The sequence below is a fragment of the Paenibacillus polysaccharolyticus genome, assembly GCF_900102085.1.
Classification (GTDB): domain Bacteria; phylum Bacillota; class Bacilli; order Paenibacillales; family Paenibacillaceae; genus Paenibacillus; species Paenibacillus polysaccharolyticus.
The window spans coordinates 1-57,671 of record NZ_FMVM01000020.1; the positions used below are offsets into that span (position 1 = coordinate 1).

Consider the following 57,671-nt stretch of genomic DNA (forward strand, 5'->3'; position numbering starts at 1 on the left):
GCTCATTTTGAATCTGACGAGATTAAAAATCTCATTTGTGTTCCAGTTTTCATACAGCCAGATGGCATGTACCAAAAACCTTCACGTCATTCTGCGAGCAGAATGTTTACTCACTCGTTGTTCAGTTTTCAAAGATCAAACATATTCAGTCACCGTCACTCATTCGCTTCAGCAACTTTTATATCATATCACTTCCAAACCAACTTTGCAAGCTCTTTTTTTCAAGTTTCTTTTGAAGCTTGTTTTCATTTGCTTGCCGCACCGTGTAAACTGTGTTTTCTTGGCCGGATTTAGAATATATCATAACATGCAACCCTTTGGCAACTTGTAAAATATCCCATTAATAAATCGACTTTAGATCAAAACCATATAACATCAGCATGCTTCTATAATGATAATTGAAACTGCCCTCACACACTACATCCCTTTACTTACCCTACTCGTTTCAGCTACACATGAAATACACCTTATAGAATACTCATCATTTAAATCTATCCAAGGAATCCTGTGATACTAGACCAACTCTTATTTTTTAAATGGTTGTTCTCAGTTAGCTTGTATTAATCATACAACGCTTCCATCTAGCATTAGGGATAAAACTATCTAGGGTAACCTTTGATGCGTGTATTCTAGCCACTAAACAAAGCCCCCTAATTTCATATGCTATCTCGTTCCATGGGCAAATCTGGCCATCATCACGGTATCGTAATACTGTCCATCCGCATGCCGTCGATCTCGCTTGAGGACTCCTTCAATCTCAAAACCGCTTGTCTTATATAATCGTATCGCTTTATCATTCGTTGAAAGTACCTTTAACGTTACCTTTTCGATCCCTTGTTCATCCGCCCAATGTAAGGACGATTTCAGTAACTCTCTTCCTATACCATTTCCCCAGAAGGAACGGGCAACACATACCCCAAACTCGGCCTGATGCGAAAAACGCTTCAACTCAGATCCAGCACACCTGCAGTACCCGACAATGTCACCTGATGCCACAGCAACCAGAAACAGATTGTTACGTTTTGCGGTATCCATACAAATCAACTCTTGGAACCCCGAAGCATCAATGTAGGCTTCGCCCGCTTCACGATCCATATTATCCGTCTCACCGTCTAGCTGCACACGAAGTGAGCACAACGTATCGGCATCCTTTTCCACGGCTGAACGAATGGTATATCGCTTTCCTTTGAATAGGTACTCCTGATCATCAATGATCATCTCGCCTCTTTCACACCTTTCACGCTTAACATTAACAACATCATCAACTCTGTTTAGGCTACATTCCACACTCACCTTGTCATATTCTCTTCTATATACTGCTCCGTTCGGTGCGCCAACCTCACTCGATCTGACTTAGAATCCCGAATCTTCAACTTGCCAGACTGACAACTAATCCACTCAACCAATCTCTGACGGGCTTTTCCCTGTCAACATCTTGAACACCTGACTAAAATACGTCGCATTGCGGAACCCCGTCATCTCACTAACTTCGTACACCATATAATGTCCCGACTGTAAAAGCTCCATTGCCCGCTGGATACGGTATCCGTTCAGGTAGCTGACGAAATTCTCTCCGGTTACCCTTTTGAATAGCTGGCTTAAATACTTGGGATGCACAAAAAGACCTTTCGCGATGGCCTCGAAACTGATCTCCTCTGCGTAATGTTCCTCAACGTATTGTTTCACTTGAGCGATAAGTTTGTTACTTTTCTTCTCGCCCATCTCCTTGCGGATCTGCTCCAGCCATCCCTTAATGACGCCATCCATCCAGTTTATCAGATCATGCAAAGCATATTTAGACTGTATTTCACGCAGGAAGTCACTCATCGTGAGTGGAGGTGTCAGCATCGGCTGTTGCTTTTTCCAGCTATGCATCATCGTATCAAATAAACTAACCGCTACCACCTGGGCATCCTGAATGCTTGCACAGTTTCCCTCTTGTAGCGATTGGAATAATTGAAACCAGACCTCCTCCGCCTGATTAATCCGCAGATCGGCCCACGCCTCATCCCATTGATGAAGCAACAATGAATAATCTGTCGCGCTTCGCTCCACCTCTTCCGATGTCTCCACATGATAAATGCGGTTCCCACCCTGAAACTCCGCTCGTTCTACCGCTTCCCTGCTCTCCAGATAAGAATCGATGACCTCGCAGGGATGCTCTTTCACCCGACCAATGCCGGCGCTAACTTCAATTTTCAGATACGTAAAGATCTGATCAATCATCCGACCTACGAGAGTCTGCAAGTCCTCAAAATAATCCTTGTCTCCAAGCATAACGAGTACAAATACCTGATCCGAATAATCCACAACCTCCACTTGGCAATTCGCCATCTCAGCAGTCTGTTGCTTCACTGTCTCTTGGATGATATCCGCCGCTCCATAACGTAACAGTTGCCAGTCTCGCTCTTTCATACGTGTCATAAAACCTGGACGATTCAACTGCAAACTGACTGCACGAACCTTATCATAGATTTGAAACCCGATATAATCCATCCGTGCCTCGGGCAATTCGTCCGCTCGATAACGTGTGGTCAGCAATTCATGAAGAAACTGTTTGCGTAAGTAAGGGAGCACTCTTCCCGCTTCTTGTTTATACGTCCGCTCCAGCCGCTCTCGCCGCTCTCGCACATCTTGTTCCAGCAACACTTCCCGTAGCACTGACTCAATCTCTTCCACCTCCGCTGGCTTTAGCAAAAAGTGATTCACGCCCCAGCGCATAGCCGCTCTGGCGTTTTCGAACTCGTCATATCCACTAAGGATGATAATCGGCAAGTGGGGATAGTCACGCCGCAACTCCTGCGTGACTTCAAGTCCAGTCATGCCCGGCAAGTACACGTCGGTCATGACAAGATCCGGACGCACGCGCTGGAACAGCTCAAGTGCATCCACTCCACTCGCAGCTGTACCAGCAATACTCAGGCCCAAAGAGGGCCAGTTAATATGCTCGGTCAGCGCTTTAATAATATGCGGGTCGTCATCGACAAGCATAATGGTTTTCATCATTTTTCACCGCCCAGCCACAGATTTAAATGCTCTTCGGTCTCAATGCGCGGTAGTGTAATCTCCACCTCGACACCGCCTGAACTTCCATTCCGTAGTTGCACGCCATACCTTTGTCCACAATACAACTGAATGCGTTGATGTACATTACGAACACCGATACCTCGTGCATCCTCCATGTTCCAATCCTCCGGCAAACCTTGTCCATTATCCGTGATTCGAATGGTGATGTCAGCAACAGCCCCTTCCGCCGGGGCAATACATACTTGGATACGCAATGTTCCTTCCAATGGATGCCCATGCATCACAGCATTTTCAATAAAGGGTTGCAAGATGATCTTGGGGATATGACATCCACGTATACGTGGGTCGATCCGCTCCTCATATTGAATCGAGAACGGTAAGCGTTCAGATTGAATGCTGACGTAACAACGGGCATGCTCTAATTCATCCCTTACACGGATAAACAATCTGCCCCCACTCAGCCCGATCCGCAGCAGCTTGCTCAATTGCACAATCATACGACTGATGTCCTTGGCTTCATAATCAAGCGCACGCCAGTGAATCATATCCAGCGTATTGTATAAGAAATGAGGTTTGATCTGAGCCTCAAGCAAGCTGGTTTGTGCTTCCCGTTTCGCTCGACTCTCTTCTTTGACCTGCTCCATCAGCATCGTAAGCTGTGAAGCCATATGGTTAAAACCATAAGCCAGATGGGCGTACTCCTCTGTAAACGACAGTTTTACACGCGTATCGAAGTCCCCTTTTTCGAGTTGTCTCATTCGTTTGATCAGTTGGCGCAGAGGTCGAATAATCTGCCGTACAAACAAATAAGCAAGCACAGCCGAGCATAACAATCCAAGCACAGCGATGCCGAGAATCTGCCAGCCTGCTTGGCGCACCGGGGATAACAAGGTATAGACAGGAATCGTCTGCACAAGACGCCACTGAAGCATAGCAGGTCTGGAGTACAGCACCAACTCTGCTCCACCCGGTTGACCTGATACCACTTCGAATCCATCTTCTCCAGGCCGCGCATGCTCCTGAATCCAGGCACTATCTATAATAGAAGATGATGAGTCAGTCCCGTCCACCGTTCCTTGAGCTATGGTCTGCTTTTCTTCGGGACGTGATTGATCTTCTTGATCGGACTGACCTGTACTTCCCCCTGACGGATCAGCCTTCCCTATCTGCATCACCACATTGCCGGCGGTATCCACCAGTAGCACTTTGCCATCAAGCACCATTGGAACATCGGCAAACCTGCGTACGATATCTGCTCTGCTTAGACGAATGAGCACATAAGCGACCGTCCCGCCTCGACTATCATAGATCCGCTGTGCATATCCAACCAAGGATTGTCCCGATTCATTCTCACGTAACGGAACCCAAGCTGCGTCCGCCTTCTCCAGTGCGGCAAACCATGAATCATTCGATATAGCATCTACAGGAAAAATACGGTCAGCCATGGTAACTGTTACTTCATTAAAAGCATCCGTATACAGCTCAATTGAGGTAATCCCATCACTCACCACCATGGTATGATCCAGAATTTTTGAAACCTCTCTCCGCTGATGAATTTGTGCCAACCTGCCCGTATTGGATGTATCCAGCAAGTTAGACAACTCCCTGTTGCTTGCGAGCCCATAGGACGTGCCCGTTACCCCAGTAATAAAATCAAAGCCCCGCCTGGTGCTCTCATTCAAAAGAGCAAGACGTGCTTTGCTGATTTCGGTAAATGTGACCGCAGAGAAGGATTGGTAAGCCAGCCATACAATAATGGAGACAAGCAGCAAGTTAAACGCAATAAAGCAAGTCACCATCAATGTGGAGAGCTTGCTTTGTTGCAACTTTTGAAGAATGTAGGCAGACCATCTTGTTTTTCGCACTCGGAATCAACTCGTTTCGTCTTGGAATTACCCTTTGAGCCCAGAGGTCGCGATTCCTTCCACGAAGTACTTCTGACACACGATAAATACGATAAAACATGGCACAAGGGATAAAACAGACATGGCAAACATCGGACCCCAATCGGACTGTGAGCTCGAATCCAGGAACAGGCGTAGTCCCAGCGGAACGGTGTACTTGCTCACATCGCTCAGGTAGATCAATTGACTGAAGAAATCATCCCATGTCCACAAAAACGTAAAGATCATCGTCGTTACCAGTGCCGGAAAAGCGAGCGGGATAATGATTTTGGTATAGATTCTTACCGGGCCACAACCGTCGATCGTCGCTGCTTCATCCAGTTCTCGCGGCAATCCCCGGAAAAACTGTACCATAAGGAAGATGAAAAACGCGTCAGTTGCCAACCATTTTGGTACAACAAGTGGCAAGTACGTATTCACCCACTCCAACTGATTAAAGAGAATATACTGCGGGATTAGCGTAACGTGGTGCGGTAGCATAATCGTCATCAGCATTAGCCCGAAGCAGATCGCTTTGAAGCGGAAGTTTAGCCGGGCGAAGGCATAGGCCGCCATCGAACAGGAGATCACATTGCCCAGCACGGCTCCAAGCGACAGAACGATGGAGTTGGTCAGAAATTTGGAAAAGGCATTCCCCTGAGCGCCGGACCAGCCCGTCATGTAATTTTGCCAATTCCATTCCTTTGGCCAGAACCAAGTTTCTGTAAAAATCATGTGCCCCGGCTTGAACGAGCTGCCCAGCATCCATAGAACAGGATAGAGCATCACAAGGGCAATACCTGAAATCAGTACATGTTTGGTGACAATCCATGCTACGGAGTTACGTTGTCCAATCATGATTTTCCACCATCCTCATAGTGTACCCACAACTTGCTGCTGCGGAATACGAGCAATGTAAATACGCCGATCAGGATTACCAGCACCCACGCCATGGCAGAAGCATAACCCATCTGGAAGAAGGAGAACCCTTTTTTGTACAGATAGAGAGAGTACATCAATGTGGAATTTACCGGACCCCCGCTGCCGTTACTGATAATGAAGGCCTGTGTGAACGATTGAAAGGACGTAATCAGCTGCATAACTAAGTTAAAGAAGATGACAGGTGACAGGATCGGCAACGTGATATAGAAAAATCTCCGCATCGGACCCGCACCATCTACCGCAGAAGCTTCATCATACTCCGGTGGAATCTGTTTGAGTCCTGCCAGGAAGATGATCATGGATGAACCGAACTGCCATACAGACAACAGAACAATGGAATACAGTGCGTACTTCGGATTAGCCACCCAGTCAGGTGCTTTAATGCCTACCAACGCCAGTACGCTGTTGAGCAATCCGTCACCACCCAGCATTTTGCGCCACAACATTGCGATAGCTACGCTTCCTCCCAACAATGTAGGGATGTAATACACGGTGCGGTATATGCCAAGTCCGCGAATGCCTTTGTTGAGCAGCATCGCGACAAATAAGGCAAAAATCAGTTTGAGTGGAACGGAGACAGCAACGTAGGTAAATGTCACCTGAAGGGACTTGGTGAACAACTTGTCAGACGTAAACATGGTGACGTAGTTATTCAGACCGACCCAGTTCGGAGCGGCAAGAATACTATAATCGGTAAAGGAAATGTATAACGAAGCAAGCATGGGACCCAGGGTCAGAAATACTAATCCGACAAGCCAAGGAGCGAGAAAGAGCAGAGCGGCTCCATTATGGGCGTATCGACGTTTCATGCGCCGGGCGGCTACTTTCTCGATTCTGGCTTGACTGACCTGTGATGTCGTCATTTTCGCAACCTCCCCGCAGTATTTGAATTCATCGGAACGGTTTCCGCCAGGTGTATTTGTAGATATATATTTGTAGACATATCTACAAATACAGATACAGGTAAAACTCGTCTATAGCTACAAGTTCTATTCTCTTTACTGGCTTGATCCAAGCGTTGCTTTGGCGCCCTCAATAAACTGGGCAATGATGTCTGTCATACTACCTTGACCAAAAGCGATCTGTTCGCTTGCACTTTTGAAACTCGTGTCCACTTCAGCAAAACCTTGCGGGTATGGCGGGCTAATTTCACTGGAATGTTTGGATACCGTATCAATGAATTGGAAAATGACTTTCTCTGCATCTGACAGCTTCGGCTGCATCTGCTCACGGATGCTCGCATTGACTGGCACACCGCGCTCTGATCCAAGAATCGCTGTCGCTTCAGGGTCATTCACCATAAAGTCTATGAACATAGCTACTTCTTTTGGATGCTTGGATTTCGCATAACCGGACAGGAACTGGCCTGGCTTCAGATACTCACCGATCCGTTGTTCGTTCACACCATGTGGCAACACTTGAATGCCAAGCTTATGATCCTGGTTTTTGTTCACTTGTTGGAACGTAAGCAGTTGGTTGGACCACGCAAAGTCCATAGCCGCTGTACCCAAAGAAATCGGTCTGGTTTCGAGTGCATTGGTTGTGGAAGCAGCGACTTCAGCGGATGTAGCTCCTCTGTTCTCACGCAATGCAGCCCACATCTCAAACCACTCTTTCAATTGGTCACTTGTTGCTGTCATGGTGCCATCCTCAAACAACCCTTTACCGGACTGGCGTACAAATACCTCAAACATATTCGTAGCACCGGAAATGTCAGCCGAACCGTAGAATCCGTCTCCCTTCGCTGCAGCAATCTTGGCTGCTATCGCTGAGAAGTCGTCCCATGTCCAGCTTTCCTTCGGCTCTTCAATGCCCAGTTGCTGGAATAATGTTGCGTCATAAATGACACCTGGCGCATTCACCCCAAGGGTGATGGCATATAGTTTATCGTCGATCGATCCGGCTGTAATCATGCTCTTGTCGTGGTCTTTGATTCGCAGCTCTTTATCTGCATATGGCGTCAGGTCAAGCAAAGCACCGCGCCGTGCAAAGTCCGTCAGAAACGCGTAGTCCATCTGGATGATATCCGGAGCGTTCGAACCGGCAACCTGAGTCGTAAGTTTGTCAAAATATCCATCCCAGCCCGAATATTCAGCTTTAATCGTAATGCCTGGATGTTTCTCTTCAAACAGTTTGATCACTTTTGTTGTCAGATCATGTCTGGTCTGTGACCCCCACCAGGTCATGCGCAGTTCAATTTTGTCAGAAGTACCGCCTTGGCCTGAATCACCGGAAGATGCCGGTGTGCTTGAGGTTCCTCCAGAACAGGCTGTAGCGAATAATAACAGGGACAGGCAGAACAGGGTTACCCACTTTTTGGTGATGATCATGAATGAATTTCCTCCCCTTTTGCTTATATGAAATCGCTTACAAAAATATTGTAATCGCCTGTCTCTGTACATGACATAAACAAAAGTAAGCTATCCTGTCAAAAAAGTAAGGGGTTCACAGGAAAGAAAAACCACCGGAAACCACATTCCCGGTGGCGCTTATCTCTTCATGATGAACAAACCTAAAAAATGAAGCAGGTGGGAAGCTGATACAACCTCGTTCTATCCGGAATGTACAGTAGACGCTGTAGACTTCGCCGTGCGCTCCGATAAATGTTTCTCCATTTTGGCTACCTCTGTTCCAGCCAGCATCATGATCCCGATCCCATGGTTGTCATTGGTAACCGTCCGCAAATCTTGATCGTAGTATTCAGCTGTGAATGCATATCTTGATCCGCTACATACGCCGTGAACGTTCCCTTGACGGTCAATGGCGTTGCTCACTAGTCCCTTCCAAGCCCGCTGAGCTGCCGTAACGTATGCCGAAGGATCTTTAAACCAGCCGAAACGCACACCGCGTGCGAAACCATACGCAAACATAGCTGTACAGGAGGCTTCCAGATACGTTTCCGAATGATTCAATACTTGATGCCAGAGCCCGCTCTCACTTTGCAGTGCTGCATAACCCTCGCATAGCTCGTTGAAAAACTCGATTAAAGCGGGACGCTCCGCGTGGTCTTCAGGCAATGCCTCCAGTACTTCTGTCAGGGAGAAAAGAGTCCACCCGTTACCACGCCCCCAAGGAATCTGAGTCGCCTGTTTATATTTGAAATCATATACATGAGACATGATCTTGTATTCAGGCATAAACAAATATTTGCGATACAATGAAAACTGTTTGGCCGCTTCATCGAGTGCTTCGGATTTCCCTGTCACACGAGCATACCGCACAAGGAATGGTGTACTCATGTAAAGGTCATCTGCCCACATCGTATTCTCGGCATATTCCCCAGCACATGTCCGATAGAACGCCCCATCCGCTTGACGCTCCAAACGGTTAAGCATAAAGTCCGCGATTCGTTCAGCAATGGGAAGGAAGGTTGGTTCCTTGCATTCCGTATATGATTCCAACATCGCTGAGCCGAAGGAACCACAGTTATCCAACATTTTCAACATAATTAACTGCTGATTAATAGAAGGGAAACCGTACTGCTCACGATCCCATAGAGAATACTCATACATCTGAGTGCATGACTGTACATGTTCTGCGGCATAACGGGTAATATCTGTTCTTTGCATATATCGTCCTGCCTGGAGCAGGCCATAGACGGTGACACCCAGCGGGTAATCCCAACGTCCATAGTTGGTTACACTACCCACGGTCCATTTATTGCTCAGCATCGCATTTTCATAATAAGGTCGGATGAACGTATCCGGCCGATCCAAACGCCAGTACGTCCGCCCTGCTTGCGAAACGCCGCTAGTTCCTGTGCCTTGTTGTCCTGCATTAGTCCGGTACACACGATCCAAACGCATCAAATCTGCAAGTTCTGGCTCGGCTCCAGATTCAAATGGACCTGCATAGAACCAACATTCTTCCAATGCTCCCTGCACTCGTTGCGGAAGCTCCAACTGAAGAGACTCTGTACCGACAGAAGCTTTCAGGTCAAATCCCCATGAGCCAGCACCGGCTTGACATTCACTTCTTACCAGAAGATCATTTCGGCCAAATGTAGCTTCAACCTCCACTTCAAACGATCCTGCGTTTTTTATTGTTGCAACTGACTTGTCCCCGAGCCAGATCTGTATTGGACCAGAGGATTGTCCAGATAATCGAACCGGACGTCCAGAGGTATCACGATTGTTCAGATTCGTCCATGCATAAGCGTGTCTGCCTGGAAGCAGTCCATAGATTCGTTCCAAAGCCGATTTATTCTGATCAGAAGCAGACCACTGGGTCTCTGGCAACCATTTTAGATTACTCTCTCCTTGACTCGCGAGCAGGTTTGGCTGGGCTTGTGCGGATGTAACTGGTTCAGAGAAGACCCATCCCGCTTGCCCCGAACGCTCTTGAAAAGGAGCAAGTACATTCAGAATACGTACTTTGCCTTCATCGGAACCGAACTGGCATCCGAATCCGGCAGGGGTGTTTTTCATCTCCAGCCACACGGTATTCCAGCCGGGCTCGATGTCGATTCCAAGCTTCACCGTGGCATCTGGCGTTATCTCATCAATGACCGTAGAACGGTAGATCAACTCGTTGTTAAAATAAAAACGTACCGGTCCATAGCAACGTACCAGCACATCGAGATTGCGATTCTCATCCCCCCATACCAGCGCTGCGGCGTAGGAGATATGATCTTTCGGCGCGTCTGGAAAGCGTTTACCAAGATTCAGATCATAGAGCCCTTTATCATTTTGCAAAATGCCGGATTGCTGAAACGCACGGTATACAAAATCAGCCTGTGCATTGGCACCAATATATCTCTCGGCAAGCACCTTCAATACCTGCTCCTGATTTTCTCCGAATCGATAATACATGCTCTGCGGTTCACTGAAATACGTTGTCATTGAATGCCACATTCCTCTCATGTTGAAGTACTTCTCAATCTTATAAAAGCCCATGCTTGTTTACAGGACGTTGTTCACTTATTTTCATGATATAGATATAGCGCTTAACCTCAATGAGGATACCCCTTTATGAGCAAGCGACAGAGTTTCTTTTACCCTTCGTATCAATTAATAATCCTAGTATAACTGACACAGCTCATGGTGGCTACAGATTTTTGTTTACGCTTACACTGTACTCGCAAATCCTCGCTTTGCTTACCAAAATCAAGAAATATATGGTACATGTGACAATCATGGTTAAAAGAAATTCGAGACGCAGCCGATATATACTAGGTAGTTTAATAACAACCCATACTAATTTGGAAAGGACAGATTTATATTGAATACGCTTGAATCTCTGGTCAATACGATGCCTTTTGTACGTCAAATGTTCCGTGACGATATCTCCATATCGATCAATGATCATGAAAAGGTATTATATTTCTCCGAAGCCCAAAGTCTAGATATTGGTGTAAAAGCCGGCGACGAACTACATGATGACTACAAGCATTTCAAAATGCTGAGCAATAAGGACTCCCGCACCGTTGTGCGCATGCCTGGTGATCTTCAGGGAAGGCCGTTCGATTCCATCCTCATCCCTGTAAAAGAAAACGGACAAGTAGTCGGCATCCTGGGGGTCAACTATGCACTTGATAATCACCTTACACTGGAAAAGCTGATTAGCGAAAGCGAAACAACAATTAACTCCCTTGTTGGTGGCATTCAGCAAATTGCAGCTCATTCGGAGCAGCTGTCAACAACCTCGGAGGAAATTTTGCGAAATTCTCAAAAGGCATCCGAAAATTCGATTAACGTCACAAAAGTCACTAACGTGATTCGTGAAGTCTCCGAGCAAACCAATCTGCTTGGATTAAACGCAATGATCGAGGCCGCTCGTGTCGGTGAGCAAGGCGCCGGATTCGGCATCGTAGCTAGTGAAGTCCGCAAACTCTCCGATCATACGAAACAAGCTGCGTCGGATATAGAGACCTCTCTGGGCAGTGTGCAGCATTCCATGAAATATATGGAGCAAGAGATTGGCCAGATTACGACAGCAACTGGAGATCAAGCCAAGCTTGTGACTGAATTCATGCAAAGTATTGAACAACTGAGTGAGACCAGTGCAAATCTAAAAAAGTTTGTACAGCAGATGCTTACGCTTGAGTAAACTTGAGTAAGTCAACCCTAGCCACCACGAATTACATAAAAAATAGCCCTATTACGACACACCAAGAGCCTCCGCAGTCATTCCCTGTTCGGGATATGAGCGGAGGCTTTCTATCTACATGATCGAATATAGCATTCAGGCGTACACGAGAAAGAGAATGTACGTGCAAAAGCATAAACTCGGAAGATCCTTATATCTCTACCGCAACACCGAAATGATCGGATACGACAGGTCCCTTTTTACCATTTAACACAACGTTGGAGGTCTGCGCCTGAACAGGACGATTCGAGAAAATATAATCAATTCTTAGCGGTTGTTCATTGTTCGCCCAGCCGGCAATCGCTTTAACCACAGTAGCCCCGTCGTCTTTTTGTTCGGCTGTCGTATACAGATCATTCCAGCCATGTTCCATCATGTAATCGTAGCCTTGTCCACGAATCTCCGCGACATTGTTGAAGTCCCCCATCAGATACAACGGTTGATGCATATAAGGTGCAAGCACACGCTCGGTCAAATCCCATTGCCCCTTAAAAGGTTCCTGTGCATCATCCCACCAGTTATAATGTCCGTTCACAAACCATGTGGATGTGGACTCACCTTCCAGGGTAGTCTCAATCCCGACGATTTTGCGTGTTCGATAGTTGTTATAATCCCGCATGTGGGACACGTATTTGCCGAATGAACAAGTAATGGGTGTCCGGCTTAGAATCGCCAGCCCCTCATCGTATGTACGAAACCCGATATGTGTTGGAATCCAGGTCCAGTAATACGTCTCGGTTAGTTGCTGTAGCAGGACATGAGCGTAGTTATCCTTTTTGATCGTCACATCCGCTTCGGTTGCTGTATACGTCTGCAATTCCTCTTGGGTCAGAGCCGTTTCTTGAATCGGCTGGTTCACTTCTTGCATCGATATGATATCAAATTGATGTGTATTGATAAAATCAGCCAGCTGACTGATCTTGGTTCGTTGGTTTTCTTCTGCCCAAGCATGGACATTTAATGTAAGGATTTTCATCTCTATGCTCGCTCCTGTTGTTGAATATAGTCTTCATATGGCTGCCGCGCAGCCAGTACTGCTCCTGAAATGAATACATACGTTATAAGATAAGCATACACAATATGGAGTATTCGTGCAGTAGATTCGGATGACGTCTGCACGAGCATCTCCAGAACTGATATGATAGAAGCATTGAAACTCTAGGCCTTGACGTCGAAGACGTCATCATTAGTTAACCATGTATACCCCAGGAGATGGAATGATGAACATACCTAAGGATCAGATCATGGATGACACGCAGTGGCAAGCACTGATTCGTGAAGTTGCAGATCTTTTTAACAACCTGACGATCATGCGTGGATTCCAATATTATAAACAGAAACGTGTTATATCTATAAATTTCAACGATGCTCAGGCTATTACCGCCGAGGTACAAGGATCAGAATCATACGAGGTTGTGCTCCGTATGCAGGACTTGTCCACCAGTTATTGTACCTGCCCGGTTAACTCTCCATGCAAACATATGGCTGCTATATTGATGAGTTATGCTGAACAGCAAGGACGCCCCGTTCCTGCACTGGTCAATGCACATGCAAGTACTGCCTTGAAACAAACCAGCAAACCGGCAGGTTCGACATCTGCGAGAGCTTATAGCTTCAGCGATGTTACGGAACAAGAGGAGGCTGTCCAAGACAATATCTCCTCGGATGGACCCCAGTATAGCACAATTAAGGAGCGGGCAACCGAACTCGCTGGAATGGACATTGTTGAATGGCATGAACTATTTCGAGCGACCCTTAAGCGACTCGGGACAGGAACGGCAACGACGGGCTACATTCAGGAAGCTGCAGATGAACTATACGCGATCAAACCCAAGATGTCAGTGGCGATGGATCAGCTGTTTGAGCTGCATGTTCAGCTTTACCTCATGCGATACTGTATACCACCCGCGCGCAACTCGATTACGCATACTCCTGTGTATTTAAGTTACCCTGCCCAGCTGGCGGTAGACTCTCTCCAAAAAGGAATTGAGACCCTTCTGCTCCAGTCGCTGGACTTGTCCGGATTGAAGGGCACGGCATTTGAACAAGTCTGGGCAAGGCTCGAAGAAACTTCGGCTTATTTGCGGACAGAGATGTTGCCGGAGACAGCTAATATGATGTTCTTCTCACCCGTTTACTCCAAGCTGTGGCTGAACTGGATTGTGCCCTGGCTTCAAGGTAAACAGGCGATGTTGGAGTCAGAACTTCATCTACTGAACGAAGCAGAAGCAAAGATCATTTCGCCAGAAGGAGCTGCCCCCGGCGGAGAGAAGAACGTCAGAAAAGGATCTTTACCCTTACCGCTTGTTCTGGCACAGAGCTGGATGTACTACCATCTGGAACAGGATTCATCAGCTTGGCAGAAACTTGTCCATGGCAGCTCAGCCTATGGCATTCCGCCGGAACATCTGTTGTACTTTCTCCATACACTGACCGATGCAGCTGAATGGACACGTCTGTCCGAATGGCTGGTACAGCTCGGGCCCCTGCTGGCGGGTCGCCGCAATGCTCCTTTACAGGACTATATGCGATTGTGGGATACTGCAATCCAGCATGTCCCGGATGCAGAGCACCGGATGTGGGACACGCTGGTCAGCATGCTTCCCCACTCCAGGCCTGCTTATGAGGATGCCATGCATTCTCGGGGGCAGTGGCGCAGGTGGATTGATTTTCAGCTGAGCACAGGCACTGAACCTCTCGAATTCCGAGTAGCTGTATTGCAACCCATTGAGAAGGACGCCCCTGAGTTGCTTTTGCCGTTCTATCATCAGGCGGTGGAGCGTTATATTGCACACAAGAACAGGGATGGTTACAAAGCCGCAGTAAAGCTTCTGAAACGACTGTCCAAAATATATAAAAAAATGAAGCGAGAGGAGCCGTGGGAGCAGTTCATTACTGCACTGGCTGTTCGCAACAGCCGATTGCGCGCCCTGCAGGAGGAGCTTCGGAAAGGTAAGCTGATTCCATGAGTCTAATTCACCCCTACACAGAAACGATTGAGGTACACGTGGCGTTGACCGGCTATGGCGATGCGCTATTTTACGGTGCGCTGAATACACATCACTTTGTGTCAGGCCAGTCGTTGAAACAACGTCTATTCGCATGGCATGCTCCTTCCTTTTACGGCACGGAGCTTGAAATCCGGCAGATTGAAGAGATTGAGCTTGTGGTGTTGCCTGCGGAAGAGGTTCTCCCATTTTTTGCAGAGATGAAGACTCTGATTCATATTGAGTGGAAGTGGGATGAACAGGCTGAGTACCTGATCCGACTAGCCCCGATACTGTCCTCGTCTATTGATCATCGCAAGCATGTACCCAGCTTTGAGGCTTATCGTGCCGGACAACTGCAATGGACGTGGGACTCGGATAGTCTGAAAAAGCAGGATCTGGCTGCACTTCACCAAGCCATGCAGCAGACGGATGAAAGTTTCGCTGAAGGACTTGGCGCAGCTTACTCCGCCGCTGTGTTCCAGCGCTGGTATAGCTCCGAAGAAGCAGCCACCGACCTGCGGCGGGAGTTCCCGCAGCTCTTCCCCGAGCGCGGAGTGCTTCCGCGAACAGGCGGCCTTGATGCTCGGTCGTGGCTGGTGTCCATCGGTTGGAAAGCCGATGCTGCACCCTTCCGCCCGATGCTGCAATTGCAGGAGCCGGACGAGGACGACTTCTCCTGGCGACTGCGTTTGGTATTGCAGAACAAGCTGGATGCTGCCGTTCTCGTGCCCGTCATGCTTGATTCACGCGGACGACTGGAGGGCGAATGGCCCGAAGCTTGGACGCCATTTGTTCTGGATCGCTCGGCTGGCTGGCTGGATCAGCTGCGTGCGCAACTGCCGCGTCTTGGCAGTTCCATCAGCGGCAGACGAGATATTCTGAGCGATCCGCTGGATGATCAGCAAGCCTGGCAGTTTCTGACCCAAGAGAGCGGTCGCTTGCTAGCCGCGGGATGGCAAGTTCTATTGCCGGGCTGGTGGGAAGCCGCCCGGAAGAAAAAACCGAAGCTGCGAGCCAAAGTAAAACCGGAGGAAGGCAGTGAGCGTGGCCAATCGTTCTTTGGATTGGACTCCATCATTCATTTTGACTGGCGCATCGCCATTGGGGATAGTGATCTTAGTGAAGAAGAATTTGCAGATCTCGTCGCCCGTAATGAACGACTCGTCCGATTCCGCGGCGAATGGGTTCCGCTCGACCCCGATCTGCTGGAGCAAATTCGCAGAGCGATGGGTGGTGTAGATCGGGAGGAAGGACTCTCTTTCCAGGATATTCTGCATCTGCATCTGCTTCACAATGAGCAGCGGGAATATGCCAAGCAGAAATGGAAGGAAGGTCAACAGGCCGAGGGCGAACAGGAACCAGACCCATCTCAGACCAGCGAGAGTATCAGGCTTGAGGTGGAGTTAAATGATCATCTGAACCGGGTCATCGCTCAGCTCGGAGGCGGACAAGGCGGAGCCCCTTCCCTGCCCGTTCCGGAGGGACTTCACGCAGAGCTACGTTCCTACCAGAAGGAAGGTTTTGCTTGGCTTGGTTTTCTGCGCAGATTCGGCTTAGGCGCTTGTCTTGCTGATGATATGGGTCTTGGGAAAACGATTCAGTTCATTACGTATTTGTTGCACATTAAAGATCATGAGCCAAGACTACCTGGACAAGCACCTGCCCTTCTGATTTGTCCAACATCCGTACTCGGGAACTGGCAGAAGGAAATCAGCCGTTTTGCTCCTTCCATCCGTGTCAGTCTGCATTACGGGGCACGCCGGTTAAACGGAGAAGAATTCCGGGAGCAAGCCGAACAGTCGGATATTATCATTACTTCCTACGCCACGGCGACGCTGGATCAGGAACTGCTGGAAACCTACACGTGGTCTGCTATCTGCCTCGATGAAGCACAGAATATCAAGAATGCCCAGACGAAACAGTCCCTGGCTGTACGCAGCTTCCCGGCGAAACATCGCATTGCGCTTACAGGTACGCCGATCGAGAATCGGTTATCCGAACTGTGGTCGATCTATGATTTCATTAATCCGGGTTATCTGGGCAGTGCCCGGGCATTTCAAACCCGCTTCATCAGTGCGATTGAAAAGGATAAGGATGAGCAGCGCATGCAGGATCTGCAACAACTGGTGAAACCTTTTATGCTTCGCCGTAAGAAAAAAGATCCGAATATCCAGCTCGATCTGCCGGACAAAAATGAGATGAAAACATATATTCACCTCACAGGTGAACAGAGTGCATTATATGACCAATCGGTGCAAGCCCTGATGGATAAAATGAAAGAGCTGGAGGGCATCAAGCGCAAAGGTGCGATTCTCTCCGCGTTAACCCAATTGAAGCAATTGTGTGACCACCCGCTGTTGCTCACCAAGGAAACGTTGCCTGAAGAGCTGCCTGCGGATGATCCGGCAACATCAACCTATGACGTGTACAGTCCGCAGGACATGGCGATGCTGATCAGCCGCTCGGCCAAGCTGGAACGGCTGATGGAGCTTGTTCGTGAGCTGCGTGACGAGGGGGAGCGATGCCTGATTTTTACACAATATATCGGTATGGGGCAGATGTTACAGCAAGTGCTGCGGCAGGAGCTGCAAGAACCTGTACTCTACCTACATGGTGGCACATCGAAAACAGCACGGGATCGCATGATTGAGGATTTCCAATCTCGCACACTGCCTGCGGACAAGCAACCTTCGGTCTTCATTCTGTCGATTAAGGCTGGCGGTGTTGGTCTGAATCTGACGGCAGCCAATCATGTCTTCCACTTTGACCGCTGGTGGAACCCCGCAGTGGAGAACCAGGCAACAGACCGGGCCTATCGGATGGGACAAACCAAGGACGTGCAGGTGCACAAGTTTATCTCTCTCGGTACGCTCGAGGAACGCATCGACGAGATGCTGGAGAGCAAGCAACAACTTAGTGACAACATCATCACGAGTTCGGAGAACTGGATTACCGAACTGTCGACCGATGAGCTGAAGGACTTGTTCACGCGTCGCCGGGACTGGTCTGGTTAAGCTGGCTGAGTAAAATAAAAAAAGAGCGAAGTTTAGGAATGTGGATTCCGGCTTTGCTCTTTTTGCTTTTGTAACGTTGTGCTTCTTGATGAAAGTACCATTCTAAACCTTGTATTGGGATCCCAGTTCTAGCGCATGTTACCGATGATAGAGGATCTGGAGTCTTGCATTTTTTTAATGAAATTAGTCATGAGATCAAAAGCTTCATTCCGCTTGTTAGACATGGACTGCAGACGAAGCATATCCATTTGTTGCGAATTGCTGAGGGCATCAATCTGGCCTTTCAATGTTTGCACAGCGGCTTGATCTCCGTTTTGCTGAGCCACTTGCAATTCTGCATTGAGATCAGCAATCTGTTGATTGCGGTTCTGTACCTCTTGAATTTGTGTTTGCAATTGAGCATCCAGCAATCTGGTGCGCTCCTGCTGCACCATCATCAAGGCCGTTTCAATATCCATAGAGGAGATGTTAATACCAGACAATGAAGAAACGGAATTTGCCACAGTCGCACTTGCTGCTGAAGCAGAAGTGACAACCGATACTGCTGCAATTGTAGCAATGGCTGTTGAAGAGAGAAGCTTTGTTGACTTTTTCATAGGGTAGACCTCCCAAAATATGTAGAAGACATCTGGTCATAATTGACATCTTTCGACATGATTATATCAGAAGACCTAGGACTTTAAATCTATTTATTTTAAATTTTAAATAAAATATATACTTCCCGTTGTTATATCCAGGGCTGACCCTCCAATAACCTCTCCACTCCGCTCTTTACATCGTCCGTGATAACTGTTGAATCAGTTCGTTAATGTAGGCTTTTACCGGCTGATCATCCAGATTTTCAATCCGTGACGGGCTGAGTAACTGATGTTTCTTTAGGATGTAAAAGTCAAACAAACCCTGACGGATGGTCATATCATGCATGATGGAAAACGACGGCTCAGCAATTGTGCGGATCACCGCCTCATCTTGAATCATGTACAGCACCGGACTAATGCGATTAAAGGTACCTTGTGCCATTCCCTTTTCAAAAAAGGAACACAACTGTTCACTATGATGCTGCAGAGCAGAAGCAATGCCTTCGTATAATTCCGGGTAAAGCTTCTTCACCTCGTTCCAAAAGAACTCGGGGAGATATAACACATGGGTCATCGCATGCTCATAGGCGATCTGAAATCTACGCTCGTACGAGATCGTATCATCGTCCATTGTTGCCCGGGAATCATGAATCTCCTCAATATATACGTTCAGAACGTTCTGGATAATTTCCTCTTTGGATGAGAAATATTTGTATAGGGTTGCCTTGCTGATATCCATATGTTTCGCGATGTCATCCATGCGCAGGGAACTGATGGACTTTGCACGCAGAACCGGAATGATTTTGGTTAGTAGTTTTTGTGAATTTTCCAAACGTTTCAAGGGGGTACCTCCTTCATGCTGCGTCAATTGCTTCAAATTGGACAATATAATAAGTATACCACGCCTAGACAAAATAGATATAATAAACGAACTATACGAATTTCATCGTTTTAGTTTACTTTAACAAATGAGTATGATATATTGTCTGCATGAAGTTGTTAACGATTATATTTTACACAATTTAAATCACAAGCATGTACAGGAGGTTTTCACGATGAAAAAAATATTAGTTGTTTTGACCAATGTCGATAAATATGCAACCAAAGATGAACCTACAGGTCTGTGGCTCAGTGAAGCCACTCACTTCATTGAAGAGTTCGACCATAACGATAATGTGCAGATTGATCTGGTTAGCCCGAACGGCGGCAACGTGCCACTTGATCCGAAAAGTCTGGGCGACTCTCTGGATGCCAGCACCAAAGCTTATTTCGAGAACGAATCCTTCATGAACAAATTGAAAAATACATTGAAACCGAGCGAAGTAAGCGCAAGCGACTACGATGCCATCTACTTTACGGGTGGACACGGTACAATGTGGGATTTCCCGGACAATGCCGAACTTCAAGCGCTATCACGTGATATTTATGAAAAAGGTGGCGTAGTATCCGGCGTGTGCCACGGGGTTACTGCCCTGCTTAATGTGAAGCTGTCCAATGGCTTGCTTCTGATTAACGATAAAAAAGTGTCCGGCTTCACCAACGAGGAAGAAGAACTGGCACAACAAACGAAATATGTTCCATTCCTGCTCGAAGATGCACTTCGGGAACGTGCTTCCGAGTACGTTAAATCCTCTCCTTACACTTCCTATGTGACAACAGATGGACGTGTGGTTACGGGACAAAACCCGCAATCCAGCAAAGCCGTAGCCGAAAGTGTCAAAGAATTGCTTGGTCTGTAAGATACCTCAGCTCCCCCATGAGCTTTTATATAAATGAATGTTGCAACAATTTACACAACACAAACAGCACGTATCCGTCATGATCTGATGGGTACATGCTGTTTTATTACTGTTTCTAGTCTTAAGCCTTTTGGAAACTACTAGGAATTAACCTTCACTATAGATACAGGTGCGATGCGGTTACAGTTCTGCCCCATTGGTACGGATTACGTTCTGATACCAATAGAACGAGTCTTTGCGAATCCTTTTTAGCGTACCTTTACCGTAGTCGTCCTGATCCACATAGATAAATCCGTAGCGCTTACTCATCTCCGATGTACCTGAACTGATCATATCAATCGGACCCCACATCGTATACCCAAGTACCTCGACGCCATCCGCGATGGCCAGTCCCATCTGTTCGATATGTTTGCTTAAAAAATCAATCCGATAGGGATCATTCACCGTGCCATCTTCATTCAGTGTGTCATAAAAACCGGAACTGTTTTCCAGAATAAACACAGGTTTTTGATACCGGTCATAGACCAGATTCAATGTATAACGCAGGCCGATCGGATCAATCTGCCATCCCCACTCGTTTGCGGGTAGATGCGGATTTTTGTACACGCTGTGCACATTACCCGCTGTTAATTCAAGCTGCTCGGTATCGCTGCTGGAGATCATGGAGTTGTAATACGACATGCCTACAAAGTCAGCCGTATGTGACCGAATTCCTTCCAGGTCTCCATCCTCAATGTGGAGATGAATGCCTTTATTTTTAAAATACGTCTTGCTGTAATAAGGGTACTCCCCCTTGTTGAGCACATCCAGATAAAACTGATTTTTCATCTGATCATCCTGCTGCATCTGTAACGCGTCCTCCGGCTTGCACGTGTACGGATACGTGGTGAAATAGGCCACCATGCTGCCAATCTTATTACTCGGATCAATCTCATGTGCCAGTCTGGTTGCTCTGGAAGCAGCCACAAACTGGTGGTGCAGACCCTGAAAGAGCATTTCCTCATAATTAGGCGCGTCATAATCAATGATACCGAGCGTTTTAGCCGATGCTTTGACACTCATATTAATCTCGTTAAACGTAACCCAGTATTTCACTTTTCCTTTGTAGCGATTGAACAGCACTTCGCAATACTTCACATATAGATCCACGAGCTTGCGGTTGTACCAGCCACCGAACTTGTCCATCAGTACAATCGGAGTATCAAAATGGCTAATAGTAATCAACGGCTCCATACCATACTTCAAACATTCATCAATGACCTGATCGTAGAACTGCAATGCCTTCTCGTTTGGAGTAGCATCATCCCCGCCCGGAAACACTCTCGCCCACGCAATCGAATAACGGAACACTTTGAAGCCCATCTCGGCAAACAAAGCAATATCCTCACGGAATCGATGATAAAAATCAATCCCCCGCCGTTTCGGATAGTTCGCCGCATTCGGGTCGTTTCGAGCTTCCTCAATCATCTCCCAGTTTACCCGAATCTGTTTGGTTACCTTGCGGTCGTTCTTCTCGTTAAACTTCATGACCTCGGGAATGGTCAGGCTCTTGCCGTCCACATCATAAGCACCCTCTGCCTGACAAGCAGACAGTGCACCGCCCCACAAAAAGTCTTTTGAAAAATGGGATTTGCTCATATTCGTCATTGTAATTTCCTCCTGTATTTTTATTTAAGTTGAATCAAAGATTTTACACAGTCCACTCCGATGACAGAATAACCTTTAAATCGCTGTTATCCCCAGATTTTTTTGATTTCCTTTCCCGAATGGAAGAATCCGGTGATAAAGGCGACCGCTTCGCTTTTCCAGGTTTTTTCTGTCCTCTTCGTTAATGTGTAAAAGAACTGTTCAACTTGTGTAATTAGTAATGCATTCAGTTCGGACAAACCTCAATTAAGGAATAAGTTTAATTAAAGCTTCGCTCTCCCGGATCGGGCCACTGCTCGCTGTCGTGAGCACATCTCCATATTGTTGCATGTTAGTAACAACAATCGATGTAATCGTGTTATAACCTGCTGATCTAATGCCGTCTGGATCAAACTCCACCAACAAATCTCCTGCTTGGATAGTCTCTCCCTGTTTGATGTGTGCGTTAAAATATTTGCCTTTCAGGCTGACGGTGTCTACCCCGATATGGATCAGAATCTCTACGCCGTTATTTGCCTTTAAGCCAATAGCATGTTTCGTGCGATAAAGAGCTTCAACCACTCCGTCAAACGGGGCATATACCTTGCCTTCCGTTGGCACGATCGCAATCCCTTTTCCCATCAATTCTTGTGCAAAAGCTTGATCCTCGACTTCGGAGATCGGTTTAATCTCACCCGTCATCGGACTTACGATCAGCATATTTGAAGAAGAAGTGTCGTTCAAAATAGACTTTTCTGATTGTACTGTGCTTGCCACTGCATTCGATTGATCGGTGTTGACTGTGCCAGAAGTTTTCTGCGACGGGCTTCCGTCTGTATCTTCCTTAATGCCCCCAATCAGGGTAAATACAAAGGCTAATACCACTGAAGCAATACACCCGATGATGACATAGATGTAACGATCTGCTGTGTACGTGCCTAGCGCCAATAAACCTGGAAGTGCAATTGCATTAGCCGTGGTATGAACCAGACTGTAAAATCCACCAACGATACCACCAGCCAAACAAGCTGCGAAGAAAGGGCGTTTATATTTCAACGTTACACCATAGATTGCTGGCTCCGTAATTCCGAATAACGCCGTGATGCCACTAGATCCCGCAGCAGATTTCATCGTTTTGTTTTTCGTTAGGACAAATACACCAAAGGCCGCGCCAGCTTGCGCCAGATTCGCTGCCAGTGCTGTAGGAATCAGCACCGTTGCACCCAGTGTAGCCACCTGTTGAATCTGAATCGGCATGATGGCATAGTGCATACCAAACATAACCATAATCGGTTTAAAGAAACCGAGAATCGCTCCTGCCAGAACACCCGCGGTAGAGAAGAGTGAGTTAATACCGTTCGTCAGCCAGTCACCAATATGTGAACCCACAGGGCCAAACACGATAAGTTCAAGGGGAACCATAATAAACAGCACGATCATTGGCGTAAGCAACACTTGCAAAAACTTAGGAATCACTCGATTGACGAGTGGATACAAGTAACTCATAATCCAAACAGCCAGAATAATAGGAATAACCGAAGATGAGTACTTCATTAACAGGATCGGCATGCCCAGAAAATCAACAGTGCTCACACCTGTCTCAGCTATTTTAGCTGCCGCATTCAAAATCGTCGGATGCATCAGTCCAGCGGCAAGCGCTACTGCCAGATAGGGATTTGTTTTGAACTTATGTGCTGCGCTGACAGCAAGGAAGAACGGCAAGAAATAAAAGATCAAGTCACCGATCATATTGATAATGACCATGAATCCAGACCCTTCCAACCAGCCGAGTGCAGCCATTACCGTGGCAAAACATTTGATCATGCCGCAACCAACCAGTGCTGGCAGGATCGGCGTAAAAATACCGGCAATCGTTTCAAGAACCGCATTGAACGGATTGCGTTTTTGCTTCGATCTACTGCTTGCTGCGGATTCCTCGGAATTTTCAAGTCGATTTGAGGTTAAATTTTTGACTTCATTGTAAACAGCATCTACTTTCGCTCCAATGATGATCTGAACCTGCCCCCCGGAGTTCTGCGCTTTAAGCACACCTTCCAGCTGATTCAGTTCCTTCAAATTGGCCTTACCATCGTCTTTCAATACAAAACGCAAACGGGTAGCACAGTGTGTAAGTCCGGATATATTTTGCTCGCCGCCAACGAGCTCAAGCACGTTTTTAGCCAAGTCTTTATTATTCATAATCCTGTTCTCCTCTGCTTCATGATGGATAATTAGATATATATGAAAAATGACCAAGCCGGGGAATCGTCATTCCCTTCGCTTGGTCATGCCTGATCGAATCAGTAACAGTCCATTAATGAGTATTCAGTTGTAATACTAGACAAACAAGAATGGTTTACACAGACACTTCGATGACAGAAGAACCTGGAGAGTAGCTGTTATTCTGCTGGTTCGTTAGTGGTTAATCGCTGGATGTGCAGGATCAGATACAATTTCTCATCATCGGAACATGTCCAGCCATAGTTTGTTTTCAGGAAATCAGCAATCTTCTCCACACAAGCGAGTTCCTTCGGGAACTTTTCCTTCACCATCGTATACAGGGACTCATTCTCATCTTTCAGCGACTTGCCGCTCATCTGCCGCATGATGAAGTATCTTATATGTGTAGCGAACCGCATGAAATGAATGGAGTCCTCTTGAAAATCAATCTTGAGTGCGTATTTGATTACGGAAAGGATCTCTCCCGTCACGGTAGTTACCTTGGTTGTATCACTCATCTCGCCAGAACCTACCTGTGCATTCACAAAATGCAGAGCAAGCAGGGTAATCTCGGCTGACGGCAGAGCCAAATTCGTTTTCTCCTCAATCAGCTTCAGTGCAGCTTCCCCTACCCGGGTCTCACTCGGATACAGTGTCCGTACTTCCCATTCCAGCGGATTTTTAATATTGATGCCTTCTCTGGTTCGGGAAAGGGCAAAGCTGATATGGTCGGACAGGGTGAGAAGCAGATTCGGGTTAAAGGTTTTGTTCAAAATCTCACTGCCCAGCTTCATCACTTCCTCCGCGAGATAAATATCCTCAATCGGAATGCTGTTTAGCAGGTCATACATCCGGATGTTCTTCGGGGCCACGAAGATTTTCTCCACCAGATCCGTCTCGGTCAGCTCATATGGGGTTTTGAGAAACCCTACACCTTTGCCCACCACGAATACCTCTTCGTTATGCTCATTAATCGCAATGGCCACGTTATTATTCACTTTTTTGATAACCTTCAATGTTCTCACCCCCCGTTAGAAATAAAAAAAGACCGAAAGCGATTACACGAAAGCAATCGAATTCGGTCATGCCTGGTTTCCCAGTAACAGTCCGTGTTAACAATATACTTTTATTATAGGCACATCCTTCGAAAAGTCAATTGGTTAATATCAGGTGAAAATGAGCCTGCTTCCTATGTAACCTGTACTTTGGCATTTTGCTACGCATGAAGGGCATCTGTTGCTCCTAAACGTCTAACCAACTAGAACTTTTTTATTCAAAAATAAATGTGACCATCTGCCCCACCCGGCAGTCTAATCTATGTAAAACCGGCCAAGAGATGTATCTCTAACACGATATAAACCCGTTACGAAAGGAGCTGTTAACTATGGATTCACCCGATCTCATCACACAGGCTATCCAGGGAGATCGTGAAGCTTTCATCAGGCTGATCCGAGAGATCGAAAATTCCCTATACAATACCGCCATATCCATGCTGCGCAAAGAAGAGGATGCCGCGGACGCGATTCAGGAGACGATCCTGAAAGCCTACAAATCCATGCATACCCTTCGGGAATCACAGTATTTCAAAACCTGGATGTTCCGTATTCTCATCAATGAATGCAATACCTTGTTATCCCGCCGCTCTCTCTCCACTTCTTACGCAGAAGTACCCGCAGAACATCAGGCACAATCCAGTCCATACGATGAGGTGGATATGCGAGAAGCAGTCGATCAGCTGGAAGAAGCCAAACGCATTGTGATTGTACTGCACTACTTTGAAGATATGAGCCTGCGTCAAGTCGCCGATACACTGGGCCTGTCCGAAAGCGCCGTGAAGATGAGGCTGAGCCGGGCAAGGAAAGAGCTATATCAAAAATTCAAAAACTTTCGGGAGGTAAAATTACATGTCGAACTCGTTTAATCTCGATCAAAAATTAAAAGAACAAGCAAAGGAGCGTCCTGCCATGTCTAAAATCGTACGTAACCGCATTGATGCCACACTGGATTCCCTTCCGGAATCAGCTAGCCAAATGAATATAGAGTCGTTTCAGGCTCATCCATCAAGACGTGTTCATAAAGGACTACGCCGTACCGCAGGAGTCGCTGTCGCAGCAGGTGTGCTGGGATTAACCGTATTTGCATCCGGTTTTGTCTCTCCAGCAATGGCTGACTCGTTGCGCAATATTCCACTGATAGGCAGTCTCTTCAGCTCGATTGAAGCTGATATGGGTCTGAGAACAGCAGGCAACGAAGGTTTGACTACACCAGTGAACAGCTCTTTCACTTATCAGGATGTGAAATTCAAAGTATTAGAAACGGTCTATGACGGCACACGTGCAGCGTTTCTCGTTCATGTTACTGCACCTAATCTCAATCAGGGCATGTACGACAATGGCAAAGATATCGTAAAGCTGAGCAGTGGCGTTGAAAATGTATTTTTCGATGTGAACGGTTCTCGTCCAGATAGCGGTCTGTTCTATAGTTCAGCCGGAGCGAACGAGCCTGATACGTTGCTTTTTGAACAGGTTATTCCTGCAGATCACACAGGCGCCATCCCGGATCAGTTCGAAGCTAAAGTGAAGTTGAAGTTGCAAGGTATGGATCATGAGTTCGAATTGACCGTTCCGTTCACTAAATCTACAACGGACACTCATAACGTTCAGCCGAATAGCACGATAGAAAATGATCTGTACACGGTCACTGTGAACAAAGCCGAGGTCACCCCTATTACGACTCGTCTAACTGCTTCGATCGCGTTAAAAGGGGAAGAAACGTTAAGTAAAAAAGAAGAGAAACAGCTACGTGAAATCAGATTCGCTGTCTATGATGATCAAGGCCGACAATTGACTGCATTGAGCGGTGAAGGTGCGTATCAAGCAAACCAGTTGAACTGGGAAAACATCTATGCTACTACAGCCAAGGATGTGAAATACCTGATTGTGAAGCCTTTTAAGGTGAAAGATGATTTTGCCGAAGAGGTTAAAGACGATCAATTCATTAAAGGAATGGAAATGAAAATCCAGCTGCCATAGCTCAATTTCATTTCCTTGCAGAGGGGTTATCGCATGTCCATTCAGTTTACCATTTCATCCTTTGTAGTTCTTGTGCCACTGTTTATTCTGATCCTGCTCACTCTGGTGATTCATGCCAGGGTGAGCAAAGCCAGATATACAGGCAAACAGTATATGTTGATGCTGACATTTGTGATATATATGCTGGGCATGATGCATTTTGTATTTTTCCCCATTGATGTGAACATCGGGATGTATGCCAACCAAACACCCTGGTATTCAAACATTCAGTGGGTTCCATTGCTGACTGCGGATGCGCCAAGCTTTCTTTTGAACATCCTGCTGTTTATGCCGTTAGGCTTCCTGCTTCCTCTTTGGAGACCTTCGGTCAACTCCATAAAAAAAGTGGCGAAGACAGGCTTAACGGTAAGTTTAACTATTGAACTATTGCAACTCGTGATTCGAATTGCGGTAGGCAACGGCCGCTCAACCGATATTAATGATCTGATCGCCAATACTTCAGGAAGTGTGCTTGGGTTTATTGTGCTTAGTCTGCTTACCCACCTGATCGGCCAAAAGCTGATTCTTCCTTGGAAAATGCCAGGTCATAAATCAAACTCTACGCAACGTTAGAATGATACATCTGAAAATGAGCTTCATCCTTTGAAGGCAAAACATGGTCTGTTCCTTAAGATGAAAAAGTTCGCGAGCTGTGATACAATGAAGGAATTGTGTATTCGCAGACAGACATGCAGATCGCGCTTAAAAATAAAACATTTTGGGCACTCTTTATCGATTGATCATGCTGCCACTTTAGGGAGGTTTATGGAACAACCATGCTCATTATTGGTATCGCCGGAGGAACCGGCTCCGGCAAAACAACGGTAGCTCGCTCCGTTATTGAACGTCTGGGATCAGCCAAAGTTACATTCATATCCCAAGACAATTATTACAAAGACCAGTCAGACCTCACACCTGAGCAACGCAGACTGACGAATTACGATCACCCGTTTGCTTTTGATAACGATCTGTTGATTGAGCATCTTACCCTGTTGAAAAAGGGCCAGCCAGCGTATGCTCCCGTGTATGACTTCACCATAGATAACCGCGCTGCAGGCGAAACGATTGAGCTTGCGCCGAACCACATCATCATTGTCGAAGGGTTACATGTGTTGATTGATGAGCATCTTCGTACACTGCTGGATATCAAGGTATTTGTAGATACCGACTCCGATGTACGCATTCTGCGCAGAGTACTACGGGACATGGAAGAGCGTGGACGCTCGATTCAATCCGTGTACAAACAATATCTCGAAACGGTAAAACCGATGCATGATGCGTTTATCGAACCGTCCAAAAAGTATGCGGATATCATCATCCCTGAGGGCGGGCATAATGAAGTAGGGATTCAGATGCTGTCCATTCTTACCGAGAAATATCTCACGGGAGAAAACTGGAACAGGTCTTAATCAAAGTTGCATATAGGATAACAGGAGTTTTTCAGGGATTAATCCAGGTTACGATACAGCGTAATCTGGATTTTTTGTTTTCGGGGATGGATATATCATCTATACTATATGACATCGTTTCGTTGAGAGGAGTTTATTTATGGCTACTTTTGAAGAGTTCATGCAACATGATATTCGGGTAGGTACCGTGGTGGAGGCTGAACCTTTTCTGAAGGCTCGTGTTCCTGCGATTAAGATGAGAATAGATTTCGGGCCACTCGGTTTAAAAAATTCCAGTGCCCAGATCACCCACCGTTACACGCCCGAGCTGATGATTGGCAAACAGGTCGTTGCTGTCGTGAATTTCCCACCTCGGCGGATTGCCGGTTTCGTGTCCGAGGTACTTGTACTGGGCGGTGTTCCCAGCGAAGGTGATGTCATCCTGCTCTCCCCAGATCATCCGTTACCGAATGGAACACCGATTGCTTGAATTTATTTTTATGTACATGGGGTTTTCAAATGTTGGAAAATGGAGTATTCTCTATGTATTGAGCAATAACTGAAATGAATTACATATTTCGAGAGACCTTAAAGCATAAGGCTATGAATCTGCGGATTCGTGGCCCTTTTTTGTGTTTTGAGAGGATATACATGGTAGAATATTGATTATTACTACAAATTTAGCAGTTATCATCCTAGTAAGTACATACCAGCGCCAACCTATAGCAATGGAGAGGAGTTAGATTCATGAGAAAACAGATGATTTCCAGTTTAGCAGCACTAGCTTTATTCGTAGGGGGATATGCAAGTTTTGCGGGGATGGGCGGCACTAGTACAGTCGAAGCAGCGCAAGCCGTCAGCTCATTTAAAGATGTACCCGCATCTCACTGGGCATCCTCAGCAATTTATTCCGCAGTAGAGAAAGGTTATTTCAAGGGATATGCCGACGGAACGTTTAAACCAGGTTCACCCGTCACCAAAGCTGAAATGGCCAGTATTTTAGCACGTTTGAATGATCAGCCGGAATCGCCGACTGCTGAGCTGAATCATTTTACAGATGTACCGGAGTGGGCTAAAAATGGTGTCGCTACGGCGATTGCCAAAGGATTTATCCGTCCTTCCAGTTATAAGGGCAAACTGGATGCTCAAGCTACACTTGAACGGGGCGAGATGGCGGACTGGTTGACACAGGGGTTGAGTGTAGTGGATTCAGACTATGGACAGGCTCTCTCGGATGTGACAAACACCGTCATTCCTGCGAAGGAATATTTTACAGGCAAGCTGGCAGACTCGCAAAAAAATGCTGTCGCTGTTGCCCTTGGAACCGGGCTGATGAGCGTTGCGAATGATAAAACATTTGGCGTGAACCGCACCACAACCCGGGCAGAAGTCGCCGTGTTGCTCAGTCGTTACGCGTCCGTGGCCAAAACCAAACCTGCCGATCTTCAAGGGCTGAATGAGCTACGGCAGGTGGGATTGACAGGCACCAATCTGAGTGTGATTGCACCGAGGTATCAAGTTTTCCCTGAAAACAGATATCCAGACTCATATGACTATAGCAAGGTAACGGATGACTTCTCAAAAATTCGTAATAAAGAATTGAATACTGTAACTAAATATGCTTCAGCCAAGCTAAAGAATTGGGTTGTAATTAATCCCTATGTGAAAGAAACCGAACGAAGTATCTATTACCCAGTATTTGTTGACGAAAAGGATAAACTTCTTCGTGGCGCATATTACTCTTTCACGGAATATGATTTCAACATCATTGACTCTATGAGTCGTTTACAAGCTGGAAGTCTTTTTAATTCCCCAACGATAAATCCATTAACCTCACCTAATAGCAAAGCATTTAGAGAATACGCGGTACCACATATGAACAATCTGCTTAGCTCTAAAGGTATTTTCAATGTAAAAAATCCAATCTATTGGGGAGAGGGCTTATTACACTTTGACAAAACGTTAAATCCAGAGGTCCATCTTACTCTCAAAGATGGCACCACTTTTTACATAGTGCCAAATTAAATCTAAAAGGATGATTATTATTGGATATACATAGCAATTCAATCTTTAGAAGGTTTCTCATCTCTTTGATAACGGTCTGCATTCTATTCTACCCTTTTCATTTTGTTTTTGCAGGTGGGGGTCCAGGTACTAAACCTATATTGGAGGCCACGTACTTTGAGCCTTCAATACCCGCCAAATCACAGAAGAAATTGACTCCTGTAGAGGGAACAGGCACAACAAATATCGGAGTGTTTATTTACCAATTGGATAGTTTAAAATGGATGGTCGAGGGAGAATGTAATGGTCAACAATTATCTAATAACAGATCTACTAACAAACCCGTTTCATCCCTGGTGTGTGTTGACCTTTCTTTAGAAGATCCTAGTTATCAACCTTCTTTGTATAAAGACAGTTTGGGTAATCAACATCCCAGCAATGAGCTCACCGAGCTTTCTTTAAAGCCAATCTACATGGATAATATAGCTCATTATCGTCCTGGAAGGCCTATTTTAGTAAGTGTAGATTCCTTTACTGGTAAAAAGGTTAAATTCACCACTCAAATCGGAGGAGTAATTGAACCAATAGAATATAGGCCATATAATCCACCCAAATACTCTGCAGACTATGTATTTAATACCGATATATATTGGCGGGCTGTCGCCGAAACCACCAAAGAAATCAACCTCTCTCCTGGAGGGCAAATTCGGTTAAATCAAACCAAACAGCTCAATGCGATGGTTAAAACCAAAACAGGGGATGGTAACTTTGGTGCAGAAACCAATGTAAACACAGGCAGCGGAGGAACGACCACGTGGGAGTCCTCCAATCCCTCGGTTGCAACGGTAAGTAACTCCGGGATGGTACAAGCGGTTAGCAGAGGCACTACATCCATCACGGTTTTATGGGAAAAAGACGGATTCCAATTAACAACCCGCACAACCATTGGTGTTGAACAGGGAACCGGTGGTGGTGGTGACGACGGAGGCGGGAATACCGGCGGTGGAGATAGCGGAGGCGGTGGTGGCTGTACACCTACGATTGGATCACCATCTCCAGGTACAACGATGAATATGAGTGACCTTGATCCCAACGCTACAGGTATAATAAAGTCAGATAACAGAGGTAATAAAACATTCAATGTATTGAAAGGAATTCCTACTTCCGAGTCTCTTTACACTAACGCCTTCGCGGACAATTATCTATTCAAGCAAGCCTGGACCAAAATGAGCGGCAAAGTGATATATGATTGTAATATCACCATCTCCTATGATAGAGAATGGACCGTACCTGGACCGCAGGTCTGTAATGACGACGGATGTAGGGATGGCACACCTATACCTAAAAATGATACCGTTCCTAAACCATACAACTTTCAAATTACACGAGACTATTCCTACTGGATGATTAGCAATCTTGAAGTGTACAAGCTCGCCAAAGCAACGATGAAAAATTATGCACTGCCCGGCGAAACCATTACGATGAATCCTGCCGGTTATGTTCCACCGACACTTGAATCCAGCAATGACTCTGCCGTTGAACGTCATGTGAGGCCAGGACAAACGTCATCCATCTCCTATACTCCATCCAAACTAACAGGTGGCTTGAATGCACCCCCGGATGTACCAGATGACACAGCCCTATTAAAGGGAATGGCGGAAACTAACACACCACAAAGCACCGTAAAAAATGATTTGGTGAAGTTCAACAATGCAGTGATCATGAATGATAACGAAACTACCAAGGATGGGCCACTGCCGAACAACATTCCTTCACCAACAACAATTGGACGGGATGTCTTGTACACTCCCAACCACAGGATCAGCAGTTCCCTGCGAAACAAAGCCAATACGGAAAGTTCTGGCCAAATCTATTATGATCTACTACCGGGTAACGTGAACGGCGGAGCCAACAAGATACTTCCGATTCATGGGATAAACACTGTTACGGTGCACACTCCCGTCGTAAACTACGCATGGGTGTCCGACGATCAGCCGCATAATCAGAAAACAACACCTGACCCTACCCGTGCTGCACTGATTTTGGAGCGCCCCTTCATTGTGCGTATCCCTACATCCGGACAGCACCTAGATGCATCCATCTATCCTGGATATGGCAACCGGGACTATGCCAAATATTTTCGTATCAAACAGGTGTTATTCCCGTTTGACGTCTACACAGCAGATCGAACACAGTTCATCCCAAGCCACACATGGGTCAACATTCCGGTGAACCAAATGGATACAACATTCTATCTGCCAGTATGGGTGGACGAGGGGAAATATACCATCGAATTTCGGAACATCGCCGAGAATTCATCGGCAAACTTCACAGAGCAACCCGATGCCAACACCGATCTAACTCATCATGTTGCAAGCGATAAGATACCTGTAGATGTAATCGGCAGGCTGTATGACTTTCATGTGACTGATGTATCCGACTATAACTGGGAGAGTGTATTCCGCAAACGACCAGGTAGTCCGGAACCTACAGGTCATAGCTACTGGAGCGGATTACGCGGCATCGATGGTGATCCCCGAGGAAACCTTGCTCCATTCGTATTGCCGATTCGGCCTGGCAGTCATCCGGTCCAAGGATTTCGGAACGTTGCTGTGAAAACAGGCTATCACTTCAAGTTTGATCTCAAGACGAAGGGTAATATGTTTGGAAAACAGGATGGTATTCGAATAACACCCACATTCTCTTTTATAAACAAGGATAACTCTTCCCGTCAGGAGGTTGATCTATACTACCATCGGGGGCAGGAACGTCTTATTCGAATTGGTTCAGCGCAGGATATGGAGAAACGATTTGTTGTGTTGAACTCACGACTGCGTAATGTACCCGGCACCGAATTGAGCGATGCGGCACGTTACCAATATACGTATGAATTTTCACCAGACGAACGCAATCGTCTCAAATTAGCAGAACATATGATCAAAGTCGCCAACCAGACTTCACACCAAAAAACCTGGACAGGCCGTTATGACTGGATGATTCTGACGGCGCCGATTCGTACACTGATTGGTCCTAAAACCAATATCCCTTCCAGCGTTAACGTTGACAGGGCCAATGCTGCAATCCAGCGGTGGTACGGGGAATACAGTCTGCCGGCAGATGTGTACGCTGTTCCCAAAGGCACAAATCTTGAACCACTTGCCAGACAGAATAAGCTAGATGAACAATCTGATATCTTTTTGAAAAATGGGTACATCGTCGTCAACTTTAATATCGAGAGTCTACGTAACGGCAATACACAGGCACCGCATCTGCAATATATCCATGCTCCACTTATGAATCAGTGGCAGTTGGAGGGTTTCAACCAACCACCTGCATTCAATAACAGCGCTAACGACAGCAGTAGATGGCCGTTGAAGGATGGCGATATTCTCTTCTATTATGCAGACCAGTCTAGTCGAAATGACTTTCAGTCCCAGGTGCCTCATTGAGGATTAAGTAAAGGGTCAAGGATCAATGATTACGTTCAAATATTCGGATTACAAAATTACTCTGCCAGTCAGAACAGCTTATCTCCGTATAGATGAGAATATTAAAAGGGTGATCTGTAGTGAATTCATTCATCACAAGAATTCACTACAGATCACCCTGTTCTTTTATAACTTTATGAATAACCATGCTTGTCTTTCTAATTTATCTACTCCCGGCCAAAACCTCTATACGCTCCCGCTTCTGCATTTCACCCTTCAGCTCTCTCAGCGACAGAGCGGAGGACATCAGACTTCGGGTATACGGATGATTCGCCGAACTGGTCAGCTTGGCACTGTCCACAACCTCCACTACTCTCCCTTGATGCATGACTGCAATACGGTCACTCACTTGCTGCACCACAGCAAGATCATGTGATATGAATATGGAGGAAACTCCCGTCTCCCTACGTAGTTCCATAAGCAGATCCAAAACCTGTTGCTGAATGGAAACATCCAAAGCAGAGGTAGCTTCGTCAAACAAAATGATCTCGGGCCGTAAACCAATCGAACGAGCAATGACAGCTCGCTGTTGTTGCCCGCCGCTTAATTCATGTGGATACTTATCCGCATCCATAGCAGACAATCCAACGCGCTCCAGCAATCTACGTGTTTCCTGAGCAGCCGCCTGCCGTTTCATCATTTTATAATTCAACAGAGGCTCACCGATAAACATGCCCACCTTCATGCGTGGGTTGAAAATCGCCGCAGGCTCCTGAAAAACCATCTGAATCTGCTTGCGCATCTGGCGCAACCTTTCACCTTTCAAACGGGTAATCTCCTGCCCATGGTACCAAATCTCTCCTGAAGTCACCTGTTCCAACTGAGTTACACATTTGGCAAGAGAGCTTTTGCCGCTTCCACTCTGCCCAACAATGCCCAGACACTCCCCGGGATATAACGCAAGATCTACGCTTTGTAAAGCCTGAACAGCCTGCTGCCCTTTCAACTCATACGTTTTACATACGTTACTCAGTTTTAGAATGGGTGATCTGTCATTCGTCATGTGCATTCCCCCTCCAGCTCAGGTACAGCTTGAAGCAGCTTGCGAGTATACTCATGAGTGGGATTCGATATGACACGCAGTGTATCTCCCAGTTCCACCAACCTGCCGTCTACCATCACACCGATCCGGTCAGCCATATGGGCCGCAACCGCCATATTGTGCGTCACGAGCATCATGCCCGTTCCCTTGTCCGCACAGAGCCTGCTCAGTTGGCTCATCACTTCGTTTTGAGTCGTAACATCCAGCGCACTCGTCGGCTCATCCGCCAGCAACAGTTCCGGCTCCAACGTAGCCGCCATCGCAATCGCGGTTCGTTGCTTCATCCCCCCGCTAAGCTGGGAAGCATAGACATGCATGACTCGCTCAGGATCATCCAGTCCCATACGGGCCAGTGTGTGAACGGCCAATCTCCAAGCCTCTTTGCGAGACATGGGCAAGTGGGCACGAATGGTCTCCACATACTGACTTCCAATACGACGAATCGGATTCAGATACGAACCGCTATCCTGAAATACCATCGCGATTCGCTTGCCACGCATCCCTTGCCAATCTTGTTGCGAGTCACGCAGCAACACCCTCTCCCGAAAGACAATCTCTCCTCCGGTGTATCGTCCGCCTACAGGCAGTAGGCCCAGCACAGCCCGGATCAGGGTCGACTTCCCGCTGCCGCTTTCCCCCACAATGCCAATGATTTCTCCTGGCTTCATCGAAAAGGATACATCCCGTAAGGAAGGCACTCCTTCCTTGTAACTTACAGACAGATTCTTCATCTCAACAAGCAAAGATGTCGTTCCCCCACGCAAGGACGTCATGACTACTCGACCTTAATGTTGCGGTCTAGCAGATAGAAGTCGATCGGGTACATCGTTGCACCCTTGACATTACTTTTGCTGACGATATTAATCGGCGTGTATGTCAAAAACATATACGCGGCATCATCCAGGATGATCTGCTGCGCTTCTGCCGCAAGGGCATACCGTTTCTCCACATCAAACTCCGAGTGAAGACGTTCAATCAGCTCGTCCAGCTTCGGATTGCTGTATCCGCCAACATTCCACTCCGCACCTGTTTTGAAATAAAAGTCGAGAATATACTGCGGATCGCCCGTGATGCCTGTGTTAATACTTGTCAGAGCCAGATCATAATTCCCGCTCTTCTGATGGTCGGTGAGATCCTCATATGAGGTGAGCTCCAGCCCAACCCCAATTTCTTTAAGCTGGGATTGCATCGCAGCAGCCACAACGGAATCGGATTCATAAGCTGAGTTAAGGATGAGTTGTAACGATAGCTTCTTCCCTTCCTTTTCACGAATGCCATCTCCATCAGCATCCTGATATCCAGCCTCATCCAGCAATTGTGTTGCCTTCGCGGGTTCGTAATCATATCCGGTAATTTTGTCGTACCCAAAAGGCAATGCAGAGGTAAACGGACCTTTGGCTGCTTGTCCACCCACCAGCGTATTCGCGTACATTTCGCGGTCAATTCCGTAAGATATGGCACGGCGAACCTTTACATCGCTTAGCAGTGAATGGGTCGTGTTAAACCACACAAACTGCGTACGGAGGCTCGGAATTTCATCAATCGTATATTGTGTTTTATCCTGAAAAAGAGGCATCTGGCTGCGTCCCACATTACTCGCTACATCAATTTCCCCTGATTGCAGTGCCAGCGCCCGTGTATTATCATCCTTGATGTATTTCAGTGTCATCGTATCCAGATCAGCCGCGCCACCCCAGTATTTATCGTACTTTTTCACCTGAATCTCCTGGTCGGGCGTATATCCTGTAACCATGAACGGCCCGGTAGCGATGGGCTCACTCTTGAATTTTGATGTGTCTGCACTCGTATCCACGATAATAAACAGCGGCTCTGCAATATTGCCTAGCAGTGAGGCATCTGGCTGTGTTGTTTTGATCGTCAGATCCTGCCCCTTGGCAGTCATTGACGCAATTGGCAGTGTGGATTGACCTCTCTCATTCAGCGAGATGGAGCGTTCGATTGATTTTTTTACCGCATCCGCAGTCACGGGATTGCCATTATGGAACGTTACCCCGGCCCGAATATGAAAATGCCAGGTTGTATCATCGATCCGATCCCACTTATCGGCAAGTTTAGGGACGATCTTCATCTGCTCATCAAACTGAATCAACGTCTCCCCAATAGCCGCGCGCGTCAGCGTCCAGCCGTTCCATTCCTCCGCAGGATCAAGGCTACTCCCCAGCCAGAACAAGGCCACATTCAGATGTGATTTCTTGTCCTCACCACCCGCACCACTCGCATTCACTCCTGCCTTTTTCCCCGTAGCATCGGATGATGAAGGTGTTGAATTTTTGTCGTTACCACAGGCCGCGAGCAACAGAATAGTCATCATTGATATGATAGCCAGTAGCCATGTTTTTTGAAACTTACCCATACTTCCCCATTCCCCTCAGTTACACTGTATTTTTCTTGGGATCAAGCACATCTCGCAGACTGTCCCCCAGCAAATTAAAAATGATAACCGTGCCAAATATCGCGAGCCCCGGATAGATTAACAGCCAAGGCGCTGTCTGCAGATATCTTCTGCCTTCATTCAACATCGCTCCCCACTCGGGATCAGGCGGCTGTGCACCAAGTCCGAGAAAGGACAAACCCGAAATCGACAACATCATGCCGCCCACGTCCATCATCGCCATGACGATCAAGGGTGGCAACATATTCGGCAGAATCGTTCTGCTAATGATCTGGATTTTACGCGCACCGCTGAACGCGGCGGCAGTGACGAACTCCTTTTGCTGAAGAGAAATGACCAGGCTTCGGGCCATCCGTGCATACTTTGCCCACCAGACAACTGACAGTGCGACCACCGTGTTAAATAACCCCGGCCCTAACATGCCTACTACGGCAATAGCAAAAATCAAACCCGGAAATGCCATCAACGTATCGCACAGCCGCATCAGCAGCGTATCCACCAGCCCTCGCAGAAAACCTGCGACGACACCAACCGCTACGCCTAAGCTGAAAACAATACCGATCATCATAAATGTAAGCAACAGAGAGGTGCGTGCTCCATATAAAAGTCGAGACAGGACACATCGCCCAAGCTGATCCGTACCGAGTGGATATTCGGGGCTGGATGGCTGCAACACTTTCGCAAAATTCGTAGCAAGTGGATCATGAGGCGCCAGAAGCGGCGCAATCAGAGCCAGAACGATCCAGCCTGTGGTCAGGGATAGCAAGAAAATAAATAGACGACGTTGTGTCAGATATGCTCGAATCTTCATCACTATCTACACATCCACATCCAGTTGAATGCGCGGATCGCGAAGATGTGTCCAGAGATCCACGATCAGATTCAGGGTGACATAGATGACTGCCATCCAGATTACATAACCCTGTATCAGGGGGTAATCGCGGGTGAAAATGGCATCCACCGCCATCTGTCCTACTCCCGGCCATACGAATAAACTCTCCACAATTGCTGCTCCGCCAAGTAGTGCTCCTGTTGTCATGCCTAGCAAGGTCACAATTGGCAACAGTGAATTGGGCAAAATATGTCGCCAAATAATCATTGATTCCTTCACACCTCTTGCTCTTGCACCCACTACGTAATTCTGGCTTGTCTCCTCCAGCATAACTGCACGAATCTGCCGGCTGTATTGGGCAATCAATGGAATCGCGAGTGTCGCAGCAGGCAGGATCAGGCTGTTCCAGCCGGAACTACCCATGACCGGCAGCAGCTTCAGCTGCACACCAAATACCAGCATCAGCAACATCCCCAGCCAAAAGCTCGGCATGGATAGACCGGCAAACGAAAACAGGCGAATCACATAATCCAGCCCTTGATTCCGGCGTACAGCCGAAAGAACTCCGAGCGGAAAGGAAATCAAAATCACCAGAAGCATTGCGCTCCCGGTTAACTTGAGCGTTGCTGGAAGGCGGGCCATTAACACATCCAGCACCGGACGGTCATATTTATACGACGTGCCAAAGTCTCCAGTGACTACTTGTCCCAGCCATGTGCCATACCGAACCAGAAATGGCTTGTCCAGCCCAAGCTCTGACCTCACCTGTCTGACCAGTTCATCCGAAGGTGTGACTCCGGTAGACATCAGCATCAGTCTGGCGGGATCTCCAGGAGACAGATACGTTAATAGAAATGTCAGGAAGGTGATTCCAAACAGAACGGCGACCAGTTGTAATAACCGTTTAACGATATATCTGCCCAATAATAAAACGCCCTTCCCGGTTTAATGCGCGTGTACGCCTTCATTCTCATTCCATTCAATACAAGCCAATTCAAGCCAAAAAAGCGCCCTTTTCCGTTTCACGGGATAAGGACGCCTTAAATAAACAGATTTTCAGAAAAAATCATGCTCTTTAAACACCTTCCTATCTCCCGTAGGGTACTGCTGTGTTTGTCCAACCTGGCAGGTCTCCTGGCTCCAGTATCATTGCCATAGCAGCTCCTTCCCGGTCTTCGTAAGACCAGTGGATATGCTGCCTGACTCCTCTGTTACAGTGGCGGGACCGCGCCGGCATCACACCGGACTTCCCTTTTAAGCTTCTACCCCAGCGGGTAGAGCACCAAGTTCCACATATTCAATTCACTAAAAGTTGGTATCTGTTACACTTCTGTATCAGTATAGCGGCATACGGAATAATGTTCAAAACTTTTCTTTCAAAATTTAAAATCATGAATGCGGCTAATCTCGCACTCGCGAGCCCTTGGGTGATACCCCCGTCACACGTTTGAACATTTTGGAAAAAAGCAGCGGGTCGGTGTATCCAACGGAGTGGGCTACTTCACTCACAGACAGCATCGGGTTACGAAGCAACTCCGCTGCACGATTCATGCGATACTCTAAGAAAAAGGCTTGCAGCGACTTGCCATATCGCTCTTTGAACAACCCCGATAAATACGTTCGATCCAGTCCTACCGCATGTGCGATATCCAGAATAGAAGTACGCTGGCTATACCGGTTCTCCATAAACTGCACAGCCTGCCGAATATAAGTCTCTTTCGTCGAAAGGAGCGGATTTTCTTCTTCTTTGATCGGTGAGGATGCGATTAATGCCGCCATAAGTCGGTATAACAGACTTTGATGTAACACATCCCCTCCTGCAACGGAGCTCGTTCCGGCCTGAAGCATCTCGTCATACAGCGCTGCCATCATATTCTTATCATGAGCAGTAAACACCGGGTGCTCCTCGCTTAACTGTGCACGTTGCATAAAAGCCTTCGCCTGTACACCTCTGAAGCCAAACCATGAATATGTCCAAGGCTCCTCAGCATCGGCCTCATAATGAATGACCGTGTCGGGTAAAATGAGAAATCCTTGGCCCTCGCCCAGAGGATATTCCTGATCTCCCATATATACCGTACCATAACCCTCATGTACGTAATGCACGATATAGGAATCACGCACCCCCGGCCCCCAATAGTGGGCAGGATCACATGCCTCCCATCCATAAAATAACAAGACCAGTTCCATCTGCGTCCAGCCGGCAGAGACCACATTCATTTCAACTTTCCGACTCATGTTTCCCCTCCTTTCGACGATGAGGTTAAAGATATCTTAATATGAGCTCACATATTCCCTTACCAGTACACACAACAAATTATAACAGGTAGAAGAGAGGAAATCTTGCTGAAAACGAAAACAAAAATGGGATTATGCCATATTTGAGAGGGTTTGAGCCATAGTGATATGAGCCTGTTCGGCCTATAGTTGGGGTACAACATTTTTCGGGAAGGATGAAGTTGAAATGAACAAAATTACGTTTCTCGGTGCAGGCAGCACCGTTTTTGTCAAAAATGTATTGGGTGATGTGATGATGACGGAGGCCTTGCAGGACTTTGAACTGGCCTTGTTTGATATTGATGCTGAACGTCTAAGTGACTCGGAGCGTTTGTTAAAAAGTTTGGCTCAGTCGCTAGGAAGCCGCTGTTCCGTTAAAACATACCATGATCGCAAGGAAGCGCTCCGCGGAGCTAAATATGTCATCAATGCCATTCAGGTGGGCGGATATGACCCGTGTACGATTACCGATTTTGAGATTCCGAAGAAATACGGCCTGCGTCAAACGATTGCCGATACGCTCGGCATTGGCGGAATCTTCCGTAACTTGCGTACCATTCCGGTGATGCTGGACTTCGCCAAGGATATGCAGGAAGTGTGCCCGGATGCCTGGTTCCTCAACTATACGAACCCAATGGCTGTGCTCACTAATGTCATGAACGTGCATGGCGGAATTAAAACGATCGGTCTGTGTCACAGTGTACAAGTTTGCGTACCTCATCTGTTCGATACGCTGGGGATTGACCAGACGGGTGTCGTTGCCAAAATCGCCGGGATTAACCACATGGCATGGCTCCTGGAAGTAACAAAGGATGGTGTCGATCTATATCCTGAGATCAAACGTCTTGCCAGACAGAAACAGCAGGAGACACATGATGACATGGTACGTTATGAACTGATGCATCGCTTCGGTTATTATGTTACCGAGTCTTCTGAGCACAGTGCGGAATATCATCCGTATTTTATCAAACGCAACTATCCGGAACTGATCGAACGCTTCAACATTCCACTCGATGAGTATCCGCGTCGCTGTGTGAACCAGATTGCAGAATGGAAGGAAATGCGAGAGAAGCTGTTTGCGAGTGAAAATATTCACCATACCCGCAGCCATGAATATGCTTCGCATATTATGGAAGCGATGGAGACAGACCGTCCTTACAAAATTGGCGGCAACGTTATCAACAACGGACTCATCACCAACTTGCCACGCGAAGCTTGTGTAGAGGTTCCTTGTCTGGTCGATGGTTCGGGCATCAACCCAACATATATTGGTGACCTGCCGCCACAACTGGCAGCGCTGAACCGTACCAATATCAACACCCAGTTGCTCACCATCGAAGCGGCTATGACAGGCAAAAAAGAGCATATCTATCACGCGGCTATGCTCGATCCGCATACAGCTGCTGAGCTGTCCATGGACGACATCGTGGCGATGTGCGACGATTTGATTGAAGCTCATGGCGACTGGCTGCCTAAATTTTCATAATCTAAACGTTTAGACGTACAAATGAAGATATGTAAACAGAATGTATAACCAGATGCATAACTAAGATATACAAAAGTAGCACCGTGCCTTTCGAAATCGAAGGGGCGGTGCTTTTTTTCACTTATTTTCAGATTACTCCGCAGGCAGTAGAAAACGATATCCGATCCCTGGTTCCGTCTGAATATAGGATGGCCGGGTGGGATCTTCCTTTAGCTTTTTACGCAAATGACCCACATAAACTCGCAAATAATGGCTGTCCGACTCATGATGATGCGCACCCCATACTTGCTGTAAAAGCTGGCGCTGGGTAATAATTTTGCCTGCATTCGAGGCAAGCACCTTCAGCATCTCATATTCGGTTGGCGTTAATTTGACCTGTTCTCCGTCCAGCTCAACCTGTCTTAAAGCCAAATCAATCACCAAGGAGCCAAAACGTAAAATCGGTTCATCGGTTGTTTTGGCCACATGTCGCAGCGCCACTCGAATCCGGGCAACCAGTTCACCCATGCCAAACGGTTTCGTCACATAATCATCTGCACCTGCATCCAGTGCGGCAATCTTATCAGCCTCCTGATCTTTTGCTGTCAGCACAATAATTGGCACCTGTGACCATTCCCTTATTCGGTGAAGCACGTCCATGCCAGATATGCCTGGCAAACCTAGATCAAGAATGATCAAATCGGGATGCACCACACTTGCCTGCGTAATACCCTCCTCTCCATCAGCACACTCATAATGATCATATTGGTGAGCCTGAAGAGTCACTTTTAGCAGTTTGCGAATCTGCGGTTCATCATCAATCACCAGAATGCGAGCCCCTAATGCGGCATTCATCTAATCTCCAACCTCTCCTTGCCCTGTATAGGAAAATGGCATTTCATCCCTTCCCACAGGCAACTCTATACGTATTCTTGTTCCTCCATCCGGATTGCCCTCAGCATGGATTGTACCTCCGTGAACCTCCACAATACCTTTGCAGATGGCAAGTCCCAGCCCGGTTCCCGTAATATGCTGCGTGGAGGGTGAGCGATAGAACTTATCAAACACGCGAGTACGCTCCGGTTCCTCAATCCCAACACCCTGATCATCTACGATGAAGGTCACACAACGCTGTCTCGGTTCATTCTTCACCCTTATGATCACCATGCTCTCGTCGGGTGAATATTTGAATGCATTGCTGACGATATTCACAAGTACCTGCTCAAGCAGCACCTCATCTCCGTCAAAAAAAACCGGTTCTTCCGGCAGTTGTACCGTAACTTCACGATGAGGACTGAATTCTCTGACTTTTGCCAAAACAACGCTAATCATATCCCCTACATCACACCATTTGCGATTAAGTTGTAGCATACCGCTCTCCAGCCGCACCATGCCAAGCAAGTTGGTTACGAGACGATTCATACGCAACGCGCCGTCACGGATGTTACCAGTCAATTCCAGGCGATCCTCGGGTGTAAAAAGACTGTCATTCTCTATCAGCCCTGTGGCTGAACCGATAATGGCAGTTAACGGCGTACGTAGCTCATGGGATACCGAATCCAGCAGCGCAGTTCGGATGCGCTCTGATTCAGCGGTAACTTGAGCAAGGCGCGCTTCCTCAGCCAGCTTCACCCGGGCGATTGCACCTGCCGCAAGACTGCCGCAGGCTTCCAGCAGCTGGCCCTGTTCCTGTTGCTTCTCCGGCTCACTAGTAGTCATGTATACAGCAAGTACACCGTGAATGTGGTTCTCTGTTTGCAGCGGAACATACAGCCCCGCCGATTCACCCAGCTTGGGCGATCCTTTGCCTGCGGTCTGTCCCTGTTTGTAGACCCAATCCGCGATAGCCAGCTCCGAAGAACGGCTTCCCCAGGCATTCTTCTCTGTCCCGATCTCAGACGCAGGTCTCTGTTTCGTCCAAAGCTTCAGTTCACCCTGCTGATCCGGCAGATATATGGCGGCTGGACTTCCGAGCATAAGGGATATCTGGCTCGTCATGTTATCCAACAAGGTATCCAGATTAGTAATTGCAGTGATCTGTCGACTAAGATCATACAGGGCATTCGTTGTGGCTTCACGAGATTTAACCCGATCCAGCTGTTGCCGTAAACGTCCGGCGAGACTTGCCGTCATGACGGCGACAGCCAAATACACCCCAAACGAAATCAGATATCGCAAATCCTCTATCGTAAAACTGAGATAAGGTGGAACAAAAAAGAAATCAAACATGACAACACTAAGGGTCGCTGCATATACTGCTGGCCCCATTCCCCAATATACAGCACTAATCAGTATAGGAAACAGGTACACCAATGCAACGTTGACCAAGTCATCACTCATCCCGATGATATGAAGCAGTACGGTTAACAGGATGATGGTAAGTGTTACCCATATATAGGCGGGAACCCTTTTCCAACGAGAGATCCCCTGTAAGCTTTCCTGATCTTTGCCCTCTTCCTGATGTTCAGACAAATTCAATTCCACCCGCTTTATTTATAATCATCATCCGCTACGATCAATACATCACGATGTCTCGACAGACGAACAAGCTGGTTCACCACCGATCCCGAGCCACGATGACCATTCAGCCACCATACCCGTTTTGCCTGCCCAACTACCAGTTGTGTCGCCTTCGCTTCCGTAGCCTTTGCATCCAAAATACCTGGTACTTCCCGCAACTTTGCACTTTGATGGATATGAAAATGCCCTCCTAGCCGCACAGTGAGTTGCTCCAATCCTGCCAGGTGCTCCTTCACTTCTGGAGTCATTGCCATGCCTGTGCCGATGTGTACATGATGGACATGCCAGGATGCCTTCAGCCGATAAGCCATGCGAAAACCTCTACGAATTAACCGTTCGGCGTGACGGTCGCTACTGACACACACAAAAACCGACTCCTCACGACGCCATGGGCCCCGTAACGTACGTGCCGCTCGCTGCGATTCAAGCCGCTCATCCACATCATCTGCAAGTTCGCGTAGAGCCAGTTCACGCAGAGCAATTAGATTACCTATTTTAAAAAAATTCGCAAGCGCCTGCTCTACCTTGGCAGTTGCATAGATTTTACCCTCTCGCATGCGCTGCCGCAAGGCCTCGGGAGCGACATCAATTAGCTGCACCTCGTCCGCCAATTGAATGATCTTATCAGGTACCGTCTCTCGCACCCGAACCCCCGTAATATGCTCAACGGCATCATTTAAGCTTTCAAGATGCTGTACGTTCACGGTTGTAATGACGGATATGCCCGCGTCCAGCAGTCGCAGCACATCCTCGTAACGCTTTTTCCGAGCATTTCCAGGCACATTGGTATGCGCAAGCTCATCCACAAGCACCACCTCGGGATGCAATTGTAATATCGCTTCCGTATCCATTTCCTCTAAGCATGCGCCTTGATATATACTCTGCGCCCGCGGGATGATGGGCAAGGAGCCGATTTGTTCCACCGTGTCCGCTCGTCCATGGGTTTCCAGCAATCCAATTTGCACATGGATGCCTTTGCGCAACAGATCATTGCCTTCCCGAAGCATCATGTAGGTTTTGCCCACCCCCGGAGCAGCTCCAATATAGATTTTAAATGTCCCACGCCGAATCAGTCCAATCTGTTCCTTCATCTCCTGCTCACTGAGTCTGCGATAGGTTTTCTGCTCCGTATCACTTACTTTTGCCGGCACTACCCGTTCGCCCTCTCGTGCTGACCGATCCGCAACAAGTAGTAAATCTATCCCTTGCAGTTTGCGAAGCAGCGAGTTAATGAGGGAGCCTTGCCATAATTCCTGCCATCGTGTACGCCGCGAATGCCCCATAACAATCCGGGTAATCTGCCGTTTGATCGCATACTGTACCAATGTGGCCGGGATGTAGCGGTGATGTATGACCGGAAGCTCCTGCATGTGGCCGCCGATTTTCTCCACCAGTTTCATCATGTTGCGGCGAAAAACCGTCGCTTCCCTCGTTAGTGGCTGTTTCATGGGACGGAAGACAACGACATGCAAGCTCCCATTCAATCGACGGGCAATCTGCTGTCCGCGCTGAATGTAGATCGAACCGTTCCAGTGGTACTGCGCGGAGACAAGAATACGTTCCATAATGCCTGTTGCGGGCGGAAGACCCATTTCCTTGCGATGTTCACGTAAAGACTCGTTAACCCCTTCAGCAACAATTTTCAATGCCAGCTCACGTAAAATTCCGAGATTACCATGGCGGAAAACATCCGCACTTCCGTGACCTTGCAGATGACCTTCCGCAAGACGACTCAAAATGGTCTCTGGCGTAACGTCGATCAGCTTCACTTCATCCGCCAGTTCCAGTGTGTCTGCCGGTACAGTATGTGACACGTTAATTCCCGTGAGCTGTCTGGCGAGTTCGGTATACCCCTCTAGTTCATACACATTCACGGTAGTTATGACACTGATATTGCGGTGCAATAGAAAACGGATATCCTCCAGTCTGGTCGCATGCCTCGCCCCCTCCCGGTTTCGATGTGCCAACCCGTCGACCAGGACAACCTCCGGATTGCGAACTAGCAATGCATCCAGATTCAAGTCTTTCATCTCCGCTCCGTCACTGCTTCGAATCCAGTGAATGCTGGGCACGCGCTCAAGCTCACCAAGCTGTTCTACGGTTTCCGGCCTTCTCATCGTGGAGACTGCACATATGACAACATCTACGCCCTGCTCGCGCAACTGATTGCCGTCTCTGAGCATATGATATGTTTTACCTGAACCGCTGACCGGGCCAATGTAGATTTTAAACGTGCCCTCTTGCAGCTTCGAAATCATGCGCAGCATCTCTTCCGGCGATTTACGTTTGAAGCTGTCCTCCATGCCACTGTCCTCATTCCCTCAGAATTTACTTCCGAACATATGATGTAGTAGTACTATTCCCTATCCGTAATAAAATGGAGAAAGCCCCTTCCAGATTGGAAGAAGGCATTGACCTTTAGCCGCACATCATCAAATAGCTCTATGATAAATCTGTCCGCACATTTCTCTTTCTCACTTCTCTTCTGCGATCAGTGCCAGATTCAGCTCATTCACATTGACACGCGGTTCACCGAATATACCTAACTGGCGGCCTTGTGTATGATCCTCAATAAGCTGAGTCAACTTCTGCTTACTAAGTCCTGTCGCTTGACTAATCCGCGGAATTTGGGCCATAGCCGCTTCAGGAGACAGGTCCGGGTCAAGCCCTGAACCGGAACCCGTAACCAGATCGGCAGGGATCTGTTGCGGCAGAGTAGGATTTTCCTGGCGGAGTGTAGCCAGCTTTTGGTTCATCTCTGCAATGTATTCTGGAGATGCCACCGCTCGATTAGACCCTGCCGATGCGGTCGGATCATATTTCGCATTTGAAGCGCGAGGCTGGAACAATCCCGGTGATTTCACTTCCTGCGCTAACAGGGATGAACCGATGATTTTCCCATCTTGAATGATGAGACTGCCGTTTGCCTGTGAAGGAAACAGCAACTGGGCCACCCCCGTTGTGACGAGCGGATAGAGCAGACCACAGACTAGCATGAGCACAACAGACAACCGCAATGCGGGTATAAACATCTTCATACAAATCACTTCCTGAATGAATTTAATGTATTCATTAAAAGGGGGACAACCACGTCATCTTCACCATGAGTTACATCACGCCTGTACTTCACAGCTGCAGTGACATTTACATCAAACCTGACAAAACCAAGTCAATCAGCTTGATGCCGATAAACGGTACAATCACACCGCCAACACCATAGAGGAACACATTGCGGCTCAGCAACCTTTCGGCAGACATCGGACGATATTTCACACCTTTCATCGCAATCGGAATGAGCAACGGAATAATAATCGCATTAAAGATCAGTGCGGACAGAATTGCAGATTGCGGTGAAGAGAGATTCATAATGTTCAGTGCCTGAAGCTGTGGCATGGCGAGAATGAACATCGCTGGGATGATGGCAAAATACTTAGCGATATCGTTGGATATGGAAAAGGTGGTCAGTGCGCCACGCGTAATCAGCAGTTGCTTGCCTATAGAGACTACCGACAACAGCTTGGTCGGGTCAGAGTCCAGGTCAATCATGTTGGCCGCTTCTTTGGCCGCCATCGTTCCAGAATTCATCGCCAGGCCCACATCGGCCTGCGCCAGAGCAGGAGCATCATTGGTGCCGTCGCCTGTCATGGCGACAAGTTTGCCCTCCTGCTGTTCTTTTTTGATCGCCGCAATCTTGTCCTCAGGCTTCGCTTCCGCTATAAAATCATCCACACCCGCCTCCAGTGCGATCGTCGCTGCCGTCAGTGGGTTATCGCCGGTGCACATGATTGTCTTGATACCCATGGCACGCATCTCGGCAAATTTCTCCTTGAGACCGCGTTTCACGGTGTCTTTCAAATAAATCACGCCATAGATTCGGTTATGGATCGCTACCGCCAGTGGTGTCCCCCCGGCCTTTGCAATCCGCGTCGCTATTTCGTCCAGATCACCGGGTACACGTCCGCCTTCGGAGGTCACATACCGCTTGATTGCATCTACTGCGCCTTTGCGGATTTTGGTTCCATCACTCAGATTCAGACCAGACATGCGTGTTTCCGCAGTAAACTCGATACGATCGGCATTGGTGTGGTTGCTTTCCTCCCAGCTCTGCCCCTGCTTACTTGCAAGTTCGACGACAGAACGACCTTCTGGTGTTTCATCTCGCACTGAAGCTTGAAGCGCCGCCCGTGTCATCTCGGGTACAGTTACACCCTGAACCGGAATAAATTCAGAAGCCATCCGGTTGCCGTATGTGATCGTGCCTGTTTTGTCCAGAATCAACGTATCGATATCGCCAGCCGCTTCCACCGCTTTCCCCGACATCGCTAGCACGTTAAACTGTGTCACCCGATCCATGCCAGCAATCCCGATGGCAGACAGCAGACCGCCGATCGTAGTTGGAATCAGGCACACAAGCAGAGCAATTAAGGTAGCCAGATCGAGCCGGATGCCGAGATAATTTGCCATAGGGACCATCGTCACAATGACGATCAGGAAGATTAGCGTTAATACGGCAAGAAGGGTAGTCAGGGCAATCTCGTTTGGCGTTTTCTGACGCTGTGCGCCTTCCACGAGAGAGATCATTCGATCCAGAAACGATTCGCCGGGATCGGTCTGAACTCGCATGATGATGTAATCAGAGGTCACCCGTGTACCTCCGGTGACTGAAGAGAAATCGCCGCCGGCTTCCTTGATCACCGGGGCGGACTCCCCTGTAATAGCCGATTCATCGATAGAGGCCAAACCTTGGGTAATCTCACCGTCCGTTGGAATGAGTTGCCCGGCTTCCACACGGACGAGGTCCCCTTTTTTCAACTCGGTCGAAGCGACCTGTTTCACAGTTCCATCCTTCTGCAATAGATTGGCCATCGTATCCGATTTTGTCTTACGCAGGGTATCCGCCTGTGCTTTGCCCCGCCCTTCCGCTAGCGCCTCGGCAAAATTGGCAAATAGCAACGTGAAGAGCAGAATAAAAAATACAGCCACATTGTATCCTCGCCCTGCATCCGAAGCGGTAAATAGATTGGGATCAATACATAATAGCAACGTAATGAATGTGCCGACTTCCACGATAAACATGACTGGATTTTTGATCATGACCATCGGATTCAGTTTTTTGAATGCATCTCGCATGGCCTGGAGCAACATGGATTTATTTAAAGATCGTTTCGACCCGGGATGATGCTGAACGTGGTTGATGCGTTGATGAATTTGTTCTCTGTTTTGTTCCACTGCATTCATTGTGAATGCCACCTCCATACTATACGTGCTTACTTCAATCCTTTGCCGTGCTTCCATAATTATTGGCTGTGTCGCTGTCGCTCCGCTGGCTTATTCACCTGCCACTTCTTCAGCCATCACCACCTCGTATCATTCACCTGCCGCTCATCGCACCATCGCCAAATGCTCCGCAATAGGACCTAGAGCCAGCGAAGGGAAGAATGTCAGCGCGCCTACGACCACAATCATCATGACCAGAATGCCTGCAAATAGCGGTGTATGCGTCCGTAGCGTTCCTGTGGTAACCGGGACAACCCGTTTCACGGCAAGTGAACCTGCTATCGCCAGCATGGCAATCATCGAGATATATCTTCCGAGCAACATCACAATCCCTATAGCGATATTGTAAAAGTCCGTGTTGGCGTTCAGTCCGGCAAAAGCCGATCCATTATTGGCCGCTCCTGAGGCAAAAGCGTACAACACCTCGGTTAGCCCATGTGTACCGCCATTGGAAATGGAAGCCACGGCCTCCGGCCTTATTAAAGCGAGTGCGGTTGGCACGAGAATAATCAACGGATGAATCAGCAGCGCGATACAAGCCAACTTAATCTCTTTGCCTTCAATCTTTTTGCCCAGGAACTCCGGTGTCCGGCCGACCATTAACCCGCAGATAAAGACCGCAATGATCACATACAGCAGACCATTCAACAAACCTACACCCTTGCCGCCAAATACATTGTTTAGCATCATCTGAGCAAGAGAAACCAATCCCCCAAGCGGAGTAAGTGACTCATGCATGTTGTTCACCGACCCCGTTGTTGCTGCTGTAGTTACAGCCGTGAACAAAGCCGATTCGGGAATCCCAAACCTGACCTCCTTACCTTCCATGTTGGTTTGTAGTCCATTCGCATCCAGCGCAGGCACTCCGCGATACTCGGAAATAAATACCGTCGTCAGCATCACTAGGAACAGAACTCCCATTGCAGCAAACAACGTCCAGCCCTGCTTCCGGTTATTCACCATCAAGCCAAATGCATACACCAGCGCTGTCGGCAGCAACATCATACAAACGATATGCACCAGATTGCTCAGCGCCGTTGGATTCTCAAACGGATGCGCGGCATTGGTGCCGAACCAGCCCCCGCCGTTGGTTCCAATGTGTTTAATCGACTCGAGCGAAGCCACTAATCCGCGCGTAATGGTCTGCTGTGCACTCTCCAGCGTGGTTGCGTTCACCGCACCGGCCAGCGTCTGCGGCACCCCTTGAAATACAAGGAACAAAGCCACAATGAAGCTGAGCGGTAAAAAAATACGAGTAATCGACCGAACCAGGTCGACATAAAAGTTACCCAGATCATCCCGGCGGCCTACTAATCCGCGAATAAAGGCAATCGCCACCGCGAATCCCGTTGCCGCCGAGGTGAACATCGGGAACGTTACTGCGAGCAGTTGTGACAGATACGACAGAGCATTCTCTCCCGTATAGGACTGCCAGTTGGTATTGGTCATAAACGATGCGGCTGTGTTAAATGCCTGCGCTGCTGGCATATTATCGATCCCATCCGGATTGAGAGGCAGGAACTTTTGCAGCCGTAACACCAGAAACATCAGGATCAGCATGACCGCATTGGAGATGAGCACGGCAGACAGATATTTTTTCCACCCCATCGTTTCATCTTCCCGTACACCCATCAGCCGATACAATAATCGCTCCGGTCCTCCAAACACACGATCAAGTCCCGTTCGTTGCCTGTCAAATACCCTCACCAAATAACTGCCCGCCGGCTTCACCAGTAACAATATGATGAGTAGCGTAACCGCTACCTGCACTACACCGATACCCATATCTGCATATCCTCCCTAATTCCAACCTTGGTGTTTCCGACTAACCTACTCTTTATCTTCAGCTTCAGGCACATGATCTGAACAGTTACGTTAGAATTTCTCTGGCTTCACCAGCACGTACCCGAGATAGACAATCAGAGCCATGACAATCACGCCGATGAAAATCATCTTTTCGCCCTTCCTTTCTGCCCTCAGGCCTTCTCACAAAATTTTACAAAGCCCCAAAACAAAGCAAACAACAGTACGATCAGTCCAATCATCGTTGCATCATTCACCATGCGTCCTTCATCCTCTCTTCTCTACCGTTCCTCTCGCTTGCTACAAGTAAAATCGTAATACGAATCGCTGTAAAAAGGGGGTAAAGAAACGCCGCTCTGGCTGTAAAAAAAGCGTAAAAAAGACCCGTTCTTCTCAGCGATCAGCTGAAAGAACGGGTCTGACGTAAATACATATCAATGTAGGATTAAAGATTACATTGAATAGGTCATCTTTTTTTTAAGAACTGCGAGTAGTCCTGCCCTTAATGCCAGCGGGGAAAACATTTTAGATCTCAAGGTTTTACAACAAAAAGGAAATCAAGAATTAGATCCAGAGCCCTCCCTACCCGAACGGATTCTGCGCCCACTGTGTCAGCCGTTTTTTGGTGATGTGTCCATGTGAAGTGTGTTCAATAACCTTCCCCTGATCGAGTAGGAGTACCTGCGGCGATTCATGGCGAACCTCGGTCTCTTCGGAGATGTGACGGGATAACGGACGGTTCTCGATAACTTTCACCATACGATATTCCATCGTCTGTTTCGGATCGGATGCATTGGTGCCGACAAAAGCCATGAACTCTCTATATGCTCGCGCACTAACGGGACAAGTTGTGCTATGTTTCAGCAAAAGCACCGGATGCTCTTGCGAACGTTGGAGCGCCTCTTGCCAATCCTCCAGTTTATGCAATTCCAGCACATGCTCGCTTAACATCTCATGTGAATCGGCGCCTGTACGTTTACTGACCACGGAACCGATCACCACGCCAAGAGCAGCACCAAAAGCGATGCCCAGTCCAATCTGCCCCGTAGCTGTACCAAAGCTTGCACCAAGGGCCACACCGACTCCGAGCCAAAGTGCCTGATGATTCACCTTTTTCTCCACATAAAGTCATCCTTTCTCTACGTATGAATCAAGCGATTCGAAGCTATATAAGTCGAACGACTAAACAGGCTTTTCCTGAATACTTCAATGATCATATTTTTATCTCATATTTTGTTCAAATTATAGCACAGCCCCTGCACACAAGCTTTCAGAATCTGCATCTTTCGGGTACATAATTGTGTTACACTGATGGTAATTTGGAAACGATGAACATAAGAGCAACTGAAAGGCGGAAATCCAATATGACATACGCTTTTACAATTGAACCACCGGAATATTATGCACTGGACAACGAGCCTGAGTTAATTGCCAAGTGTCAGGAATGGGGTCTAATTTCGGCGAAAGCGACCAAACTCAAAACATTTTATTATAAAGGGAACGGACTGAATCTGCCCTGCACCATTCTAGGTTTTGTGGATCACATGACGGCTGTAATTGAGCTGGATAACGGGCAAAAACACTGCATTCACCCATCCTATCTCAAAGAAATGCAGGCTTCGGGTTACAGCACCAGAGGATTAAGCGGAGCGGGGGCAGAGACGGGAACGGAACAGGGCTACACTGCACAAGCCCCTGATTCCGCTGAAACATCTGCCCAGGACGACTCGTCAGCCGAGCTGGTTAATCCGGAGGATGACATGGATGGGCCAGATTCCTTCTCCGAGCTCAAAGGTGATCCTGACGGATTGGTGGAGGAATACATTGGGCCTCAGGCAGGCAGCAATGCCGATGCGACTTCAGAAACCAAACCCAAAACCAAAGCTGCACCGAAAACAAAAGCCGTTAAAATCGATCTGCCCGAAGGCAAAGTGAAGATGAGCGGGGTGGTTAAGGAGTTTACGACAGTACCCAACCATTTCTCGGACAATGACGATGAAGTTATCATTTATGAGTCTGTAACCATTACGGAGCCTGATGTCATCGAGGTCGGAGAGGCTTGGTCCAGTCACAGTGCAACGATGAAGAAACAGGAATTAGAAGTTGGCGATGTGCTAACCTTTGAAGCTAAAATCATCAAAAAGAAATTAACCCGCAATCCGGTACCCTATAAAATCAACAACCCGTCCAAGATTCAGAAGGAAGATTAGTTTTCTTTCACAAAAAAGTACACAAAAAAACCTCCACGCTACCTGATGTAGCGAATGGAGGTTTTTTCCAGATAGTTATTTAGTTATTACGTGTTTTATAGTTTAATGCTTGATATTTAGCACATAAGCCCAGACTGTAGCTGTCCCTATGCTTGTCCAGGAGTTGCACTGATTTGGAACTGCACACCAAATTTATCAGTAACATTACCGTAAGCCGGGCTCCAGAACGTTTCCTGAATTGGCATATTCACTTTACCGCCTACTTCAAGCTTACTGAAAATGTCCTTCGCTTGCTCTGCCGTGTCCGTATTGACCGTCACCGTGATGTTATCTCCAACGGTGTGAGGCATACCAGGCAGCGTATCCGATAACATCAACACCGAACTGCCGATTTGCAGAGACGCATGCATAATCCAGTCTTTGGCTTCTGGTGGAATCGGATGATCCGGGCTGGATGGGCCTTCCCCAAACGTCTGCATTGCGAGTACTTCCGCACCAAATGCCTCTTTGTAGAACTCGACAGCTTCACGCCCGTTACCATTGGTAACAAGGTATACATTCAAGTTAATTGCCATGGATTGTTCATCTCCTTGGATTTGTGTAGTATATATGGGTCAGGTCACTTGCGACATGAGTATATAGGAGCGAATTGTCCTTTGACAAGCACAAATTTCCACTCTACACGGTGACCGTTACTGAGCTATATTTCCCAAAATCTTCTTCTCCCATTCTCTACTTCATTCAACTTCACCATTTAAACCTTACGCTTGCGAAGGTAATGCACAACCATGATCACCATCCCCGGTACAAGAACGGCAAAACTGGCGTAGATTACACACCATTTTAACAACGTAAATACAGGAGTCAGTTCAGCAATCACAGATGTTCGCTCGGGATACCGGAACATGACCAGAGATGCCCCCAGGTTTTCCAGCATATCCATCCCCCAGCCCATAAAGGGCAGCAGATTTATCCACCTCCAGCGGCTTGTGGCAGGAAGTACTCGATACAACATGGATATCAAAGCGACGAGCAGGAACAGATACACTAGCGGCCAGATCATATCAAATGTAAACCTGGCCTGAATATAAGCGCTTCGCCCGCTCTCTCCATAGTGTCCAGCCATCCGATACAAATCATCGGCGCTGTATAGAAACGACGAATCTGGCGATTCTCCGCCGCCTGTTGCCTCCTTTGACTTTTCTGCCTGCCAAGGCAGAACGAATGCGATAAAACACCCAAAGACAATGGTCGCAACGACAACCCATTTCCAGTTTACATACCGATATAAACCTGATGATAACCTGCCGAGCATGCCTGACTCCCCCTCTCTATTCAAGAAAAAAGCCACTCTCCCGAGTAATGCCCGGTAAAATGGCTATAAATGTTCTATTCAGTTATTACCCCGGTCAACTAAGACTGCTTGCCTTTTTCCTACTTATTTATTGTGCCTGCACAATGCGATCGATTTCACTTTTTAACAAAAGATATCGATGCACACTTCTCATAATAGGTACTTTGGTGAGTTTGTTTTTATCCACGTATAACTTCATCTGGTCTTTACTCAGCCCTAGCAGGCTGCCCGCCTCAGTTACCGTCAATACCACTTCGGGATTCGTTGCGTTGAACGTCTTCTTTACCTTTTGGTTCCAGTCCTCAAATACCTGCATAGATTCACGATCTCTCCTATCCATAGCCAGTTATTTTCAGGCTGCGTACATTCAGTATAGCATACTTGTGATTATCGTCACTTATTCCTCTTTATGGCACTACAAAATGATCTCCTAGTTCGTATGCTGTATATGACAAAAAGAGCCACGAAAACGCGGCCCTATACCAAATCACTATTAATATTCCCTCTATGCTTCATCCCAGAAACGACGCAGATTATCCATGGCGATTTTGGAAGCGGCTTTGCATTCCTCCATGCCTTCGAACTCCACCGTTATGTTGCCATCGTAACCGGAATCTTTGATCAGCTTGACGATTTTACGGATGGGGATATCACCTTGACCCACGATCGCACCGCGCAGGAAGTTACCATAAGTTGTGGTAAACCACTCCCCTTCCCCCGGATGCTCGTCATACGGACGGAAGTAGAAGTCTTTGAAATGAATGAGCGAAGCGTACGGCAGATTTTTCATCACACCGATAATCGGGTTTTCATCTACACACATGAAATTTCCGATATCCAGCGTTGTTTTGAAATTCGGCCGATCTACGGCATGCAATACTCGCTGAACCCGATCACTAGCCTGCACACTGAATCCATGATTCTCAATCGTTGTAATTATCCCGTACTGTGCAGCATAATCGGCAATGACCTGGCTTCCCCTGACCATCAAAGGCAGATGCTGTTCAAACCAGGCAATGGTCGTGCTCTCCTTGGGTAGCCTGAATGAAGTAACGTCGTGGCGCAGATGCCTGACACCCATCCGGTGTGCGACATCCACATGTCTTTTGACCCGGGCCATCTCTTCTTCAAAAGCCTCTTCCGTCTCCTGCACAAAGTCGGCTGGCATAGAATAGTTGGACAGTTCAATCCCAGCTGCTTCGGCGCGCTCCCGAATCGCATCCGCCAGTTCATGATTATCCTCCACCGTGTATCCGTAGGGAACCATCTCCATGTGCTCGCCGCCGTTCGCTGCAATCCAGTCGATTACATCCAGCACTGTCATGGCTCCTGAATTCAGATCATTCAACAAACTGTACGTGCTCAGACCTACCTTCATCTGCTCCACTCCTATCGATATTGTTTGATGAACTGCACAGCTTTGCGAATATCCACTTCCGGTTGGTCCCCCACTTCGCGCTCAATGGTTAGATACCCTGTATAACCAATCTCCTGCAGCACGGCAAAATAAGCATTAAAATCAACAGCTCCCTCGCCCAGTGGCACTTCGCGGAAAAAGGCGCCGGAAGCTACCATTTCGGCAATTTTCTCATGATCCATCGGAGCATAACCCACAGCACCGTACACGTCCCGTGGATCGACCTCTTTCAGACGCAAGCCATCCTTCACATGTGTATGCACGATATAATCCTTGAGTAGCTTCACACCCTGTACCGGATCATCTCCTGTCACCATCACCATGTTTGCCGGGTCAAAATTGACCGACACCCCGTTCGTGGAGAGGGTATCCAAGAAACTTTTCAGATCAGCAGCCGTTTCCGGCCCTGTCTCGATCGCAAAGTAGGCTCCGACACTTTTGGCGTACTGTCCCAGTTCTTCACAGGCAGCGTGCAGTGTTTCGTATACTTCGGAAGAAGGATCATGTGGAACAATACCGATATGTGTGGTCACAATATTTGTGCCCAGATCGAGAGCAAGATCAACAATTCGTTTAGACTTTTCTACTTTCCATGCATTGTCTTCCTTGACCTGAAATCCGTGACCGCCCAGATCACCAACCAATGCTGAGATCTCAAGACCGAGACCATCTATATAACTACGAAGCTCTTTACGAGCCGCTAGCGACAGATTTTCCGGGTCCATCTCCCCCTTCACCGCGTAGATCTGTACGCCTTCTGCACCTGCATCCTTGGCTTTCAACAGCCCTTCCCGCACGCCTACGCCAAAACTGTCTACGATTACACCGATCTTATTGGTTAATTTCATGTCGTACCTCCCATGAGATTAGATGAGTTATGCCGCTCTTTGACGTTTCAATCCATCGTGCATCCGTGAATTCAAAAATCAAGCTATATAAGTTGAACTAAAGGTTTTTTACACGGAACACTCCGATGACAGAATAACCTTCCAATCGCTGTTATC

At 47.5% G+C, this 57,671-nt stretch carries 45 protein-coding genes and 1 riboswitch; of the genes, 13 read left to right on the forward strand and 32 right to left on the reverse strand.

Annotated features, from left to right (window positions below):
* Positions 1–663: 663 nt before the first annotated feature.
* From BLQ13_RS23830 to BLQ13_RS23860, 7 genes are all read right to left on the reverse strand, one after another.
* Positions 664–1,218 (reverse strand): GNAT family N-acetyltransferase, encoded by a 555-nt coding sequence (locus BLQ13_RS23830; protein ID WP_090924196.1) that lies wholly within the window; start codon positions 1,216–1,218, stop codon positions 664–666.
* Between the two features lie 180 nt (positions 1,219–1,398).
* Positions 1,399–3,006, reverse strand: a complete 1,608-nt coding sequence (locus tag BLQ13_RS23835; RefSeq protein ID WP_090924197.1) for a response regulator — start codon at positions 3,004–3,006, stop codon at positions 1,399–1,401.
* The gene (locus BLQ13_RS23840) at positions 3,003–4,892 is read right to left on the reverse strand and encodes a sensor histidine kinase (protein ID WP_090924198.1); all 1,890 of its coding nucleotides are present in this window, start codon (positions 4,890–4,892) and stop codon (positions 3,003–3,005) included. Before BLQ13_RS23840 ends, BLQ13_RS23835 begins: the two co-directional genes overlap by 4 nt.
* 27 nt (positions 4,893–4,919) lie before the next feature.
* Positions 4,920–5,768, reverse strand: a complete 849-nt coding sequence (locus BLQ13_RS23845) for a carbohydrate ABC transporter permease (RefSeq protein WP_090924199.1) — start codon at positions 5,766–5,768, stop codon at positions 4,920–4,922.
* Complete coding sequence (locus tag BLQ13_RS23850) at positions 5,765–6,715, reverse strand: carbohydrate ABC transporter permease (RefSeq protein ID WP_420848963.1); 951 nt, start codon at positions 6,713–6,715, stop codon at positions 5,765–5,767. The genes BLQ13_RS23845 and BLQ13_RS23850 overlap by 4 nt, the downstream gene beginning before the upstream one ends.
* A gap of 135 nt (positions 6,716–6,850) precedes the next feature.
* On the reverse strand, positions 6,851–8,182 hold the full coding sequence (locus BLQ13_RS23855) for an ABC transporter substrate-binding protein (RefSeq protein ID WP_154891485.1): 1,332 nt from the start codon (positions 8,180–8,182) through the stop codon (positions 6,851–6,853).
* A 222-nt stretch (positions 8,183–8,404) separates the two neighbouring features.
* Complete coding sequence (locus BLQ13_RS23860; protein ID WP_244159439.1) at positions 8,405–10,714, reverse strand: glycoside hydrolase family 88/105 protein; 2,310 nt, start codon at positions 10,712–10,714, stop codon at positions 8,405–8,407.
* A 358-nt stretch (positions 10,715–11,072) separates the two neighbouring features.
* Between BLQ13_RS23860 and BLQ13_RS23865 the strand changes: the two genes are divergently transcribed.
* Entirely contained in the window at positions 11,073–11,900 is an 828-nt protein-coding gene (locus BLQ13_RS23865; RefSeq protein WP_090924202.1) for a methyl-accepting chemotaxis protein, read from the forward strand.
* Between the two features lie 190 nt (positions 11,901–12,090).
* Here BLQ13_RS23865 and BLQ13_RS23870 read toward each other — a convergent pair whose 3' ends face one another.
* A complete protein-coding gene (locus tag BLQ13_RS23870) occupies positions 12,091–12,915 on the reverse strand; it encodes an endonuclease/exonuclease/phosphatase family protein (protein ID WP_090924203.1) in 825 nt (274 codons plus the stop codon).
* Positions 12,916–13,156: 241 nt separating this feature from the next.
* On the opposite strand from BLQ13_RS23870, the gene BLQ13_RS23875 reads away from it, so the two are divergent.
* Together BLQ13_RS23875 and BLQ13_RS23880 are read left to right on the forward strand one after the other, a co-directional pair.
* Complete coding sequence (locus BLQ13_RS23875) at positions 13,157–14,908, forward strand: SWIM zinc finger family protein (RefSeq protein ID WP_167375829.1); 1,752 nt, start codon at positions 13,157–13,159, stop codon at positions 14,906–14,908.
* Complete coding sequence (locus BLQ13_RS23880) at positions 14,905–17,943, forward strand: DEAD/DEAH box helicase (RefSeq protein ID WP_420848964.1); 3,039 nt, start codon at positions 14,905–14,907, stop codon at positions 17,941–17,943. The genes BLQ13_RS23875 and BLQ13_RS23880 overlap by 4 nt, the downstream gene beginning before the upstream one ends.
* Positions 17,944–18,071: 128 nt before the next feature.
* Here the strand turns inward: BLQ13_RS23880 and BLQ13_RS23885 are convergent, their stop codons facing one another.
* Together BLQ13_RS23885 and BLQ13_RS23890 are read right to left on the reverse strand one after the other, a co-directional pair.
* On the reverse strand, positions 18,072–18,539 hold the full coding sequence (locus BLQ13_RS23885; protein WP_090924205.1) for a hypothetical protein: 468 nt from the start codon (positions 18,537–18,539) through the stop codon (positions 18,072–18,074).
* A gap of 175 nt (positions 18,540–18,714) precedes the next feature.
* Positions 18,715–19,362 carry a TetR/AcrR family transcriptional regulator gene (locus BLQ13_RS23890; protein WP_090924206.1) on the reverse strand — a complete coding sequence of 216 codons (648 nt, stop codon included), beginning with the start codon at positions 19,360–19,362 and terminating at the stop codon, positions 18,715–18,717.
* A gap of 214 nt (positions 19,363–19,576) precedes the next feature.
* On the opposite strand from BLQ13_RS23890, the gene BLQ13_RS23895 reads away from it, so the two are divergent.
* Positions 19,577–20,260, forward strand: coding sequence for a type 1 glutamine amidotransferase domain-containing protein (locus BLQ13_RS23895; protein WP_090924207.1), 684 nt, complete (start codon positions 19,577–19,579; stop codon positions 20,258–20,260).
* 180 nt (positions 20,261–20,440) lie between these two features.
* Here the strand turns inward: BLQ13_RS23895 and BLQ13_RS23900 are convergent, their stop codons facing one another.
* The 3 genes from BLQ13_RS23900 to BLQ13_RS23910 form a co-directional block, all read right to left on the reverse strand.
* Positions 20,441–21,907, reverse strand: coding sequence for a glycoside hydrolase family 1 protein (locus BLQ13_RS23900; protein ID WP_244159440.1), 1,467 nt, complete (start codon positions 21,905–21,907; stop codon positions 20,441–20,443).
* Positions 21,908–22,153: 246 nt separating this feature from the next.
* Positions 22,154–24,085 (reverse strand): beta-glucoside-specific PTS transporter subunit IIABC, encoded by a 1,932-nt coding sequence (locus BLQ13_RS23905; protein ID WP_090924208.1) that lies wholly within the window; start codon positions 24,083–24,085, stop codon positions 22,154–22,156.
* A 200-nt stretch (positions 24,086–24,285) separates the two neighbouring features.
* A complete protein-coding gene (locus tag BLQ13_RS23910; RefSeq protein ID WP_090924209.1) occupies positions 24,286–25,122 on the reverse strand; it encodes a PRD domain-containing protein in 837 nt (278 codons plus the stop codon).
* Positions 25,123–25,490: 368 nt separating this feature from the next.
* Between BLQ13_RS23910 and BLQ13_RS23915 the strand changes: the two genes are divergently transcribed.
* From BLQ13_RS23915 to BLQ13_RS23945, 7 genes are all read left to right on the forward strand, one after another.
* Positions 25,491–26,027 (forward strand): RNA polymerase sigma factor, encoded by a 537-nt coding sequence (locus BLQ13_RS23915; protein ID WP_090924210.1) that lies wholly within the window; start codon positions 25,491–25,493, stop codon positions 26,025–26,027.
* On the forward strand, positions 26,011–27,138 hold the full coding sequence (locus BLQ13_RS23920) for a DUF4179 domain-containing protein (RefSeq protein WP_090924211.1): 1,128 nt from the start codon (positions 26,011–26,013) through the stop codon (positions 27,136–27,138). Before BLQ13_RS23915 ends, BLQ13_RS23920 begins: the two co-directional genes overlap by 17 nt.
* Positions 27,139–27,171: 33 nt before the next feature.
* Positions 27,172–27,750, forward strand: a complete 579-nt coding sequence (locus BLQ13_RS23925; protein WP_090924212.1) for a VanZ family protein — start codon at positions 27,172–27,174, stop codon at positions 27,748–27,750.
* Positions 27,751–27,953: 203 nt separating this feature from the next.
* Positions 27,954–28,586 (forward strand): uridine kinase, encoded by a 633-nt coding sequence (gene udk, locus BLQ13_RS23930; RefSeq protein WP_090924213.1) that lies wholly within the window; start codon positions 27,954–27,956, stop codon positions 28,584–28,586.
* Between the two features lie 139 nt (positions 28,587–28,725).
* On the forward strand, positions 28,726–29,055 hold the full coding sequence (csaA, locus tag BLQ13_RS23935) for a chaperone CsaA (protein ID WP_090924214.1): 330 nt from the start codon (positions 28,726–28,728) through the stop codon (positions 29,053–29,055).
* A 257-nt stretch (positions 29,056–29,312) separates the two neighbouring features.
* Positions 29,313–30,590: an S-layer homology domain-containing protein gene (locus tag BLQ13_RS23940; RefSeq protein ID WP_090924215.1), complete on the forward strand. Its 1,278-nt coding sequence runs from the start codon at positions 29,313–29,315 to the stop codon at positions 30,588–30,590.
* 452 nt (positions 30,591–31,042) lie between these two features.
* Positions 31,043–34,018: a DUF5704 domain-containing protein gene (locus BLQ13_RS23945; RefSeq protein ID WP_090924282.1), complete on the forward strand. Its 2,976-nt coding sequence runs from the start codon at positions 31,043–31,045 to the stop codon at positions 34,016–34,018.
* A 202-nt stretch (positions 34,019–34,220) separates the two neighbouring features.
* On the opposite strand, the gene BLQ13_RS23950 is transcribed toward BLQ13_RS23945, so the two are convergent.
* The 6 genes from BLQ13_RS23950 to BLQ13_RS23975 all read right to left on the reverse strand — a co-directional run bounded on the left by BLQ13_RS23950 (position 34,221) and on the right by BLQ13_RS23975 (position 40,582).
* The gene (locus BLQ13_RS23950) at positions 34,221–35,060 is read right to left on the reverse strand and encodes an ABC transporter ATP-binding protein (RefSeq protein WP_167375830.1); all 840 of its coding nucleotides are present in this window, start codon (positions 35,058–35,060) and stop codon (positions 34,221–34,223) included.
* Positions 35,057–35,872, reverse strand: coding sequence for an ABC transporter ATP-binding protein (locus BLQ13_RS23955; protein WP_090924217.1), 816 nt, complete (start codon positions 35,870–35,872; stop codon positions 35,057–35,059). The genes BLQ13_RS23950 and BLQ13_RS23955 overlap by 4 nt, the downstream gene beginning before the upstream one ends.
* A gap of 2 nt (positions 35,873–35,874) precedes the next feature.
* The gene (locus tag BLQ13_RS23960; RefSeq protein WP_090924218.1) at positions 35,875–37,473 is read right to left on the reverse strand and encodes an ABC transporter substrate-binding protein; all 1,599 of its coding nucleotides are present in this window, start codon (positions 37,471–37,473) and stop codon (positions 35,875–35,877) included.
* 19 nt (positions 37,474–37,492) lie between these two features.
* Positions 37,493–38,323, reverse strand: coding sequence for a nickel transporter permease (nikC, locus tag BLQ13_RS23965; protein ID WP_090924219.1), 831 nt, complete (start codon positions 38,321–38,323; stop codon positions 37,493–37,495).
* 6 nt (positions 38,324–38,329) lie between these two features.
* Positions 38,330–39,268 (reverse strand): nickel ABC transporter permease, encoded by a 939-nt coding sequence (gene nikB / locus BLQ13_RS23970; RefSeq protein ID WP_090924220.1) that lies wholly within the window; start codon positions 39,266–39,268, stop codon positions 38,330–38,332.
* Positions 39,269–39,451: 183 nt separating this feature from the next.
* Positions 39,452–39,646, reverse strand: a riboswitch (cobalamin riboswitch).
* 99 nt (positions 39,647–39,745) lie between these two features.
* Positions 39,746–40,582: an AraC family transcriptional regulator gene (locus BLQ13_RS23975; RefSeq protein WP_090924221.1), complete on the reverse strand. Its 837-nt coding sequence runs from the start codon at positions 40,580–40,582 to the stop codon at positions 39,746–39,748.
* 226 nt (positions 40,583–40,808) lie between these two features.
* Here BLQ13_RS23975 and melA point away from each other — a divergent pair, with 226 nt between their 5' ends.
* Positions 40,809–42,107: an alpha-glucosidase/alpha-galactosidase gene (gene melA, locus BLQ13_RS23980; RefSeq protein WP_090924222.1), complete on the forward strand. Its 1,299-nt coding sequence runs from the start codon at positions 40,809–40,811 to the stop codon at positions 42,105–42,107.
* Between the two features lie 132 nt (positions 42,108–42,239).
* On the opposite strand, the gene BLQ13_RS23985 is transcribed toward melA, so the two are convergent.
* From BLQ13_RS23985 to ytxJ, 8 genes are all read right to left on the reverse strand, one after another.
* Complete coding sequence (locus BLQ13_RS23985; protein WP_090924223.1) at positions 42,240–42,941, reverse strand: response regulator; 702 nt, start codon at positions 42,939–42,941, stop codon at positions 42,240–42,242.
* Positions 42,942–44,558, reverse strand: a complete 1,617-nt coding sequence (locus BLQ13_RS23990; protein ID WP_090924224.1) for a DUF4118 domain-containing protein — start codon at positions 44,556–44,558, stop codon at positions 42,942–42,944.
* 17 nt (positions 44,559–44,575) lie between these two features.
* On the reverse strand, positions 44,576–46,909 hold the full coding sequence (locus BLQ13_RS23995) for a histidine kinase (protein WP_090924225.1): 2,334 nt from the start codon (positions 46,907–46,909) through the stop codon (positions 44,576–44,578).
* 171 nt (positions 46,910–47,080) lie between these two features.
* Positions 47,081–47,644, reverse strand: coding sequence for a potassium-transporting ATPase subunit KdpC (gene kdpC / locus BLQ13_RS24000; protein ID WP_090924226.1), 564 nt, complete (start codon positions 47,642–47,644; stop codon positions 47,081–47,083).
* A 106-nt stretch (positions 47,645–47,750) separates the two neighbouring features.
* Complete coding sequence (gene kdpB / locus BLQ13_RS24005) at positions 47,751–49,844, reverse strand: potassium-transporting ATPase subunit KdpB (RefSeq protein ID WP_090924227.1); 2,094 nt, start codon at positions 49,842–49,844, stop codon at positions 47,751–47,753.
* A 144-nt stretch (positions 49,845–49,988) separates the two neighbouring features.
* Positions 49,989–51,668: a potassium-transporting ATPase subunit KdpA gene (gene kdpA, locus BLQ13_RS24010; protein ID WP_420848965.1), complete on the reverse strand. Its 1,680-nt coding sequence runs from the start codon at positions 51,666–51,668 to the stop codon at positions 49,989–49,991.
* 90 nt (positions 51,669–51,758) lie between these two features.
* Complete coding sequence (locus BLQ13_RS29220; protein ID WP_090924284.1) at positions 51,759–51,836, reverse strand: potassium-transporting ATPase subunit F; 78 nt, start codon at positions 51,834–51,836, stop codon at positions 51,759–51,761.
* A gap of 432 nt (positions 51,837–52,268) precedes the next feature.
* Positions 52,269–52,808, reverse strand: coding sequence for a bacillithiol system redox-active protein YtxJ (ytxJ, locus tag BLQ13_RS24020; RefSeq protein ID WP_244159441.1), 540 nt, complete (start codon positions 52,806–52,808; stop codon positions 52,269–52,271).
* Between the two features lie 242 nt (positions 52,809–53,050).
* On the opposite strand from ytxJ, the gene BLQ13_RS24025 reads away from it, so the two are divergent.
* Positions 53,051–53,896, forward strand: coding sequence for a hypothetical protein (locus BLQ13_RS24025; protein ID WP_090924228.1), 846 nt, complete (start codon positions 53,051–53,053; stop codon positions 53,894–53,896).
* 146 nt (positions 53,897–54,042) lie between these two features.
* Here the strand turns inward: BLQ13_RS24025 and BLQ13_RS24030 are convergent, their stop codons facing one another.
* The 5 genes from BLQ13_RS24030 to BLQ13_RS24050 form a co-directional block, all read right to left on the reverse strand.
* The gene (locus BLQ13_RS24030; RefSeq protein ID WP_090924229.1) at positions 54,043–54,471 is read right to left on the reverse strand and encodes a VOC family protein; all 429 of its coding nucleotides are present in this window, start codon (positions 54,469–54,471) and stop codon (positions 54,043–54,045) included.
* A 179-nt stretch (positions 54,472–54,650) separates the two neighbouring features.
* A complete protein-coding gene (locus tag BLQ13_RS24035; RefSeq protein ID WP_090924230.1) occupies positions 54,651–55,211 on the reverse strand; it encodes a hypothetical protein in 561 nt (186 codons plus the stop codon).
* Between the two features lie 127 nt (positions 55,212–55,338).
* Positions 55,339–55,566: a MerR family transcriptional regulator gene (locus tag BLQ13_RS24040; protein ID WP_090924231.1), complete on the reverse strand. Its 228-nt coding sequence runs from the start codon at positions 55,564–55,566 to the stop codon at positions 55,339–55,341.
* Positions 55,567–55,755: 189 nt separating this feature from the next.
* A complete protein-coding gene (locus BLQ13_RS24045) occupies positions 55,756–56,628 on the reverse strand; it encodes a sugar phosphate isomerase/epimerase family protein (RefSeq protein WP_090924232.1) in 873 nt (290 codons plus the stop codon).
* 11 nt (positions 56,629–56,639) lie between these two features.
* A complete protein-coding gene (locus BLQ13_RS24050) occupies positions 56,640–57,515 on the reverse strand; it encodes a sugar phosphate isomerase/epimerase family protein (protein WP_090924233.1) in 876 nt (291 codons plus the stop codon).
* Positions 57,516–57,671: the final 156 nt, after the last annotated feature.

Bases quoted from the DNA above. Each gene is read 5' to 3' on its own strand.
- kdpA (WP_420848965.1), bottom strand. From the start codon at position 51,668: ATGGGTATCGGTGTAGTGCAGGTAGCGGTTACGCTACTCATCATATTG.
- BLQ13_RS23905 (WP_090924208.1), bottom strand. From the start codon at position 24,085: ATGAATAATAAAGACTTGGCTAAAAACGTGCTTGAGCTCGTTGGCGGC.
- BLQ13_RS23955 (WP_090924217.1), bottom strand. From the start codon at position 35,872: ATGACGTCCTTGCGTGGGGGAACGACATCTTTGCTTGTTGAGATGAAG.
- BLQ13_RS23940 (WP_090924215.1), top strand. From the start codon at position 29,313: ATGAGAAAACAGATGATTTCCAGTTTAGCAGCACTAGCTTTATTCGTA.
- BLQ13_RS23845 (WP_090924199.1), bottom strand. From the start codon at position 5,768: ATGATTGGACAACGTAACTCCGTAGCATGGATTGTCACCAAACATGTA.
- BLQ13_RS23855 (WP_154891485.1), bottom strand. From the start codon at position 8,182: ATGATCATCACCAAAAAGTGGGTAACCCTGTTCTGCCTGTCCCTGTTA.
- BLQ13_RS23880 (WP_420848964.1), top strand. From the start codon at position 14,905: ATGAGTCTAATTCACCCCTACACAGAAACGATTGAGGTACACGTGGCG.
- BLQ13_RS23925 (WP_090924212.1), top strand. From the start codon at position 27,172: ATGTCCATTCAGTTTACCATTTCATCCTTTGTAGTTCTTGTGCCACTG.
- BLQ13_RS23985 (WP_090924223.1), bottom strand. From the start codon at position 42,941: ATGAATGCCGCATTAGGGGCTCGCATTCTGGTGATTGATGATGAACCG.
- BLQ13_RS23850 (WP_420848963.1), bottom strand. From the start codon at position 6,715: ATGACGACATCACAGGTCAGTCAAGCCAGAATCGAGAAAGTAGCCGCC.
- BLQ13_RS24040 (WP_090924231.1), bottom strand. From the start codon at position 55,566: ATGCAGGTATTTGAGGACTGGAACCAAAAGGTAAAGAAGACGTTCAAC.
- BLQ13_RS23885 (WP_090924205.1), bottom strand. From the start codon at position 18,539: ATGAAAAAGTCAACAAAGCTTCTCTCTTCAACAGCCATTGCTACAATT.
- BLQ13_RS24050 (WP_090924233.1), bottom strand. From the start codon at position 57,515: ATGAAATTAACCAATAAGATCGGTGTAATCGTAGACAGTTTTGGCGTA.
- BLQ13_RS23835 (WP_090924197.1), bottom strand. From the start codon at position 3,006: ATGATGAAAACCATTATGCTTGTCGATGACGACCCGCATATTATTAAA.
- BLQ13_RS29220 (WP_090924284.1), bottom strand. From the start codon at position 51,836: ATGATTTTCATCGGCGTGATTGTCATGGCTCTGATTGTCTATCTCGGG.
- BLQ13_RS23995 (WP_090924225.1), bottom strand. From the start codon at position 46,909: ATGGAGGACAGCTTCAAACGTAAATCGCCGGAAGAGATGCTGCGCATG.
- BLQ13_RS23830 (WP_090924196.1), bottom strand. From the start codon at position 1,218: ATGATCATTGATGATCAGGAGTACCTATTCAAAGGAAAGCGATATACC.
- BLQ13_RS24035 (WP_090924230.1), bottom strand. From the start codon at position 55,211: ATGCTCGGCAGGTTATCATCAGGTTTATATCGGTATGTAAACTGGAAA.
- BLQ13_RS23920 (WP_090924211.1), top strand. From the start codon at position 26,011: ATGTCGAACTCGTTTAATCTCGATCAAAAATTAAAAGAACAAGCAAAG.
- udk (WP_090924213.1), top strand. From the start codon at position 27,954: ATGCTCATTATTGGTATCGCCGGAGGAACCGGCTCCGGCAAAACAACG.
- BLQ13_RS23945 (WP_090924282.1), top strand. From the start codon at position 31,043: ATGGATAATATAGCTCATTATCGTCCTGGAAGGCCTATTTTAGTAAGT.
- csaA (WP_090924214.1), top strand. From the start codon at position 28,726: ATGGCTACTTTTGAAGAGTTCATGCAACATGATATTCGGGTAGGTACC.
- BLQ13_RS24025 (WP_090924228.1), top strand. From the start codon at position 53,051: ATGACATACGCTTTTACAATTGAACCACCGGAATATTATGCACTGGAC.
- BLQ13_RS23860 (WP_244159439.1), bottom strand. From the start codon at position 10,714: ATGAGAGGAATGTGGCATTCAATGACAACGTATTTCAGTGAACCGCAG.
- nikC (WP_090924219.1), bottom strand. From the start codon at position 38,323: ATGAAGATTCGAGCATATCTGACACAACGTCGTCTATTTATTTTCTTG.
- BLQ13_RS24030 (WP_090924229.1), bottom strand. From the start codon at position 54,471: ATGGCAATTAACTTGAATGTATACCTTGTTACCAATGGTAACGGGCGT.
- melA (WP_090924222.1), top strand. From the start codon at position 40,809: ATGAACAAAATTACGTTTCTCGGTGCAGGCAGCACCGTTTTTGTCAAA.
- BLQ13_RS23915 (WP_090924210.1), top strand. From the start codon at position 25,491: ATGGATTCACCCGATCTCATCACACAGGCTATCCAGGGAGATCGTGAA.
- BLQ13_RS24045 (WP_090924232.1), bottom strand. From the start codon at position 56,628: ATGAAGGTAGGTCTGAGCACGTACAGTTTGTTGAATGATCTGAATTCA.
- BLQ13_RS23960 (WP_090924218.1), bottom strand. From the start codon at position 37,473: ATGGGTAAGTTTCAAAAAACATGGCTACTGGCTATCATATCAATGATG.
- BLQ13_RS23900 (WP_244159440.1), bottom strand. From the start codon at position 21,907: ATGACGAATATGAGCAAATCCCATTTTTCAAAAGACTTTTTGTGGGGC.
- BLQ13_RS23875 (WP_167375829.1), top strand. From the start codon at position 13,157: ATGATGAACATACCTAAGGATCAGATCATGGATGACACGCAGTGGCAA.
- kdpB (WP_090924227.1), bottom strand. From the start codon at position 49,844: ATGAATGCAGTGGAACAAAACAGAGAACAAATTCATCAACGCATCAAC.
- kdpC (WP_090924226.1), bottom strand. From the start codon at position 47,644: ATGAAGATGTTTATACCCGCATTGCGGTTGTCTGTTGTGCTCATGCTA.
- BLQ13_RS23870 (WP_090924203.1), bottom strand. From the start codon at position 12,915: ATGAAAATCCTTACATTAAATGTCCATGCTTGGGCAGAAGAAAACCAA.
- BLQ13_RS23895 (WP_090924207.1), top strand. From the start codon at position 19,577: ATGAAAAAAATATTAGTTGTTTTGACCAATGTCGATAAATATGCAACC.
- BLQ13_RS23975 (WP_090924221.1), bottom strand. From the start codon at position 40,582: ATGAGTCGGAAAGTTGAAATGAATGTGGTCTCTGCCGGCTGGACGCAG.
- BLQ13_RS23950 (WP_167375830.1), bottom strand. From the start codon at position 35,060: ATGACGAATGACAGATCACCCATTCTAAAACTGAGTAACGTATGTAAA.